At 68.8% G+C, this 47,947-nt stretch carries 35 protein-coding genes (1 of these 35 running past the window's edge); 16 read left to right on the forward strand and 19 right to left on the reverse strand.

The features are described 5' to 3' along the window. Both AC07OH_RS13000 and AC07OH_RS13005 read right to left on the reverse strand, forming a co-directional pair. On the reverse strand, positions 1 to 897 hold the 5' portion of the coding sequence (locus AC07OH_RS13000) for a TolC family outer membrane protein (RefSeq protein WP_495300924.1). The gene continues 438 nt to the left of window position 1, outside the view; 897 of the gene's 1,335 nt are visible here — the first part of the coding sequence; its start codon is at positions 895 to 897; its stop codon lies off the left edge, out of view. 61 nt (positions 898 to 958) lie between these two features. Then, on the reverse strand, positions 959 to 9,703 hold the full coding sequence (locus AC07OH_RS13005) for a tandem-95 repeat protein (protein WP_495300925.1): 8,745 nt from the start codon (positions 9,701 to 9,703) through the stop codon (positions 959 to 961). A 621-nt stretch (positions 9,704 to 10,324) separates the two neighbouring features. On the opposite strand from AC07OH_RS13005, the gene AC07OH_RS13010 reads away from it, so the two are divergent. The 4 genes from AC07OH_RS13010 (at position 10,325) to AC07OH_RS13025 (ending at position 15,058) form a co-directional block, all read left to right on the forward strand. After that, entirely contained in the window at positions 10,325 to 11,152 is an 828-nt protein-coding gene (locus tag AC07OH_RS13010) for a response regulator transcription factor (RefSeq protein ID WP_354344853.1), read from the forward strand. A 63-nt stretch (positions 11,153 to 11,215) separates the two neighbouring features. Then, positions 11,216 to 13,480, forward strand: coding sequence for a sensor histidine kinase (locus tag AC07OH_RS13015; protein WP_495300926.1), 2,265 nt, complete (start codon positions 11,216 to 11,218; stop codon positions 13,478 to 13,480). A 136-nt stretch (positions 13,481 to 13,616) separates the two neighbouring features. Beyond that, positions 13,617 to 14,204 carry a PadR family transcriptional regulator gene (locus AC07OH_RS13020; protein ID WP_062474958.1) on the forward strand — a complete coding sequence of 196 codons (588 nt, stop codon included), beginning with the start codon at positions 13,617 to 13,619 and terminating at the stop codon, positions 14,202 to 14,204. A 14-nt stretch (positions 14,205 to 14,218) separates the two neighbouring features. Further along, positions 14,219 to 15,058 (forward strand): siderophore-interacting protein, encoded by an 840-nt coding sequence (locus AC07OH_RS13025; RefSeq protein ID WP_495300927.1) that lies wholly within the window; start codon positions 14,219 to 14,221, stop codon positions 15,056 to 15,058. A gap of 43 nt (positions 15,059 to 15,101) precedes the next feature. Here AC07OH_RS13025 and corA read toward each other — a convergent pair whose 3' ends face one another. The 3 genes from corA to AC07OH_RS13040 form a co-directional block, all read right to left on the reverse strand. After that, positions 15,102 to 16,085, reverse strand: coding sequence for a magnesium/cobalt transporter CorA (gene corA, locus AC07OH_RS13030; RefSeq protein WP_495300928.1), 984 nt, complete (start codon positions 16,083 to 16,085; stop codon positions 15,102 to 15,104). 33 nt (positions 16,086 to 16,118) lie between these two features. Then, positions 16,119 to 16,688: a hypothetical protein gene (locus AC07OH_RS13035; protein ID WP_495300929.1), complete on the reverse strand. Its 570-nt coding sequence runs from the start codon at positions 16,686 to 16,688 to the stop codon at positions 16,119 to 16,121. Between the two features lie 132 nt (positions 16,689 to 16,820). Next, the gene (locus AC07OH_RS13040) at positions 16,821 to 17,054 is read right to left on the reverse strand and encodes a polysaccharide deacetylase (RefSeq protein WP_495300930.1); all 234 of its coding nucleotides are present in this window, start codon (positions 17,052 to 17,054) and stop codon (positions 16,821 to 16,823) included. Between the two features lie 208 nt (positions 17,055 to 17,262). Here AC07OH_RS13040 and mutS point away from each other — a divergent pair, with 208 nt between their 5' ends. Genes mutS through AC07OH_RS13055 form a run of 3 tightly spaced genes read left to right on the forward strand, consistent with a single transcriptional unit; the run spans position 17,263 to position 21,606 of the window. Next, positions 17,263 to 19,929, forward strand: coding sequence for a DNA mismatch repair protein MutS (mutS, locus tag AC07OH_RS13045; protein WP_495300931.1), 2,667 nt, complete (start codon positions 17,263 to 17,265; stop codon positions 19,927 to 19,929). 28 nt (positions 19,930 to 19,957) lie between these two features. Continuing rightward, positions 19,958 to 20,797 carry a proteasome-type protease gene (locus AC07OH_RS13050; protein WP_062474940.1) on the forward strand — a complete coding sequence of 280 codons (840 nt, stop codon included), beginning with the start codon at positions 19,958 to 19,960 and terminating at the stop codon, positions 20,795 to 20,797. A gap of 2 nt (positions 20,798 to 20,799) precedes the next feature. Then, on the forward strand, positions 20,800 to 21,606 hold the full coding sequence (locus AC07OH_RS13055) for an alpha/beta fold hydrolase (protein ID WP_495300979.1): 807 nt from the start codon (positions 20,800 to 20,802) through the stop codon (positions 21,604 to 21,606). 7 nt (positions 21,607 to 21,613) lie between these two features. Here AC07OH_RS13055 and AC07OH_RS13060 read toward each other — a convergent pair whose 3' ends face one another. Then, complete coding sequence (locus AC07OH_RS13060; protein ID WP_495300932.1) at positions 21,614 to 22,126, reverse strand: MOSC domain-containing protein; 513 nt, start codon at positions 22,124 to 22,126, stop codon at positions 21,614 to 21,616. A 113-nt stretch (positions 22,127 to 22,239) separates the two neighbouring features. Here AC07OH_RS13060 and AC07OH_RS13065 point away from each other — a divergent pair, with 113 nt between their 5' ends. The 5 genes from AC07OH_RS13065 (at position 22,240) to AC07OH_RS13085 (ending at position 27,479) form a co-directional block, all read left to right on the forward strand. Beyond that, entirely contained in the window at positions 22,240 to 23,538 is a 1,299-nt protein-coding gene (locus AC07OH_RS13065; RefSeq protein WP_495300933.1) for an RNA polymerase sigma factor, read from the forward strand. Continuing rightward, the gene (locus AC07OH_RS13070; RefSeq protein ID WP_070062632.1) at positions 23,520 to 23,900 is read left to right on the forward strand and encodes a YciI family protein; all 381 of its coding nucleotides are present in this window, start codon (positions 23,520 to 23,522) and stop codon (positions 23,898 to 23,900) included. The genes AC07OH_RS13065 and AC07OH_RS13070 overlap by 19 nt, the downstream gene beginning before the upstream one ends. Before the next feature lie 98 nt (positions 23,901 to 23,998). Further along, positions 23,999 to 24,811 carry an SDR family NAD(P)-dependent oxidoreductase gene (locus AC07OH_RS13075; RefSeq protein ID WP_495300934.1) on the forward strand — a complete coding sequence of 271 codons (813 nt, stop codon included), beginning with the start codon at positions 23,999 to 24,001 and terminating at the stop codon, positions 24,809 to 24,811. A gap of 113 nt (positions 24,812 to 24,924) precedes the next feature. Then, positions 24,925 to 25,638 (forward strand): response regulator transcription factor, encoded by a 714-nt coding sequence (locus AC07OH_RS13080; protein ID WP_095746141.1) that lies wholly within the window; start codon positions 24,925 to 24,927, stop codon positions 25,636 to 25,638. A gap of 17 nt (positions 25,639 to 25,655) precedes the next feature. Then, positions 25,656 to 27,479, forward strand: coding sequence for a sensor histidine kinase (locus tag AC07OH_RS13085; RefSeq protein ID WP_495300935.1), 1,824 nt, complete (start codon positions 25,656 to 25,658; stop codon positions 27,477 to 27,479). Here the strand turns inward: AC07OH_RS13085 and azu are convergent. From azu to AC07OH_RS13100, 3 genes are all read right to left on the reverse strand, one after another. Beyond that, positions 27,472 to 27,924, reverse strand: a complete 453-nt coding sequence (gene azu / locus AC07OH_RS13090) for an azurin (RefSeq protein ID WP_495300936.1) — start codon at positions 27,922 to 27,924, stop codon at positions 27,472 to 27,474. The two genes, AC07OH_RS13085 and azu, sit on opposite strands and share 8 nt — an antisense overlap. 98 nt (positions 27,925 to 28,022) lie before the next feature. After that, the gene (locus AC07OH_RS13095) at positions 28,023 to 30,371 is read right to left on the reverse strand and encodes a cytochrome P450/oxidoreductase (protein WP_495300937.1); all 2,349 of its coding nucleotides are present in this window, start codon (positions 30,369 to 30,371) and stop codon (positions 28,023 to 28,025) included. 10 nt (positions 30,372 to 30,381) lie between these two features. After that, positions 30,382 to 31,356: a Bug family tripartite tricarboxylate transporter substrate binding protein gene (locus AC07OH_RS13100; RefSeq protein WP_495300938.1), complete on the reverse strand. Its 975-nt coding sequence runs from the start codon at positions 31,354 to 31,356 to the stop codon at positions 30,382 to 30,384. A gap of 113 nt (positions 31,357 to 31,469) precedes the next feature. Between AC07OH_RS13100 and AC07OH_RS13105 the strand changes: the two genes are divergently transcribed. Beyond that, complete coding sequence (locus AC07OH_RS13105) at positions 31,470 to 32,279, forward strand: IclR family transcriptional regulator (protein WP_062474916.1); 810 nt, start codon at positions 31,470 to 31,472, stop codon at positions 32,277 to 32,279. Positions 32,280 to 32,289: 10 nt separating this feature from the next. Here the strand turns inward: AC07OH_RS13105 and AC07OH_RS13110 are convergent, their stop codons facing one another. After that, positions 32,290 to 33,117: an undecaprenyl-diphosphate phosphatase gene (locus tag AC07OH_RS13110; RefSeq protein WP_495300939.1), complete on the reverse strand. Its 828-nt coding sequence runs from the start codon at positions 33,115 to 33,117 to the stop codon at positions 32,290 to 32,292. A 182-nt stretch (positions 33,118 to 33,299) separates the two neighbouring features. Between AC07OH_RS13110 and AC07OH_RS13115 the strand changes: the two genes are divergently transcribed. Continuing rightward, positions 33,300 to 34,157: a hypothetical protein gene (locus AC07OH_RS13115; protein ID WP_307693502.1), complete on the forward strand. Its 858-nt coding sequence runs from the start codon at positions 33,300 to 33,302 to the stop codon at positions 34,155 to 34,157. Here AC07OH_RS13115 and AC07OH_RS13120 read toward each other — a convergent pair. From AC07OH_RS13120 to AC07OH_RS13130, 3 genes are read right to left on the reverse strand one after another with little or no spacing between them, the layout of a single operon-like run. Continuing rightward, entirely contained in the window at positions 34,149 to 34,793 is a 645-nt protein-coding gene (locus AC07OH_RS13120; protein ID WP_489058310.1) for an aspartate/glutamate racemase family protein, read from the reverse strand. The two genes, AC07OH_RS13115 and AC07OH_RS13120, sit on opposite strands and share 9 nt — an antisense overlap. 14 nt (positions 34,794 to 34,807) lie before the next feature. Continuing rightward, complete coding sequence (locus AC07OH_RS13125; RefSeq protein WP_495300940.1) at positions 34,808 to 35,725, reverse strand: transporter substrate-binding domain-containing protein; 918 nt, start codon at positions 35,723 to 35,725, stop codon at positions 34,808 to 34,810. A gap of 50 nt (positions 35,726 to 35,775) precedes the next feature. Next, a complete protein-coding gene (locus AC07OH_RS13130; protein ID WP_495300941.1) occupies positions 35,776 to 37,110 on the reverse strand; it encodes an aspartate aminotransferase family protein in 1,335 nt (444 codons plus the stop codon). Between the two features lie 137 nt (positions 37,111 to 37,247). Between AC07OH_RS13130 and AC07OH_RS13135 the strand changes: the two genes are divergently transcribed. After that, positions 37,248 to 38,114, forward strand: coding sequence for a MurR/RpiR family transcriptional regulator (locus AC07OH_RS13135; RefSeq protein WP_095746150.1), 867 nt, complete (start codon positions 37,248 to 37,250; stop codon positions 38,112 to 38,114). On the opposite strand, the gene AC07OH_RS13140 is transcribed toward AC07OH_RS13135, so the two are convergent. The 4 genes from AC07OH_RS13140 to AC07OH_RS13155 form a co-directional block, all read right to left on the reverse strand. Beyond that, positions 38,115 to 38,846, reverse strand: a complete 732-nt coding sequence (locus AC07OH_RS13140; protein WP_495300942.1) for a GntR family transcriptional regulator — start codon at positions 38,844 to 38,846, stop codon at positions 38,115 to 38,117. A gap of 164 nt (positions 38,847 to 39,010) precedes the next feature. After that, positions 39,011 to 39,475, reverse strand: a complete 465-nt coding sequence (locus AC07OH_RS13145) for a (2Fe-2S)-binding protein (protein ID WP_495300943.1) — start codon at positions 39,473 to 39,475, stop codon at positions 39,011 to 39,013. 27 nt (positions 39,476 to 39,502) lie between these two features. Next, positions 39,503 to 41,782, reverse strand: a complete 2,280-nt coding sequence (locus AC07OH_RS13150; RefSeq protein ID WP_495300944.1) for a xanthine dehydrogenase family protein molybdopterin-binding subunit — start codon at positions 41,780 to 41,782, stop codon at positions 39,503 to 39,505. Positions 41,783 to 41,833: 51 nt separating this feature from the next. After that, positions 41,834 to 42,418: a TetR/AcrR family transcriptional regulator gene (locus AC07OH_RS13155; RefSeq protein ID WP_495300945.1), complete on the reverse strand. Its 585-nt coding sequence runs from the start codon at positions 42,416 to 42,418 to the stop codon at positions 41,834 to 41,836. A 161-nt stretch (positions 42,419 to 42,579) separates the two neighbouring features. Between AC07OH_RS13155 and AC07OH_RS13160 the strand changes: the two genes are divergently transcribed. Continuing rightward, complete coding sequence (locus tag AC07OH_RS13160) at positions 42,580 to 42,945, forward strand: SPW repeat protein (protein ID WP_492683674.1); 366 nt, start codon at positions 42,580 to 42,582, stop codon at positions 42,943 to 42,945. 132 nt (positions 42,946 to 43,077) lie between these two features. Here AC07OH_RS13160 and AC07OH_RS13165 read toward each other — a convergent pair whose 3' ends face one another. Together AC07OH_RS13165 and AC07OH_RS13170 are read right to left on the reverse strand one after the other, a co-directional pair. Beyond that, on the reverse strand, positions 43,078 to 44,577 hold the full coding sequence (locus AC07OH_RS13165; RefSeq protein ID WP_495300946.1) for an efflux transporter outer membrane subunit: 1,500 nt from the start codon (positions 44,575 to 44,577) through the stop codon (positions 43,078 to 43,080). A gap of 11 nt (positions 44,578 to 44,588) precedes the next feature. Continuing rightward, a complete protein-coding gene (locus AC07OH_RS13170; protein WP_495300947.1) occupies positions 44,589 to 47,852 on the reverse strand; it encodes an efflux RND transporter permease subunit in 3,264 nt (1,087 codons plus the stop codon). Between the last annotated feature and the right edge of the window lie 95 nt (positions 47,853 to 47,947).

Here is a 47,947-nt window from a genome sequence, read left to right on the forward strand (position 1 = left end):
TTCGTTGGCGGACTGGCCGGCAGGCCGCGCGCCCGATTCGAGCCCCCGGTTGACGGCGGCGTTGAGCGACAGCGTGGGCAGCAGCTGCGCATCGGCACCGCGCAGCGCGGCTTGCGCCATGTCGCGCTCGGCCTGCGCCATCTGCACGGTCGGCGCGGGCAAGGCCGCCTGCGGCAGCGCGGCGCAGGCGCTCGCGAGCGGCGCGGGCGCTTCGCCGGCGATGTCGGCCGGTGCGCGGCCCTGGGTCAGGTGCATGAGGTTGAGGCGCCAGCGCTCGGCCTGCGACGCGGTGTTGAGTTGCTGGGCGCGCGCGGCCTCCAGGCGCGACTGCGCCTGCGCCACGTCGGACTGGCTGGTGGCGCCCTTGGCCTGGCGTTCGCCCACGAGACCGGCCAGCGACTGCACGCCCTTCACCTGGGCCTGCGCGATCTCGCCGAGCGCCTGCTGGCGATGCACTTCGATCCATGCCTGTGCGGTGTCGCGCACCACGTCGTCGACCGCCACGAGCAGCTTGGCGCGCGCGGCCGTGGCCGAGGCTTCGGCCTCGCTCACGGCACTCGACACCTTGCCGAAGTCGTACAGCAGCTGGGTCACCGACAGCGAGGCCTGGTGCACCTGACGGCGACCGTCGGCCTGGAGCTGGCGGTTGCCCGTGCGCGCGCTGACGCCGGCGCTGACCTGCGGGTAGTAGCCCGAGCGCGCGGCTGCAATGCCCTCGCCCGCCTGCAGCGCCTGGCCGACGGCGTTGCGCACGGTCGGGTGCGAGGTGGCGGCCAGGCGCACGGCCTCGGCCATGCCCAGCGGGGCGGCGGTGCTCGCTTGCGCAAGCGCCGCCGATCCGGCGAACAGGAAGAAAAGGCCCGCGGCAGCAGACGAAAGATGACGGGAAGCAAGCATGCGTGAAGACGTGCAGACCACCAGGTGCCGACGCCGCAAGCGGCGCCGGCACGCCGGTCGGTCAGTGGTGAAGCGCGAGGCCCATGTGGAGCTCGTCGTCGAGCAAAGGCGCCACGGGCGGTGCGTAGGCCGCGAGCGAATCGGGCGACGTCGCGAAGGGCAGCGCCGTGGGAGACGCCTGCGTGCCCCCGAAGGCCGGTGGGAACGCGGCCTGCAGCAGGGCATGCAGCGACTCGGCCGCGGTGTAGGCCTGCAGCATGTCGGACAGCTGCAGCCCGCCCCACGCCGTGCCGTCGCCGAAGGGGAAATGCGGCGCATCGTGCGATTGCTGCTGCTCGATCGACACCGTCACCTCGTCGACGCCGGCCAGGCCCAGCGAATCGGGCGAGGTGTACAGCGCCGCCGCACCCGCTGCAGGCGTGTAGTTGACGTGCAGCGTCTGCGTGGCCACGTTGCTCGCATCGCCGTCGCGGTCGACCACCTGGTAGCTGAGGGTCTCGTCGTAGTTGTGCGAGGTGGTGGTGCGCGGTGCCACCTGGTAGCTGAACTCGCCCGTGTCGAAGTCCACCACCAGCTTGCCGCCCTTGTCGGTGGCAATGGTGACCTGGTGCGTCGCCTGGTTGTAGCTGTAGTCGCTGCCGGTGGCCGGGCCAGTCTTCGTCATCAGGCCCGTGACGCTGTTGAAGGCGTAGGTGGTGCCGTCGATGGTCAGCGTGGACACATGGCCGCCGTCGGCACCGAAGCCCGACGAACCGCCGAGGCCGCCGGTCAGCAGGTTGCTGACGGTGGGCGGCACGCTGATCGTGCCTTGCAGCATGTCGTTCAGCTGGCTCGTGTCGGTGACGATCTTGCCGTTGGTGTTCGTGCCGGTGTTGCCGTTGTAGGCGATGGGGTCGATGATGCCCTGCGCCGCGGGCAAGAGGTCGGACCCGAGACCCAGTGCGAACGAGTTGATCTTGTTGTTGGTGAGGAAGGTCTTCCAGATCGCTTCTTCCGCCGCCTGGATACCGTAGTCGGCCGAACCGCTGCTGCTGCTGTTCGACAACTGCCCTGTGTCGCCATCGCCCCGCGTCGGCTCGCCGTCCGTGAGGAAGTAAGACACGTTCTGGGCCCCCTGCAGCTTGCCTCCGGCCGAGAAACCGCTCATCGCCGTAGCCAGGGCCGCGTCGTAGTTGGTGCTGCCCCCGTGCTGCAGGGTCTGCACCAACGCCTTGGCCTCGGCCGCCGTCATCCAGGCCTGCTGCGCCTGCCCGGTCGTGCTGAAGGTGACAAGCTGCACCCGGACTTCGCCGTACAGGTCGTAGCCGTCGATCAGGTTCTGGACGGCCGCCTTCGCACGGGAGAGCCGCGTCGGCGTTTCCTCGTTCATGCTCCCGGAAAGGTCCAGGATCACCATCAGGTTCGTGTTGATCGGTGCCACGTCGACGGACTGCTCGCCGTTCACGAGCACCGGCACGTCGTCCTTGACGGGCACATTGAAGCTGACCGGCGCAGCAGCGGTCTGGCCGTCTGTCACATGCGCCTGGAATTGCAGGTTCGACAGGCCCTCGCCGTTGCCCGCCGGGTGGTCGATCGGCGCCTTCAGCGTGACGGTGTAGCCCGCCTCGAACTGCCCCGTGCCCGTGGCGGTGACGTTGCCCACGGCCACGGTCATCACCTGGGTGGTGAGGCCGCCGACAGTGACGCTGCCCGTGAGCGTGTGCGTGCCCGCGTCCCAGGTCCACGTCACCGGCTGGCCGCCGGAGGTGACGCCGGCCGGGCCGCTGAGCGACACCGACAGGTCGCCCGCCAGGCTGTCGGGGTCCACGATGGAGATCTTGCCGGTCGATTGCACCGGCGGCTCGCCCACCGCCGCAATGCCGCCGGGCAGGCTGCCTTCGGAGACGATGCCGGCGTCGGTCGCCGTGGCCGTCGGCGCGTCGTTCACCGGGTTGACGGTCACGGTCACCGTGCTGGTGGTCGTGCCGCCGTGGCCGTCGCTCACCGTGACGGTGAAGCTGTCGGTGCCGTTGAAGTCGGCGCTGGGCGTGTACGTGTAGGTGCCGTTGGGGTTCACTGTCACCGTGCCGTGCGACGGGTTGCTGCCCTTGGTGTAGGTGAGCGTGTCGCCGTCGACGTCGCTGCCGATGACCTGGCCGCTGACCGGCGTGTCTTCGTCCGTGGTCTTTGCGTAGTCGGGAGCCTCTGGGGCCTCGTTGACGTTCTGCTCGTTGAGCGTGACGGGGATGTTCGTCGTGATGGTGCCGTCGCTCGCACCGACCACCAGCGAGTGCGCGTTGGCGCCCGCTTCGTAGTCGTTGACGAAGGCTGCAGCACCTGCCGGCGTGAGGCTGATCTCGCCCGTGGCGGGGTTGATGGCGAAGTAGCCGGCGTCGTTGCCCGAGAGGATGCTGTAGGTGACGGTCGCGCTGTCGATGTCGGTGGCCTGGACTGTGCCGAGCACGGTGCCCGCAGTGCGGTTCTCGTCGTAGCCGAAGACGTAGCCGGTGGCCGAGTCCACCGGCGTGCCGCCGCCGTCGACGAACACCGGGGCGTCGTTGACGGGGTTGATGGTCACGGTGACGGTGCTGGTCGTCGTGCCGCCGTGGCCGTCGCTGACCGTGACGGTGAAGCTGTCGGTGCCGTTGAAGTCGGCGCTGGGCGTGTACGTGTAGGTGCCGTCGGCGTTGACGGTGACCGTGCCGTGCGCAGGGTCGCTGCCCTTCGCGTAGGTCAGCGTGTCGCCGTCGACGTCGCTGCCGACCACGCTGCCGCTGACGGGTGTGTCTTCGTCCGTGGTCTTGGCGTAGTCGGGCACCGTCGGTGCGTCGTTGATGTTCTGCTCGTTGAGCGTGACGGGGATGGTGGTCGTGGCCGTGCCATCGGTCGCACCGATCACCAGCGCGTGCGCGTTGGCGCCTGCCTCGTAGTCGTTGACGAAGGCTGCTGCGCCTGCCGCCGTGAGGCTGATCGCGCCCGTGGCGGGGTTGATGGCGAAATAGCCGTTGTCGTTGCCCGAGAGGATGCTGTAGGTGACGTTCGCGCTGTCGATGTCGGTGGCCTGGACTGTGCCGAGCACGGTGCCCGCGGGGCGGTTCTCGTCGTAGCCGAAGACGTAGCCAGTGGCCGTGTCGACCGGCGTGCCGCCGCCGTCGACGAACACGGGGGCGTCGTTGACGGGGTCGATGGTCACGGTCACCGTGCTGGTGGTCGTGCCGCCGTGGCCGTCGCTCACCGTGACGGTGAAGCTGTCGGTGCCGTTGAAGTTGGCGTTCGGGGTGTAGGTGTAGGAGCCGTCCGCGTTGACCGTGACCGCGCCGTTCGCGGGGTCGCTTCCCTTCACGTAGGTCAGCGTGTCGCCGTCGACGTCGCTGCCGATGACCTGGCCGCTGACGGGCGTGTCTTCATCGGTCGTCTCGTTGTAGTTGGGCACCGTCGGCACGTCGTTCACCGGGTCGATCGTGACCGTCACGGTGCTGGTCGTCGTGCCGCCGTGGCCGTCGCTCACCGTGACGGTGAAGCTGTCAGTGCCGTTGAAGTTCGCGCTGGGGACGTAGGTGTAGGTGCCGTTGGCGTTGACCGTGACGGTGCCATGCGCAGGGCCATTGCCCAGCGCGTACGTCAGCGCGTCGCCGTCCACGTCGCTGCCGATCACTTGGCCGCTGACGGGCGTGTCTTCGTCCGTGGTCTGAGCGTAGTTGGGCACCGTGGGGGCGTCGTTCACCGGATCGACGGTGACCGTGATGGTGCTGGTCGTCGTGCCGCCGTGGCCGTCGCTCACTGTGACGGTGAACGTGTCGGTGCCGTTGAAGTTGGCGCCGGGGACGTAGGTGTAGGTGCCGTCGGCATTGACCGTGACGGTGCCGTGCGCTGGATCGCTGCCCTTGGTGTACGTCAGCGTGTCGCCATCGACGTCGCTGCCGACGACCTGGCCGCTGACCGGCGTGTCTTCGTTCGTCGTCTCGGTGTAGTTGGGCGCCGTCGGTGCGTCGTTGACCGGGTTGATGGTCACGCTCACGGTGCTGGTGGTCGTGCCGCCATGGCCGTCGCTGACCGTCACCGTGAAGCTGTCGGTGCCGTTGAAGTTCGCGCCAGGGACGTAGGTGTACGTGCCGTCGGGATTGACCGTGACGGTGCCGTGCGCTGGATCGCTGCCCTTCACGTACGTGAGCGTGTCGCCATCGACGTCGCTGCCGACCACTTGCCCGCTGACGGGGGTGTCTTCGTTCGTGGTCTCGACGTAGTTGGGCACCGTCGGTGCATCGTTGACCGGGTTGACGGTCACGTTGACAGTGCTGGTGGTGGTGCCGCCATGGCCGTCGCTGACCGTCACCGTGAAGCTGTCGGTGCCGTTGAAGTTCGCGCCGGGGACGTAGGTGTAGGTGCCATCGGCGTTGACGGTCACCGTGCCGTGCGCGGGATCACTGCCCTTCGTGTAGGTCAACGTATCGCCGTCGACGTCGCTGCCGACGACCTGCCCACTGACCGGCGCGTCTTCGTTCGTGGTCTCGGTGTAGTTGGGGACTGTCGGTGCATCGTTCACCGGATCGACAGTGACGGTGACGGTGCTGGTCGTCGTGCCGCCGTGGCCGTCGCTCACCGTGACGGTGAACGTGTCGGTGCCGTTGAAGTTGGCATTCGGGGTGTAGGTATAGCTGCCGTCCGCGTTGACCGTCACCGTGCCGTTCGCGGGGTCGCTACCCTTCACGTAGGTCAGCGTGTCGCCGTCCACGTCGCTGCCGGTCACTTGCCCGTTGACAGGCGTGTCTTCGTTCGTCGTCTCGGTGTAGTTGGGCACCGTCGGTGCATCGTTGACCGGATTGATGGTCACATTCACCGTGCTGGTGGTGGTGCCGCCGTGGCCGTCGCTCACCGTCACGGTGAAGCTGTCGGTTCCGTTGAAGTTGGCACCTGGGGTGTAGGTGTATGTGCCATCCGCGTTGACCGTGACCGTGCCGTGCGCGGGGTCGCTGCCCTTGGTGTACGTCAGCGTGTCACCATCGACGTCGCTGCCGACGACCTGGCCGCTGACGGGCGTGTCTTCGTTCGTGGTCTTGGTGTAGTCAGGCACCGTCGGCGCATCGTTCACCGGATCGACCGTCACCGTCACCGTGCTCGTCGTCGTGCCGCCGTGGCCGTCACTCACCGTGACGGTGAACGTGTCGGTGCCATTGAAGTTCGGATTCGGCGTGTACGTGTAGGTGCCGTCGGGGTTGACGACCACCGAGCCATTCGAAGGATTGCTACCCTTCGTGTAGGTCAGCGCATCGCCGTCCACGTCAGCGCCCGTCACCTTGCCGTTGACGGGCGTGTCTTCGTTCGTGGTCTGGTTGTAGTTGGGCGCTGTGGGTGCGTCATTGACCGGATTGATGGTCACGTTCACGGTGCTGGTGGTGGTGCCGCCGTAGCCATCGCTCACCGTCACCGTGAAGCTGTCGGTGCCGTTGAAGTTGGCACCCGGGGTGTAGGTGTAGGTGCCGTCCGCGTTGACCGTGACGGTACCGTGCGCCGGGTCGCTGCCCTTGGTATAGGTCAGCGCGTCGCCATCGACGTCGCTGCCAACGACCTGGCCGCTGACCGGCGTGTCTTCGTTCGTGGTCTGGTTGTAGTTGGGCGCCGTCGGCGCGTCGTTGACCGGGTTGATGGTCACGTTCACCGTGCTGGTGGTCGTGCCGCCGTGGCCATCGCTCACCGTGACTGTGAAGCTGTCGGTGCCGTTGAAGTTGGCGCCGGGCGTGTACGTGTAAGTGCCGTCGGCGTTGACGGTAACCGTGCCGTGCGATGGGTCGCTGCCCTTGGTGTAGGTCAGTGCGTCGCCATCGACGTCACTACCGACCACGCTGCCGCTGACCGGCGTGTCTTCGTTCGTGGTCTTGGTGTAGTCGGGCGCCGTGGGTGCATCGTTCACCGGGTCGATCGTGACGTTCACGGTGCTCGTCGTCGTGCCGCCGTGCCCGTCGCTCACCGTCACGGTGAAGCTGTCGGTGCCATTGAAGTTCGCACCCGGGGTGTAGGTGTACGTGCCATCAGCGTTGACCGTGACCGTGCCGTGCGCTGGATCGCTGCCCTTGGTGTACGTCAACGTGTCGCCATCGACGTCGCTGCCGACCACTTTCCCGCTGACGGGTGTGTCTTCGTCCGTGGTCTGGTTGTAGTTGGGAGCCGTCGGTGCATCGTTGACCGGATCGACCGTGACCGTCACCGTGCTCGTCGTCGTGCCGCCATGGCCATCGCTCACCGTGACAGTGAACGTGTCGGTGCCGTTGAAGTTCGGGTTCGGCGTGTAGACGTACGTGCCATCGGGATTGACCGTGACAGAGCCGTTCGAAGGATTGCTGCCCTTGGTGTAGGTCAACGCGTCACCGTCGACGTCGCTGCCGATGACCTTGCCGTTGACGGGCGTGTCCTCGTTCGTGGTCTGGTTGTAGTTGGGCGCCGTGGGGGCATCGTTGACCGGATCGACGGTGACCGTGATGGTGCTCGTCGTCGTGCCGCCATGGCCATCGCTCACCGTGACGGTGAACGTGTCGGTGCCGTTGAAGTTCGGGTTCGGCGTGTATGTGTAGGTGCCGTCGGGGTTGACGACCACGGAGCCATTCGAAGGATTGCTGCCCTTCGTGTAGGTCAACGCATCGCCGTCCACGTCAACGCCCGTCACCTTTCCGCTGACCGGCGTGTCTTCGTTCGTGGTCTGGGTGTAGTCGGGCGCCGTCGGTGCGTCATTGACCGGGTTGATGGTCACGTTCACCGTGCTGGTGGTCGTTCCACCGTGACCGTCGCTCACCGTCACGGTGAAGCTGTCGGTGCCATTGAAGTTCGCACCCGGGGTGTAGGTGTACGTGCCATCGAGATTGACTGTGACGGTGCCGTGCGCTGGATCGCTGCCCTTCGTGTAAGTCAGTGCGTCGCCATCGACGTCGCTGCCGATCACCTTCCCGCTGACTGGCGTGCCCTCGTCCGTGGTCTGGTTGTAGTTGGGTGCCGTCGGTGCATCGTTCACCGGATCGACGGTGACCGTGATGGTGCTGGTGACCGTGCCACCGTTGCCGTCTCTCACTGTCACAGTGAATGTGTCGGTGCCGTTGAAATTCGGGTTCGGCGTGTAGACGTAGGTGCCATCAGGATTGACCGTCACCGTGCCGTGCGCCGGATCGCTGCCCTTCGTGTAGGTCAGTGCGTCGCCATCGACGTCGCTGCCGATCACCTTCCCGCCGACCGGCGTGTCCTCGTTCGTGGTCTCGGTGTAGTTCGGTGCCGTCGGTGCATCGTTCACCGGGTTCACGGTCACGTTCACCGTACTGGTGGTCGTTCCGCCGTGGCCGTCGCTCACGGTGACCGTGAAGCTGTCGGTGCCATTGAAGTTCGCGCCGGGGGTGTAGGTGTACGTGCCATCGGCATTGACCGTGACGGTGCCATGTGCCGGATCGCTGCCCTTGGTGTACGCAAGGGTGTCGCCATCGACGTCGCTGCCAACGACCTGGCCGCTGACGGGAGTGTCTTCGTCCGTGGTCTGGTTGTAGTTGGGCACCGTCGGTGCGTCGTTCACCGGATCGACAGTGACCGTCACCGTGCTCGTCGTCGTCCCGCCGTGGCCATCGCTCACCGTCACGGTAAAGGTATCGGTGCCATTGAAGTTCGGATTCGGCGTGTAGACATACGTGCCATCGGGATTGACCGTGACCGTGCCGTTTGCCGGGTCGCTGCCCTTCACGTACGTCAGCGCATCGCCATCGACGTCGGTGCCGACCACGCTTCCGTTGATCGGCGTGTCTTCGTTCGTCGTCTCGTTGTAGTCGGGCGCCTTCGGCGCGTCGTTGACGGGCGAGACCGTGACCGTCACCGTGCTCGTCGTCGTCCCGCCATGGCCGTCACTCACCGTGACAGTGAAGCTGTCCGTCCCATGGAAGTCCGGGTTCGGCGTGTACGTGTACGTGCCGTCCGGGTTGACCGTGACCGTGCCGTGCGCCGGATCGCTGCCCTTGGTGTACGTCAGCGTGTCGCCGCTGTCGATGTCGCTGCCGGTCACCCGACCGCTCACGGGCGTGTCTTCGTTCGTCGTCTCGGTGTAGTCGGGCGCGGTGGGCGCGTCGTTGACTGGCGAGACGGTCACGGGCACCGTGACGGTGGTGGTGCCGCCCTTGCCGTCGCTGACGGTCACCTCGAAGCTGTCGGGCCCTTCGTAGCCGGGCTTGGGCGTGTAGACGAACTGGCCGGTAGACGGATCGACGGTGACGGTGCCGTGCTCGGGGCCCTTGGCGACGGTGTAGGTCAGCGTGTCGCGGTCCGGGTCGGTGGCATGCACCTGGCCCTGCACGGGCTTGTCCTGATCGGTGACGACGGGCTCGGCCTTGCCTTCGGGGCCGCGGTTCTGCGCGGGAAGCAACGGCGGGATGAAGGCCGGGCCTCCACCGCCGCCGCCACCACCACCGCTCGCGGCGGCACCGACGCCCAGCACGCCGAGCGCGCCCAGCAGCCAGCCCGGCACGCCGTCGGGCAGCAAGGCGCCGCCGGCGTCGTTCCATTCGATCTCGGTGAAGTGGAAGTCCTTCCAGGGCGCGGTGTACTGGCCCCACCACTGCACGCCGGCGCCGTCTTCGAGCACGAGGTCGTTGCGGCCGGCGTCGGGGTACTCGGCGAAGAAGCCGCGCACGGCGACTTCCTGGCCGTCGCGCAGCACGAGCACAAGGTCGTCGCCGCGGCGCTCGAACTTGAGCACGCTCTCGGGCGCGATCTTCAGCGAGACGATCGACGGGCGATCCAGAACCAGAGGGGCTTCCGCCGTCGCTTTGCGGGATGACGCGCCACCAGACTTGTAAACAGCTTCCATGATTGGTCTTTCTCCTTGACTCCGGACCTCGGGCGAGCCCTCGCTTTCAGCGAACAGCCCGGGTCGCACGTTGGGAAATCTCGAAGGCCGCGGGTGGCTCTCGAGGACTCGCCGGCGCGACCCGGTGCGCGGGTCACGCAGGCTTGCGCTTGCATGGGGCCGGATTCTTGGTTCGGGGGGGTGTCCGGACTTTTGCCGGAGAGGCCGTGGCGTTTGCCGTGGCGTACAACTGTTCACAAACGTGTGTGAATGTCGAATACTTCACACGATTGGCGAAAGAAAATCAGCAATTCGCAAGTTAGGAAAGCGAGCGCTGGCGGTCTTTTGGCTTACGGGCTTTTGCCGGAGCGTCCAATTCTTTTGATGGACGGAATCGGCCCGGCTATTTCCTGCAATACCAAACGGGCCCTGTCCAACACCCCGTTTCCCCTCTGACAGACCCCCTCGCTGTGGCGCCTTTTTTAAGGCCTCTGGCATCAATGGCGGGTGAATCGATCAGGAATCAAGAGCGGTCATTGGATGAATTTGCATTTCTTGTGACAATGATTACCAAATTAATTTCTTGGTTACATTGTTTCGGTCACAGGGCGTTCACACGCGGTGCCGGCGCCCCCTCTTTCCATGTCCTATTGGTCACCTCCGGAGCCCCGGAGAGCTCATCTGCTGGTTGTCGACGACAACGTTGACGAACTCAAGCTCTTGCTGGAAACGCTGCGGGGCACGGGCTACCGCATCACGCTCGCCTTCGACGCGATGGAGGGCTACCGGCGGGCGACGACGCTGCAGATGGACCTGGTGCTGCTGGACGTGCGCCTGGGCGGCACCGACGGATTCGCCGCCTGCCGCCTGCTGAAGGCCGACCCGGCCACGGCGGACATTCCGGTGATCTTCGTGACCTCGTCGGCCAGCCTGGAAGAGCGCCTGACGGGCCTGCGGGCCGGCGCAGTCGACTACATCGTGAAGCCCTTCGACCCGGCCGAGGTGATGGCCCGCGTCGAGATTCACCTGGCGCTGGCGGAATCCCGCAGGGCGCGCACCGCCCCCGCCACGCAGGCGGCGCCCCCGCCCGATGACCCCGCCGCGAACGACGGCGGCGCGCCGGGCTCGGGCATGGACCGCGCGCTCATGCAGGCGGCGGAGCGACTCATCCTGGCCGACCTGAGCCGCGTGCTGCCGCTGCGCGAGCTGGCGGCGCGCGTGGGCACGCATGAAAAGCGCCTGTCGCGCGTGTTCAAGGAGCTCGCGAACCGCACGGTGTTCGAGTTCGTGCGCGAGGCGCGGCTGCACGAGGCGCAGCGCCTGCTGCTCGAATCGGCCATGCGCATCGAGGAGATCGCCGCGGCGGTGGGGTTCTCGAGCGCCGCGAATTTCGCGACGGCGTTTCGCGAGTACTTCGACTGCACGCCCTCGGCCTGCCGCCAGGCCGGTGTCGAACGCTCCGGCACCTGACGCGCGATGCATCCGGTGCGCCCCCTGCCCCGATGGGCAAGCTGTCTGTTGCTGGGTCTCGCCTTGTGGCTGTGGACCGGAGCGGCCAGTGCAGCAGCAGAAGCGATCAAGTTCAGCGCGCTCGCCCAAGGCAAGCTCCCTGTCGCGCAAGCCGTCGAGGTGTGGGAAGACCCCACGGCCCGCCTGTCGGCCAGCGAGGTGCTCGCCGTGCCGAGCGGCGGCGCGAACGGGTTCGTGCCCGCCACGCCCGACCAGTTGATGCGCGGGTTCTCGACCTCGGCGGTGTGGCTGCGCCTGTCGCTGGTCAACGATGCGCAGGAGGTGCGCACGGCGCGGCTCGGGCTCAATGTGACGTGGCTGCGGCATGTCGACTTTCATCTACTGCGCACGCGCAATGGCCAACCCGCATGGACGCACGCGCAGGCCGGCGTGTCCGACCCGATGGACGCCACGCACCGCCACGACCGCATTCCGCAGCTGCAGATCGACCTGCAGCCGGGCGAGTCGGTGCAGGTGCTGGTGCGCGTGATGAGCACGGGCCAGATCAAGCTGGTGCTGGAGCTGCATACCGACGAGGCATGGCACCACATCGAACGCAACCATGCGCTGCTCAGCGGCCTGCTGATCGGCGGGCTGCTGGCCTTCGCGGTGTATTCGGCCGCGCTGTGGTGGATTTCGCGCGCGCCGATGCTCGCGTTCCAGGCGGGGAGTTTTGCGCTGCTGGCGCTCTACGAGGCCACCTACCGCGGCTATGCGCGCATCGCGCTGTGGCCGAACAGCACCGACTGGAGCTACCGCGGCCACAGCGTGATGGTGGCGGCGACGGCGCTGTGCCTGCTGCTGTACTTTCACGAGCGCGGCCGCCAGAGCCCGGTGCGCGTGCCCGGGCGCCCGCTGCTGTTCGTGCTGGCCGGTGTCGAGATCGTCGTGCTGCTGGGCACTTTGTTCGGCCCCTACGCGACCTTCGCAGCCATCGGCATCGTGAACGCGCCGCTGATCGTGCTCGCGCTGACGGTCTGCACTTTCATCTACCAGCGGCGCGCCGGGCCGGGCGGGCGGCTGTCGCTGATGGTGATGCTCGTGATCTGCGTGGGCGCGCTGATGCGCATGTCGGCGCTGATGTTCGCGGAGCGCTCGATGTCCGACTTCGATCACTATGCGCTGGCGTTCCCGGGCATGCTGGTGGGCGCGTTCGCGATCACGGCCTGGTCGTTCCAGGAAACGCGCCAGCGCAACGCGGCGCAGCAGACGCTGCTGGCGTGGCAGGCGCAGGAGCAGCAGCGGCTCGAGGAAGAAGTGGTGCGCAAGACCCGCGCGCTGAGCGAGGCGCTGGGCCAGGCCGAGCAGCGCACGCGCGAACAGAAAGAACTGCTGGCCTACATCAGCCACGACCTGCGCGCGCCGGTGGCCACCATCCTGGGCAACCTGCGGCTGATGCAGGACGCCGGCGACATGCCCGCGCCCACGCGGCTCGCCACCATCGAACGCAGCGCGGCCTACCAGCTGGAGCTCATCGATGACCTGGTCGACTACGCCAAGGGCGAGCTGGCGCCGCTCGCCGTCGAGGCGCAGCCGGTGCAGCTGCGCACGCTGGTCGACAACGTCGCGCAGTACGCCGACGCGCTCGCGCAGCGCCAGCACAACAGCTTCGAACTCACGATCGACGGTGAGCTGCCGGCCCTGGTCCACCTGGACGGCAAGCGGCTGCAGCAGGTGGTGCTGAACCTGCTGTCGAACGCGGCCAGGTTCACGCGCAACGGCGCCATCGGGCTGCGCTTGCAGGCGCAGCCGTCCCACGGCGCGTGGCTGCTGCATTTCGAGGTGACCGACAGCGGCACGGGCATCGACACCGACACGCTCGATCGCATGACCCGCCTGCTGGCCGACAACGCCCCCAGCATGGCGGGCGGTGGCCTCGGGCTGGTGATCGCGCAGCGCATCGTGCAGCGGATGGGCGGGCGGCTCGCGATCCACAGCGGCATGGGCACGGGGACGCGGGTGGTCTTCTCGCTGTCGACCGAGCCGGCGCCTTCGTCGGATGCGCCTGCGCCGCCGTTGCCGGAACCCATCGCCACGCCCGGTCCGCGCCCAAAGCCCAGGGCACGCCGGCCACTTCCGGTGTTGACGCCGTTGTCGCCGGCGCAGAAGGACGAACTCGAAGCGCTGGCCCGCGACGGGCGCTGGAGCGACCTGCACGAATGGGTGAACCGGCTGGCCGCCGAGGCGCACAGCCAGTCGATGGTGCTGACGCTTCGCCAGGCACTGGACCGGCTGGACTTCGAGCAGATCCGCCTGATGGCGCGCGCGGCGCCTTTGCGTCCGCTGTAGCCCGCTCTCGCCCACTCTCGCCCGCCGAGGTCGCGCCAGAACCCATGCGACCGGCAGGGTCGCCCCATGGGTGGTCTTTCGCTTTCCATTTCGATATATCTAGAATAGTCTCGACCCACTCAAGAAAGCCATCCCCATGCGCCACCTTCACCACGCTCCGCACCACCATCACCACCGCCACGCCCCGCGCGGCGAACACGAAGACGGCCTGGCCGGCGGCGGCCGCGGGATGCGCGGCGGGCGCGGCGGCGGCGCGGGCCGGGTGTTCGGCCACGGCGGGCTGCGCTTCGTGCTGCTGCAGCTCATTGCCGACAAGCCCTCGCACGGCTACGAACTGATCAAGGCCATCGAAGACCGCCTGGGCGGCACCTACGCACCGAGCCCCGGCGTGGTCTACCCCACGCTCACGCTGCTGGAAGAGCTGGGCTACCTGAGCGTGGAAACCGCCGACGTCGGCGGTCGCAAGCGCTACAGCATCACGCCGAGCGGCCAGGAGTTTTTGGCCGCCAACCGCGAGACGGCCGACGCCATGATGGCCCGCATGGCAGGCGGCGTGGACGGCGCCGGCCCGCGCGCCGGACGCCCCCCGCAAGTCACCCGCGCCATCGAGAACCTCAAGCTCGCGATGCGCCTGCGCCTCGGCGGCGCCCCCCTCACCGAACAACAAGCCCACGAATTCGCCGCGGTGCTCGACAGCGCCGCACAACAGCTCGAACGCATCTGAACCCATCTCTGCAAATGACTGACTTCACTACGACTCCCTCTTCCAACACGCCCGACCGCGCGCCTCGCCGCGTGCGCCACGAGCTGCGTTTTCGCCAGCTCACGGTGAAGACCGTGCAGCGCGTGACGCCGCACCTGATCCGCATCACGCTGACCGGCGACGCGCTCGAAGGCTTCACCAGCCCCGGCTTCGACGACCACGCGAAGCTGTTCTTTCCCGATGCCGCCACCGGCCAGCTCACGCTGCCGACCGCCGGCCCCGACGGCCCCGTGTGGCCCGAAGGCGGACGCCCCGCCATGCGCGACTACACGCCGCGCCGCCACGATGCGCAGGCGAACACGCTCGAGATCGACTTCGCGCTGCACGACGCCGGCCCCGCCACGCAGTGGGCCGAGCAGGCCAAGCCTGGCGACATCGTCGGCGTGGGCGGCCCGCGCGGCTCGTTCATCGTGCCGACCGAATTCGACTGGCACCTGCTGATCGGCGACGACACCGCCCTGCCCGCCATCTCGCGCCGCCTGACCGAACTGCCGGCCGGTGCGCGCGTGGTGGTGCTGGCGGAAGTCGACAGCGCAGCCGACGAGATTCCTTTCGAGACGCAGGCCGAGCTCACGCTGCGCTGGGTGCACCGCGAAGGCGCCGCGCCGGGACTGAGCCCCGTGCTGGTCGACACGCTGAAAGCGATGACGCTGCCAGCCGGCGACTTCCACGCCTGGGTGGGCTGTGAATCGGCGATCGCGAAAGCGCTGCGCACGCACCTCGTGGGCGAGCGCGGCGCGAACCCGAAGTGGGTTCGGGCGTCGGGTTACTGGCGTCGGGGTGCGGTGGCGACGCACGACACGCACGACGAATAAGGAAGGCGCGATTCAGTCGCGAAGCCCGGGGCCGGGCTTCGTGCTAGAGCCAGCCGACGCGGCGGAACCGGTAGTACAGGTACCCGCAGGTGCTGACGATCAGCCCCAGCGCCATCGCATAGCCATAGCGGAATTTCAGCTCCGGCATGTGCTCGAAGTTCATCCCCCAGATGCCCGCAAACGCAGTGCACACCGCGAAGATGCTGGCCCAGGCGGCGAGCCGCTTGGTCACTTCGCTCTCCTCGATGGTGACCATCGAGAGGTTCACCTGCACCGCCGTGGCGATGGTGTCGCGCACCGCGTCGATCGAGCCATTGATGCGCACCAGGTGGTCGCCCACGTCGCGGAAATACTCCTGCGTGCCCACGCAGATCTGCGGCACGCGCCCGCCGTGCAGCTTGCCCGCCGCCTCCACCAGCGGCGCCACCGCGCGCTTGAGGATGAGGCTGCGGCGCTTCAGGTCGTACAGCTGCTTGATCTTGTCGCGCGCCGCACCGCCCTGGGCAAAAATCTGCTGCTCGATGGATTCGAGTTCCACTTCGAGCGCGTCGATCACCGGAAAGTAGCGGTCGACCACCGCGTCCATCAGCGCATAGAGCACGAAGCCCGCGCCATTGCGCAGCAGGTCGGGCTCGCGCTCGCAGCGCTCGCGCACACCCAGGAAGCCCTGCTGGCTGCGGTTGCGCACCGACAGCACGTAGTTGCGGCCGACGAACACGTTGACCTCGCCCACGTTCACGCTGTGCTCGCCGTCGGCTTCGGTCGAAGGCTCGACCAGGTGCATCACGACGAACAGCGAGTCGCCGTACTCCTCCACCTTGGGCCGCTGGTGGCCGTGCTGCGCGTCTTCGACGGCCAGCGAGTGCAGGTCGAACTCGTCCTGCATCTGGGCCAGTTCTTCGGGCGTCGCGTCGCTCAGCGCCACCCAGACGAAGCAGCCGGCGCGGGAGATGTACTCGCTGATGTCCTCGACGGGAATGTCGGCGAGCTTGGCGCCGTTTTCATAGGCCACGCAGTTGATCAGCATCGGGACGCTTCTCTCTTCGAACTTGGAATGAACTCAGGCGGGCGCATCGGTCGATGCGGTCGCGGCCAGGGCGGCTGTTTCTGCCAGCGAGGCCTCGATGGCCTGCGTCTCGCGCGCGAGCAGGGCCAGGCCCTTGTCGGCGAACGCGCGGTGGCTGGCCACGTCGGCCCACAGGCTCGCCGCGGCTTCGGCACACGTCAGCGACGTGAAGCGGATGCGGCCCTTGGCCAGCGCGACGAAGCGCTGCTCGCGCAGCGGATCGGCCCGGTCCCAGGCGCCGCCGATGAGCACGCGCTTGCCGCGCTTGATGCGGGGTTCGCGCTCGGCGAAGAAAGGCAGCTTGGCGCCGAACCAGCCCGGCAGGCCGGTGTTCAGCGCGGTGTCGAAGGCGGAAGGGGCGGCGTTCGCCTTGGCAAATTCGCGCAGCGTGCCGAGCTGGTAGAGCGCCGGGTCCTTGGCGCCGCCCGTGCCTTCGACGGGCCGGATGACGGACGGGCCGCTGTTGCCCGTGCCCGGGCGCCCTTCGGGCCGTTTCGACTTGCGCAGGTCCGCCAGCTGGGCCGGCGACATGCACAGATACAGCGCCGCGAGTTCAGCGGGCAAGGTGGCGGTGTCCGGGAGCGCGTCCGCTGCAGGGCCTTTGATTTCATCCGACGGGGCCATGGGCGCCTTTGTTCTTCACGCGGGGTTTGCGCCGAGGGATTTTAGGAGGGCAGTACCGGCCGCCCGGCCGCGTCAGTGCTCGGGGCCGCCCGGCCCCTGCGGCTCGGGTGCTGGGGCCGGCAGCCATTGCAGCTCGTCCGGCAGGTAGGGCCGCGACCAGCGCATGCCGTCCAGCCGCACGCGCAGCGTGAGCCCCCGCACGGTGGTCACGGTGCCGGGCTGCCCGTGCACCAGCACCCTGGCGCCCTTGCGGGCAGGCACATGAAATCGTTTCCGGATGTCCTCGTAGCTCACTGGGGTCTCCATCGATGAAGGTCGCGTGCGCCCGCGTAGTCATGCGCATGCGCATGACTACGCGCGGGGGAGCTGTCTGGATTCAGGGGAATGCGGCCAAAGTGGACGCGGCGGGGATGCCGGTGCGAGGAGGCCGGCGTGCACGCCGATGGCCGTCCCCGATAATGACCCGATCCCCGGGATGCGCAGCGCGCACCCTCTTTTCTTCTCCACGGATTCAATGACCTTACCGGTGAAAAGCACCAAAGATCAAGCCCCCTCGGCTGGCGATTTCGCCGGGCACACGCCCATGATGGCGCAGTACTTAGGCCTCAAGGCCGACCATCCGGACACCCTGCTGTTCTACCGGATGGGCGATTTCTACGAACTGTTCTGGGCCGACGCCGAAAAGGCCTCGCGCCTGCTCGACATCACGCTCACCCAACGCGGCCAGTCGGCCGGGCAGCCGGTGCTGATGTGCGGCGTGCCCTTCCACTCGGTCGACACCTACCTCGCACGGCTCATCAAGCTGGGCGAATCGGTCGCCATCTGCGAGCAGGTGGGCGAGGTCGGCGCCAGCAAGGGGCCGGTCGAGCGCAAGGTGGTGCGGGTGGTCACGCCCGGCACGCTGACCGACTCTGAACTGCTCAACGACAAGAGCGATTCGCTGCTGCTCGCCGTGCATGCGGGCACGCGCAATTTCTGCGGCCTCGCCTGGCTCAGCGTGACGGGCGCCGAGCTGCGGCTGGCCGAGTGCCCCGCCGATGCGCTCGAAGCCTGGATCGCGCGCATCGCACCGAGCGAACTGCTGTACAGCGCCGAGGTCACGCCCGCCTTCGAGCAGCGCCTGAAGGCCGCGCGCGCGGCCGTGCCGTTCACGCTGTCGCTGCGTCCGGCCTGGCAGTTCGACCCCGGCCTGGGCGAGCGCAAGCTCAGCGAGCAGATGGGCAGCCACAGCCTCGCGGCGTGGAACGCCGAATCGCTGAGCAACGCGCACGCCGCCGCCGCCGCGCTGCTGGGCTATGCCGAGCACACGCAGGGCCGCGCGCTGTCGCACGTGCAGCGCCTGTCGGTGGAGCGCGACGGCGACCTGATCGAGCTGCCGCCCACCACGCGCCGCAACCTCGAGCTGGTGCAGACGCTGCGCGGCGAAGACTCGCCCACGATGTTCTCGCTGCTCGACACCTGCATGACGGGCATGGGCAGCCGCCTGCTCAAGCGCTGGCTGCTCTCGCCGCGGCGCGACCGCAGCGAAGCCCAGGGCCGGCTCGACGCCATCGGCGCGCTGCAGTCCCCCGGGCCCGGCGCCACGGCCGCGCCCTGGCGCACGCTGCGCGAGCAACTGAAGAACACGAGCGATGTGGAACGCATCGCGGCGCGCATCGCGCTGCGCCAGGTGCGCCCGCGCGAACTCGTGGCGCTGCAGCTCGCGCTGGCGAAGGCCGAGCAACTGGCGCCGCTGCTGCCGGGCGCCGCCGCGCTGCTGGCGCAGATCACCGAACGCCTGGCGCCGCCGCCGGGCTGCGCCGACCTGTTGGTGCGCGCGATCAAGCCCGATCCGTCGGCGCTGGTGCGCGACGGCGGCGTGATCGCCACGGGCCACGACGCCGAGCTCGACGAGCTCCGCGAGATCAGCGAGAACTGCGACGACTTCCTGCTCAAGCTCGAGATCAGCGAGCGCGAGCGCACCGGCATCAGCAACCTGCGCGTGCAGTTCAACCGCGTGCACGGCTTCTACATCGAGGTGACGCAAAGCGCGCTCTCTAAGGTGCCCGACAACTACCGCCGCCGCCAGACGCTGAAGAACGCCGAACGCTTCATCACGCCCGAGCTCAAGGCCTTCGAAGACAAGGCGCTGAGCGCGCAAGACCGCGCACTGGCGCGCGAGAAGTGGCTGTACGAGCAGCTGCTCGACGCGCTGCAGCCCTCGGTGCCCGCGCTCACGCAGCTGGCCGGCGGCATTGCCGCGCTCGATGCGCTGTGCGCGCTGGCCGAGCGCTCGCACACGCTGAACTGGCGCGCGCCGACCTTCGTGTCGCACCCGTGCATCGAGATCCAGCAGGGCCGCCACCCGGTGGTGGAGGCGCGACTGGCCGAGAAGTCGTCGGGCGGCTTCATCGCCAACGACACGCAGATGGGGCCGCAGCAGCGCATGCAGATCATCACCGGACCGAACATGGGCGGTAAGTCGACCTACATGCGGCAGGTGGCGATCGTGGTGCTGCTGGCCTCCATCGGCTCGCACGTGCCGGCCACGGCCTGCCGGCTCGGGCCGATCGACGCCATTCACACGCGCATCGGCGCGGCCGACGACCTGGCCAATGCACAGTCGACCTTCATGCTCGAGATGACCGAGGCCGCGCAGATCCTGCACAGCGCCACGGCGCAGTCGCTGGTGCTGATGGACGAGATCGGCCGCGGCACCAGCACCTTCGACGGCCTGGCGCTGGCGGCCGGCATCGCGGCGCAACTGCACGACCGCAGCAAGGCCTTCACGCTGTTCGCCACGCACTACTTCGAGCTCACCGAGTTCCCGGCCACGCACCACGGCGCGGTGAACATGCACGTCAGCGCGACCGAGTCGGGCCGCGACATCGTGTTCCTGCACGAGATGCAGCCGGGCCCGGCCAGCAAGAGCTACGGCATCCAGGTGGCGCGCCTCGCGGGCATGCCAGCGGCGGTGGTCAACCACGCGCGGCAGGCGCTCGATGCGCTCGAATCGCAGCATGCGCAAACGCGTGCCCAGGTCGACCTGTTTGCGCCGCCGCCGGCCACCGAAATCCCCATGGCCAGCGCCGTAGAATCCGCGCTGGCGGCCCTCGACCCGGACACCATGAGCCCGCGCGAAGCCCTCGACGCGCTCTATGCCCTCCAGAAACTGAACGCACGTGAACGCAGTACCGCATGAGCGGGCCCAGTTCCTGCAAGGCGAACCCATGACTTATTGCGTAGGCATCAAACTCAACGCCGGCCTGGTGTTTCTCTCCGACTCGCGCACGAACGCGGGGGTGGACCACATCAGCACCTTCCGCAAGATGATCGTCTACGAGCAGCCAGGCGACCGCGTCATGGTGCTGCTGTCGTCGGGCAACCTGAGCATCTCGCAGTCGGTGCGCGAAATTTTGCAGATCGAAGAGCTGCGCGAAACGCGCGAAGACGGCACGCAGGGCGAACCCATCACCATCTGGAACGCCAAGAGCATGTTCGACGCCGCGCGCGTGCTGGGCTCGGCCGTGCGCCATGTGTACGACCGCGACGCCGAAGCGCTCAAGCATGCGGGCCTCGATTTCAACGTGTCGTTCATCTTCGGCGGGCAGGTCAAGGGCGAAGGCATGCGCCTGTTCCTGGTCTACGCCGCCGGCAACTTCATCGAAGCCACCACCGAGACGCCCTACTTCCAGGTGGGCGAGTCGAAGTACGGCAAGCCCGTGCTCGACCGCGTGCTCACGCCCGAGACGCCGCTGGACGAAGCCGCCAAGTGCGCGCTGGTGTCGATGGACTCGACCATGAAGTCGAACCTGTCGGTCGGCCTGCCGCTGGACCTGGTGGTGTACGAGGCCAACAAGCTCGAGACCGACCGCGTGATCTGCATCGACGCCGACAACCCCTACTACCGCATGATGCACAACAGCTGGGGCCAGAAGCTGCGCGAGGTGTTCGACAGCATCGAAGACCCGGTGTGGGACGACAGCGCCACCGAACACCCGCTGCGGATGCCGGCCACGCGCCACAGCCCGCTGCGCAAGATCTCCACGCCCGACGAAAAGCTCATCTGAATCTGTCCGTGCCTCCTGTCATCTTTTCGCACGGCAACAGCTTTCCGGCGAGCACCTACCGCGTCGTTCTCGACAGCCTTCGCAACCGGGGCTTCGAGGTCGACGCCATCGAGAAATTCGGGCATGACCCGAAGTACCCTGTCACCGACAACTGGCCGCACCTGGTGCAGCAGCTGACCGACTTCGCCAAGCTGCGCGCCGACCGCGCGGGCGGCCCGGTGTTCCTCATCGGCCATTCGCTGGGCGGCTTCCTGAGCCTGATGTGCGCGGCGCGCCATCCCGAGCTGGCGCGCGGCGTGCTGCTGATCGACTCGCCGATCCTCGGCGGCTGGCGCGCGAACACGCTCAACGTGGTCAAGCGCACGCCGCTCATGAAGAGCATTTCGCCCGGCGCCACCAGCCGCAAGCGCCGCAACAGCTGGGAGCACCGAGAGGCGGTGTTCGAGCACTTCCGCAGCAAGAAGGCGTTCGCGAAGTGGGACGAGCAGGTGCTGCACGACTACATCGACCACGGCACCTTCGACAGCGAAGACACGCGCGCCCTGAGCTTCGACCGCGACGTGGAAACCGCGATCTACAACACCCTGCCCCACACGCTGGGCGGGCTGCTGCGCCGCCACCCGATCAAGTGCAAGGTGGCCTTCATCGGTGGGCGCCAGTCGGTCGAGATGAAGCAGGTGGGCATGGCGATGACCGAGCAGGTCACCAAGGGCCGCATCACGATGCTCGACGGCAGCCACCTGTTTCCGATGGAAAAGCCACTGGCCACGGCGGCGGCCATCGAGGCCTCGCTGCGCAACCTGATGTAGGTGGTGTTCAGGCGGTGCGGCAGGCGACCGCGTCGCCGACGCGCAGCACACCGCCACGCAGCACCCGCGCCGTCACGCCGCCATGCCCGCGCATGGCGTTGTAGCCGCCGGGACCGAGCAGTTCTTCCATGCGCGAGCAGGGCTCGCAGGGCCCGGTGATCTCGAGCAGCACCTCGGGCCCGAGCGCCAGCACCAGCGGCTGGTCGCGAAACAGCGAGCGCGCCGCCAGCAGGTTGAAGCCCGACACGACGAGGTTGCGGCGCAGCAGGCCCGCGTCGACACCGGCCACGCGCTGCGCGAGCGCCGCGACAACCGGCAGGTGCTCCGCCTGGATCAGCGTGACCTGCCGCTTGCCACCGCCGCGCCCGGCACTGCTGCGGTCACCGGCCAGGCCCAGCCCTTCGATCGCCAGCACCTCGTTCACCGATTGAACTGGCGTGCGCCGCGCGGGGCGCAGCAGGATGGCGTCGAGCCGGCCGGGGTGCGGAAACTGCCGGGTCAGGGCGTGGAGGTCGGACATGCGCCGCATTGTCCACGCGGACTTTTTTTGCGCGTCGCTGTCGGCCCGCCGCATACTGGCGCGTCCTTGGGGTTGAACCGACCTTCTTCGAAGCGACACGCACCGCGCCGACGATGACCACCACCGAGCTGAGCTGGATCGCCACCACGTTGACCGCCGCGCGTCCGCGCGCGGTGGCCGCGCTACTGCGCTACTTCCGCGACCTGGACACGGCCGAGGAAGGCTTCCAGGAGGCCAGCCTGCGTGCGCTGCGGCACTGGCCCGAGCACGGGCCGCCCGACGATCCGCTGGCGTGGCTGATCCTCGTGGGGCGCAACGCGGCGCTCGACGAACTGCGGCGGCGCGACCGGCACGATCCGTTGCCTGAAGGGGATGACGGCGATGCGGACGCGGCCCTCGACCCCGACCTCGCCGAACAGCTCGACCAGTCGCACTACCGCGACGACGTGCTGCGCCTGCTGTTCGTCTGCTGCCACCCCGCGCTGCCGCTCGCGCAGCAGATCGCGCTGGCGCTGCGCATCGTCTCGGGCCTGTCGGTGGCGGAGATCGCGCGCGCCTTCCTGGTCGGCGAGCGCGCCATGGAACAGCGCATCACGCGCGCCAAGCAGCGCGTGGCCGCGGCCGGCCTGCCCTTCGATGCGCCCGGCGCGCGCGAACGCGGCGAGCGGCTGGCGGCCGTGGGCGCGGTGGTCTACCTGCTGTTCAACGAAGGCTACGCCGCCAGCGGCGGCACGGCCCATGTGCGCGTGGCGCTGTGCGAAGAGGCGATCCGCCTCGCGCGCCTGCTGTGCGACCTGTTCCCCGACGCGCCCGAAACCGCCGGCCTGTGCGCCCTGCTGCTGTTGCAGCACGCGCGCGCCGATGCGCGGCTCGATGCGGCCGGCATGGTCGTGCTGCTCGAAGACCAGGACCGCACGCGCTGGCACCGCCCGGCGATCGACGAAGGCCTGGCCCTGCTCGACGCCGCGCTGCGCCAGCGCCGCATCGGGCCGTACCAGCTGCAGGCGGCCATCGCGGCCACGCACGCGCGGGCGGCGCGCGCAGCCGACACCGACTGGGCCGAGATCGACCGGCTCTACGCCGGGCTCGAAACGCTGCAGCCTTCGCCCGTGGTGACGCTCAACCGTGCGGTGGCCGTGGCCAAGGTGCGCGGGCCCGAGGCGGCGCTGGCGATGGTCGACGGGCTGGCAGAGCCGCTGTCGGCGTACTTTCATTTCCACGGCCTGCGCGGCGGGCTGCTGATGCAGCTGGGCCGCGCCGACGAGGCGCGCCGCGCCTTTGCCGACGCGCTCGCGCTGGCGCGCACCGCCGCCGAAGTCGCCCACATCCGCCTGCTGCTCGACCGCCTCGGCGCAGGCGCTTCTTTCGACATCCTCCAAGCAAAGGACGCACGATGCTCTATTCCATCCTGATCTACGGTTCCGAAGCTGCGGCGGCCGGCTGGGCGCCCGAGGTCGAAGACGAGATGCTCGAGCGCCACACCGACCTGCGCGACGAGCTGCAGGCCGCCGGCCGGCTCGGCACCGTGCTGCGCCTGATGCCCGACACCGCCACCACCGTGCGGCACGCCGGCGCCGCGCATCCGCTGGTGACCGACGGGCCCTTCGCCGAGACGAAGGAGCAGCTGATGGGCATCTACATCGTCGAATGCGAGTCGCTCGAAGACGCGCGGCATGCGGCGCGGCGGCTGGACTTCGAGGGCGGCGTGTTCGAGATCCGCCCGGTGACCTGGTACGACCCGGGCGTGATCGCGCCGCGCATTCCGCAGGTCTAAAAAAAGCGCGCTGCGCTGTCGGATCGCCTGGGCCTGCGCCGTCCTTGGAACGAGCGCCCGCATGTCGCGGGCGCCGAACACTCCAAGGAGAAACGTCCATGCCCTCGAATGCTCTGTCTTTGCAAGACCGCTGCGCCGTGATCCACGGCGGCAGCGGTGCCCTCGGCGGCGCCGTCGCCCGCGCTTTTGCACGCGAAGGCGCCCGCGTGTTCATCACTGGCCGCAACCGCGACAAGCTCGATGCGGTGGTGCGAGATATCACCCAAGCCGGCGGCCACGCGCAGGCCGCGGTGGTCGATGCGCTGGACGAAGCCGCGATGCTGCGCCACGCCGCCGAGGTCGCCGAGCAGGCCGGCGGCATCGACCTCGCGTTCAACGCCGTCGGCATCTTCCACGTGCAGGGCCGGCCGCTGGCCGAGCTGTCGCTGGAGGACTTCTTCCTCCCCATCCACGCCTACACGCGCAGCAACTTCCTCACCGCCAAGGCCGTGGCACCGCACATGGCGGCGCGCGGCGGCGGCGTGATCCTGTCGGTGTCGACGCCGGCCTCGCGCCTGCCCGGCCCGGGGTACCTCGGGCATGCCGTGGCCTGCGCCGGCGTGGAAGGGCTCATGCGCCACATGGCGGGCGAGCTGGCGGCCTTTCGCATCCGCACCGCCTGCATCCGCTCGCACGCGATTCCCGAGGCGGTGGCCGCGGGCTCGCACAGCGGCGAGGTGTTTCGCCCGGCGGCCGAGCGCATGGGGCTCACGGTCGAGCAGATGCTGGCCGCGCGGCCCGAGGGGCTGCTGGTCGAACGCCTGCCCTCGCTGGACCAGCTCGCGGGCACTGCGGTGTTCCTGGCCTCGCCGCTGGCCGGGGCCATGACGGGCGCAATAGTCAACCTGAGTGGAGGGGTCATCCTCGATTAGGGTTGTGGTCGCTTTGAATTAACATCAAGATACAAATAGGAACTTTAGAAACAGTCGTTTCATTTAAGAAAAAACGTTGCACCACGTACACCACGGCTCAAAAATGTCGTCCTATGTCTGCCCCTCTCCTGGAAGACGTTGAAGTGGTCTCGCTGAGCCCCGCGCTGGTGGTCGAAGACGATCCGGCGATGCGCGAGCGCCTGGCGTACGTGCTGTCGACGCTCGGATGCGACGAGCCCCAGATCGCCTGGGCCGACAGCCTGACCTCGGCCCGCTCGCTGCTGGAGCAGCAGCATTTCGGCGTGGCGCTGATCGACATCGGCCTGCCCGACGGCAGCGGCGTCGACCTGATCGAGTGGATGCACGAGCACCACCGGCTGGTGCCCGCGGTGGTGATCTCGGCCTGGCGCACCGAGGCCGTGATCTTCGCGGCGCTGCGTGCCGGCGCCATCGGCTACCTGCTGAAGGAACGCGACGACCTCGAGCTCAGCATCGCGCTGCGCAGCATCGAGCAAGGCGGCGCGCCGATCGACCCGGCCATCGCGCGCCGCATCCTCGGCTGGGTCGCGACCCAGCTGCCCAGCCTGCCCACGCCGCCCGACGACCCGTCGCTGACGCCGGCCACCACGCCCGTCATGCTGACGCCGCGCGAGCGCAAAATCCTCGAGCTCGTGTCGCAAGGAATGAGCAACCGCGACATGGCGGAGGCACTGTCGATCTCCAGACTGACCGTGGAATGCCACACCAAGAACATCTACCGCAAGCTGGCCGTCAACTCGCGCACCGAGGCGGTCTACCAGGGCCGAAGGCAGGGCTTGCTGCGCTGAAGGTTTTCGCGGGCCTCGTGCTGTGGGCCCTGTGGCTGCTGCTCTCGACGGGCAGCGCACACGCACAAACACCGGTGGTTCCTGAACTGCGCGCCGAAGCCGCACGCGGCACCGGCTGGGACGACACGACCCCGCCCGCCGACGGCTGGACACCCGTCGCCCTGCCCGACAGCTGGGCCACGCGCTGGCCCGGTTTCGACGGCGTGGTCTGGTACCGGCTGACCTGGGCGCAGCCCACGCCGGTGGCCGAGACCGGGCTGCTGCTGCACTACCTGAACATGGCCGGCGAGGTCTCGCTCAACGGCACGACGATCTGGCGCGACCACAGCCTGGTCGAGCCGCTCACGCGCGCATGGAACTCGCCGCGCTACTGGCTGCTGGACGCGCCGCAACTGCGCGCCGGCACCAACACACTGCTCGTGCGCGTGTCGGGGCTGTCGGCCTACCAGGCCGGGCTGGGGCCGGTGAGCCTGGGCACGCCCGCGGCCATGCAGGCCGAGTTCGGCCGCGAGCAGCTCATGCGGCGCGACCTGCAGGTGTTCGGCCTGGCGACCAGCGCGGCGGTGTCGGCCTTCTTTGCGGCGTGGTGGCTGCTGCGACGGCGCGAGACGGCCTACGGCTGGTTCGCGGCGATGTCGGTGCTGTGGCTGCTGTTCGGCTACAACCAGATCGCCACCAGCCCCTGGCCCTTTGCCAGCAACCACAGCTGGCAGGCGCTGAACACCTCGCTGCTGCTGGTGTTCAGCGTGTCGTACGGCGTGTTCGTGCTGCGCTTCGCCGGGCGGCGCAGGCCGCGCCTGGAGATCGCGGCGTTCGCGGTGGCGGCCGTCGGCGTGCTCGACCTGTGGTTCGCGGGCGCTGCGAACCTGCCCACCCACCGCGCGATCTGGACGCTGGTGGGCGGCCTCACCATCATCGTGGTGAACAGCAGCGGTATCTTCCACGCGCTGCGCCACCGGGGCAGCCCGATGCGCTCGCTCGCGCCGTTCATGGCGGTGTCGGCGCTCACGGGCGCGCACGACCTGCTGGTGTTCACGCAGGTGATCGACAGCAACATCTACTACACGACCATGTCCTCGTACGTGCTGCTGCTGGGCATGGCGCTCACGCAGGCCGGGCGCTTCGTGCAGAGCCTGCGGCGCATCGAGAACTTCAACACCGAGCTGATCGAGGAAGTGAACGCCGCCAAGGCCGAACTGGCCTCCACGCTCGCGCAGCAGCACGCGCTGGAGCTCGCGCACGCGCGCATCGGCGAGCGCGTGGCGCTGGTGAGCGACCTGCACGACGGCCTGGGCGGCATGCTGGTGGGCAGCATCGCGACGCTGGAGCGCACGCCGGAGCACCTCAGCGCGCCGCAGCTGCTGGCGATGCTCAAGAGCCTGCGCGACGACCTGCGGCTGATCATCGACGCCACCGGCCGCGACGACGGTGCACGCGCGCTCGGCGAGCTGCTGGCGCCGCTGCGCTACCGCAGTGCGCAGCTGCTGGATGCCAACGGCATCGACTGCCGCTGGAAGGTCTCGGGCATCGACACGCTCGAACTCGCGCCCTCGCAGAGCCTGGACCTGATGCGCTTCCTGCAGGAGGCGCTGACCAACGTGCTCAAGCACAGCGCGGGCCGGCGCGTGGACGTGACGGTGGCGCGCGCGGGCGCCGAACTGCAGCTCAGCGTGCGCGACGACGGCCGTGGCTTCGCGGTGGATGGCGTGAGCGGCGGCGCGGGGCTGCGCAACCTGCGGGCGCGGGCACGCCGTCTGGGCGCGCAGCTGCAGCTGCAGTCGCGCCCCGGCGAGACGCAGGTGGTGCTGCGGATGCCCTTGGGCGGCGCAACGGCTACTTGACCAGCGCCAGCGTGCCCTTCATGAGCGACGCGTGGCCCGGGAACGAGCAGAACCACGCATAGCTGTCCTCCGCCTTGAGCTTGCTCACGTCGAAGCTCACGGCATCGGTCTCGCCGCCGCCGATGACCTTCGAATGCGCGATGACGCGGGCATCGCCCGGCTTCACATAGGCCTTGTCCAGCCCCGCGCCGATGCCGTCCGCCGCCACGCCCTGCGCGTCGGCGGCCTTGCTCAGCACCCAGTTGTGGCCCATCGCGGCCTTGGGCAGCTTGCCGACGTGCTTGAGCTTCACGGTGAACTGCTTGCAGCTGGCCGGCACCGCGATGGCGCTCTTGTTGAACTGCATCGCGTCGCTGCCTTCGATCTCGATGTCGCAGGTGGCGGCCAACACGGGGCCGGCAAGCAGCGCCGTGAAAAGCAGGGCCGCGGTGGTTCTCGTCTTCATCACATGGTTCCTTCGGTGAGGTGCCGATTCGGCACGCCCCACTGTGCGGTGGGCGTGCCGCGGAACACTTGCGATGAATCAATGCGCGGCGAAAAGCCTCAGAGTTCGAGCACCAACCGCCCTTCGCAGGCACGCGAACAGCAGGCCATCATCTTCGTGTTCGCGTCGCGCTCGCTGCGCGTGAGCACCACGTCGCGGTGATCGACCTTGCCGGCCAGCACGCGCACTTCGCACGAACCGCACAGGCCTTCCTCGCAGTCGCTCTGCACGTCGACGTTGGCCGCGCGCAGGGCCGTCAGCAGGGTCTGGTCGGGCGGCACGGTGATGACGAGGCCGGAGTCTTTCAGCTCCACCTCGAAGGCATGTTCCTTCGACGGGTCGAGCGTGGCCAGCGTCGATTCGAAATGCTCCACGCGCAGCGCGCCCTCGGGCCACGCGGCGCAGCAATCTTCGAGCGCCTCGAGCATGCGCAGCGGGCCGCAGGCGTACACCTGCGCGCCGGGCACGGGCGTGGCCAGCAGCGCGCGCAGATCGTTGCGCCGGCCTTCGTCGGCGGCATGCACATGCAGGCGTTCACCGTGCAGCGCGGCCAGCTCGTCGACGAAGGCCATGCTCGCGCGGCTGCGGCCGCTGTAGTGCAGCTCGTAGTCCATGCCCAGCGCCTTGGCGCGCCGCGCCATCGCGCTCACGGGCGTGATGCCGATGCCGCCGGCGATGAAGATCGCCTTCGGCAGCGACTCGTCGAGCCGGAAGTGGTTGCGCGGGCCGCGGACGCGCAGGCGGTCGCCCACCTTCACGTTCGCATGCACCCAGGCCGAACCGCCACGGCCTTCGGGCTCGTGCAGCACGGCGATCTCCAGCGCGTGGGCTTCGTCGGGGTCGCCGCACAGCGAGTACTGGCGCGACAGCTCGGGCGTGCCGCATTCGACATCGATGTGCGAGCCCGGCGTCCAGCGCGGCAGCGGCTTGCCGTCGGGCGACACCAGGCGCAGGCGCACGATGCCGTCGGCCACCGGCGTCACGCGCTCGACCACCACGGGCCGCGCGATGGCATGCGCCGACGGCTCGCCGATGCGCACCGGCACCTGCACGTCGCGCAGGCCCGAGTTGGCGCGCTCCGGGTTGGCGCGCGGGTCCCACTCGACCCACAGGTGCTCGGGGCCGCGGAACGAGGTGTTGGGCACGTAGCTGAAGCGCTGCTCCGACAGGCGCATGTGCGGCAGGCGGCGCGTGAACTCCTCCAGGAAGATCTGCATCTCCATGCGCGCCAGGTTCTTGCCCATGCACTGGTGCGAGCCGTAGCCGAAGGTCAGGTGGTCGCTGGCGTTGTCGCGGCGGATGTCGAACAGGTCGGCATCGGCGAAGTGGCCTTCGTCGTGGTTGGCCGACGAGGTGACGATCAAGAGGCGCGAGCCCGCCGGCAGGTCGACGCCGCCGACCTGCGTGTCTTTCGTGACGAGCCGGCGCCAGGCAGCCACCGAGCCGTTGTGGCGCAGGCACTCTTCCACCGCGTTGGGAATGAGGCCCGGGTCGTCGCACAGCTCCTGCCACACCTGCGGGTGCTGCAGCAGCAGCTTCACGGCGTTGGCGGTGGCGTTGGCGGTGGTCTCGTGCGCGGCCACGATGCCGGCCATCATCATCGAGTGCAGGTACGAGTCGGTGACGACCTCGGGGTGCTGCATCTGCTTGCGGATGCCGTATTGCATCCAGCCCGGCGCGTCGGGGTCCTGGCGCATCTTGTCGAGCACCTTGCCGGCGTACTGCCAGAAGTTGCCGACGGCGTGCGCCACGGCCACCTGCTCCTCGGGCTTGGGGCGGCCCCAGGTGTTGACGGTGTGCGCGATGGAGTATTTGCGCAGCGTGTCCATGTCTTCCTCGGGCACGCCGAGAAAGTGCAGCGCCACGGTGAGCGGAATCTCCCACAGCATCTGGTCGACGAGGTCGGCGCGGCCGTCGTCGATGAAGCGGTCGACGTAGCTGCGCGCGAGTTCGCGCACCAGCGGCTCGTGGTGCTTCAGCGCCTCGGGCGTGAACGGGTCCATGAGCGCCCGACGGCGCGGCATGTGGGCCGGCTCGTCCTCGTTCACCAGCGTGCGGTTGAGCGCGAAGCCGTAGCTTGCGAGCACGGCGTTGGCTTCTTCGCCGGTGGGCGTGATCTTCTCCAGCGCGTTCGACGGGCTGAAGGTGAGGTTGTCGCGGAACACCGCCTTGATGTCGTCGTAGCGCGTGATCACCCAGTAGCCCAGCTTGGGGCTGTAGAAGATCGGCTCCTGCTCGCGGGCCCAGCGCACGTACTCGGGCGGGTCCTGCTGGTAGCCGTCCTCGAAGGGATCGAACTCGGCGGCGCGCTGGCTCACGGGGCAGCCGGTGGGCGTGCGCTCGGCGGAGAGCGCCCCGTGCGCGACGGGGCAGCCGGAGGTGCGCGAAGGCATGGCGGTATCGGACATGGCAGCAGACTCAGTCGAGCGTGATCTTCAGGTCGCGGATCAGCTTGTGCCAGCGCGCGGTCTCGGCCTTGAGCAGCTCGGTGTACTGCGCGGGCGTGTTGCCCACGGGCTCGACGCCGAAGTCGACCATGCGCTTGTTCACCGAGGGCTCGTGGATCGCGGCCACCAGCTGGCGGTTGAGCGTGTTCACCACGTCGGCCGGTGTGGCCGCGGGCACCACCACGCCGACCAGCGCGGCGGCCTCGACGTTCTTGTAGCCGAGCTCGGCGAAGGTGGGCACGTCGGGCAGCTGCGGCAGGCGCGTGGGATTGGCCACGGCCAACGCGCGCACCTTGCCGCCCTTGATGAAGCCGGCGCCGGCGGCCATGTCGACCATCATGGCCGGCAGCTGCCCGCCGACCACGTCGGCCAGCGCGGGCGCCGCGCCGCGGTACGGCACGTGGACCATGAAGAGCTTGGCTTCCACCTTCAGCAGTTCCATCGCCAGGTGGTGCGGGCTGCCCGCGCCGGCCGAGGCGTAGTTGATGCCGCCCGGCTTGGCCTTGGCCTGGGCGATGAAGTCCTTGGCGGTGGCAAAGCCCGAGTTGGCGCCGACCACCAGGATCATCGGGAACTTGCCCATCAGCGTGACGGGCGTCAGGTCCTTGGTGGGGCTGTAGCTCAGCGACTTGTACAGCGCCGGGTTGAACACCAGCGTGCCGTTGTCGGCCGAGAGCACGGTGTAGCCGTCGGCCGGGGCGCGCGCGGTTTCGGCGGCGGCCAGCGCGGTGTTGCCGCCCGGCTTGTTGTCCACCAGCACCGGCTGGCCGACCTGGGTCGACAGCGTCTGGGCGACGGTGCGCGCGAGGAAGTCGGAGCCGCCGCCCGCGGCGTAGGGCACGAGCCAGCGGATCGGCTTGGCGGGGAAAGCAGTCTGGGCGCTGGCGGCGGTGGCCAGCGCAGCCAGGGACAGGACCGCAAGGCCGCGGGCGAAGTGCTTCTTCATCGGGGTGTCTCCGGGGTAGAAATTGTGTATTGCGTAATTATCATACGCATTGCGTAATCACCAATCCAAGGGTTTACCCGGCCATTTGGGCCGCCACCTAAGATGCCGACGACATGACCTCCCCCGCCGAAGCACCCTCTTCCCCTCCCCGCGAGCGCCGCCAGCGCGTGCAGTCCGCCGAGACCGGCATGGCCGTGCTCAAGGGCCTGGCGCACCTGGGCGGGCGCAGCAGCCTCACGGCGCTGGCCACCCACGTGGGCGAGAGCCCGGCCAAGGTGCACCGCTACCTCGCGAGCCTGATGGAAGAAAGCCTGGTGCGCCAGGACACCGCCTCGCAGCACTACTACCTGGGCCCCGAGGCGATCCAGATCGGCCTGGCTGCCATGCGCCAGGCCGACCCGATCCGCGCGGCCGAGCCCTGCCTGATCCGCCTGCGCGAATCGCTGGAGGTGACCTGCTTCGTCGCGGTGATGGGCAACAAGGGCCCGACCATCGTGCGCTTCGAGGAGCCGGGCCTGCCGGTGACGGTGAACGTGCGCGCCGGCTCGGTGATGTCGATGCTGTGGTCGGCCACCGGGCGCGCCTTCCTGGGCCTGCTCGACGAATCGCGCGTGGTGGCGCTGGCCGAGCAGGAACTGGCCGACGCCACCGAGGACATGCGCGCGCTGCTCGATGCCGACGACCCCATCGGCGCGTTGCGCCGCGAGGTGCAGCAGGCGCACTGCGCCATCGTGCGGGACACCTACCTGCGCGGCATCAGCGCCGTGGCGGCGCCGGTGTACGACTACGCGGGAAGGGTGTGCGCCGTGATCACCGCGCTGGGTGCCACGGGCGGGTTCGACCCATCGATCGACGGGCCGATCGCCATCGCCGTGCGGCGGGAGGCGAAGGCCGCCGGCGCGCTGCTGGGCGCGGCGGCCTGAGGCTGCTGGCTTATTCCGCCCAGACCACCGCGCCGGTCCACGCCGTGGCCAGCACCACGATGCCGAAGGCGATGCGATACCACGCGAACGGAATGAAGTTGTGCGTGCTGATGTACTTCAGCAGCCAGCGCACGCACAGCCATGCGCTGATGAACGAGAAGGCCAGCCCCACCGTGAACAGCGGGATGTCGGCCACCGACAGCAACGCGCGCTCCTTGTAGAGGCTGTACACGCCCGCGCCGATCAGCGTCGGAATCGCCAGGAAGAACGAGAAATCGGTGGCCGCCTGGCGCGACAGGCCCAGCAGCATGCCGCCGATGATGGTCGAGCCGCTGCGGCTGGTGCCGGGGATCATCGCGAAGCACTGCACCAGGCCGACCTTGAGCGCGTCCCAGGGCGTCATGTCGTCCACGTGCTCGACACGCACCGAACCGGGCGGGCGTTTCTCGGCCCACAGGATGATGAAGCCGCCGATGATGAAAGTGCTCGCCACCACGGTCGGGATGAACAGGTGCGCCTTGATCATCTTGCCGAACAGCAGGCCCAGCACCACCGCGGGCAAAAAGCCGATGAGGATGTTCAGCGCCAGCCGGCGCGCCTTGGGCTGGCGCGGCAGCGCCACCACGGTCGAATGGATCTTCTGCCAGTAGACCAGGATCACCGCGAAGATCGCGCCGGTCTGGATGGCGATCTCGAAGACCTTGCCCCGGTCGTCGCCGAAGCCGCCGAGCAATGAGCCCGCAAGAATGAGGTGGCCGGTCGACGAGATCGGCAGGAATTCGGTCAGACCCTCCACGATGCCCATGACAGCGGCCTTGGCCAGCAAAACGATATCCACGCGTACTCCTTGAAAGAGCGGCAATTATGGCGAGCCCCCCGGTCAGGCCCTGTTCAGGCGCCGTTGCGCCGGCGAAACGCCAGGCAGCCGACCCACGGAAATACCTAGTTCGGGTGATGTTCGACGTCGGCGCATTAATACATATTGGTAACAGTTATTCATCTGCGTCCGAAGGAGCATCCATGTCAACGTTCACCACCGGGAGTGAACTCGAGGCGTGCGTCGCTGAAGAACGCCCCTCGACGCTCGACGACCATGTCGAAGACCGTCTCAAGAGCCCCTGCCAGCGGGAGCGGGAGCAGTGCCACGGCATGCTGCGCGTGGCCGAAGCCACCGGCGCCTCGGCCCACGAGCTGCGTCAGCTGACGCAGCGCCTGGCCGACATCGATCACTGCGGCGCCAGCGCCTGCATCGTCGCGCAGGGCCACGTGGAGGCCGACCGCATGGCCTCCGGCCTGCAGGCCGACGCCGCCTTGTGCATCGACTTCCGACTGCTGGAGCCGCTGGGCCCGGCGCACGACAAGAAATGGTTTGCGCGCTGGAAGTTCTGGAGCTTCCTGCTCGGCGCGGCCGGCCCGGTGGCCGCGCTCACGCTGCAGGGCCTGGCGCTGCGCCCGGCCGAACCGCACGACGCGCACGCCGACCTGGTCGCCAAGTCGCGCAAGGTGCTCGAAAGCTGGCGCCGCACTTCCGACACCCTCTTCTGGCACGCGGTGGAAGACTACGTGCGCCAGCAGGCCTTCTCGCTCGAGACCCAGGCCTACCTGATGCACTGCGTGGCGTCGGTCTTCGCCGCCGAGGCGCCCATGCGGTCCAACGCCGAGCGCGAGCGGCTGGCCGCCGTGCTCACCGACACCTACTGCGACGCGCTCGGCACGGCGGCGACCATGCCCTCGTCGGACATCTACCGCCGCCTGGCGCAGGGCCTGGAAACGGACAGCGGCAACGCCGGCCCCGGCCGTCCGCTCGCGCGCGGCGAGGCGGCGCAGGTGGCGATGACCACGCTGTTCACGGTCGTCGGCAACGGCGGCTCACACTGAAGCACGCCGGCGCAGCGCGCGCACCGCGCTGTCGACCGTCGTCAGCACCGGCAGGCCGCTGGCCGCCTCGCAGGCGCCACGCGCCCGCGCCATGCTGAACTGAGCCAAGGCGATGCGCGTGCAGCCGCGCGCACGCAGCGCCGCCGCCTGTTCGGCGATGAGCGCGTCGTGGCGCTGCGTGTCGCCCGCATCGAGCGCGGCCAGCGCGCCCTCGGCCAGTGCGAGTTCGAGCGCCATGCCCGCAGGAAACTCCGGCGGCATCGATTCCAGCGTGCGCGCAAAGGTCGCGATCAGGCCCAGCCGGCCTTCGCCCTGCACGGCCTCCTCGATCATGGCCTCGTTGGGCTTGAGCACCGGAATGCCCGCGTGCCGCTGCGCCACCGCCTCGATGCACGGCCCGAAGGCCGAGCAGGTGAAGAGAATGCCGCGCGCGCCCGTGTCCACCGCGTACTGCGCCAGGCGCTGGAAGCGCTCGTGCATCGCCGCGTCGAGCCCCTTGCCGTCGCGCGCGAGGTCGGCCGACAGGCTGTCGTCCAGCAGGTTCATGCGCACGGCCTCGGGCCAGTCGCGTGCGAAGGCTTCATTGATGGGCGCGACGGAATGCGAGAGCGCGTGGATGAGGGCGATGCGTGTCATGAAGTCAGGTGAGATCAGATGCCTTTGGACGACGGGTTGGCAAAGGCCTCCTTCGTCTCGGCATTGAGCGGATAGTTGATGTTGATGCCCTTGGGCGGAATCGGCGACATGAACCACTTGCTGTAGAGCTTTTCCATCTCGCCGGACTTCATCATGCCCGACACCACGCGGTCCACCAGCGCCTTGAAGGCAGGATCGTCCTTGCGGAACATCAGCGACTGGTTCTCGGTGCGCAGGCTCTCGCCGGTGATGACGAAGTCCTTCGGGTTGCGCGCGTTGGCGATCTGGCCCGCCAGCAGGATGTCGTCGAGCACGAAGGCCTGCGCGCGGCCGCTCTCGACCAGCAGGAACGAGTCGGTGTGGTCCTTGCCCGAGAGCTGGTTCACCTCGAGGCTGCGGCCCTTGTCGGCCGCGCGCAGCAGGCGGAACGACGTGGTGCCGGCGGTGGTGACCACCGTCTTGCCCTGCAGGTCGGCGATGCTCTTGATGCCCGAATCGGCCTTCACCAGCGTGCGCACGTTGTAGCGGAAGATGTCCGGCGAGAAGGCCACCTGCGACTGGCGCTCGACCAGGTTGGTGGTGGAGCCGCACTCGATGTCCACCGTGCCGTTCTGCACCAGCGGAATGCGGTTGGCCGAGGTCACGGCCTGGTACTTGACCTCGACGGCCGACAGCTTCAGCTCGGTCTTCACCGCGTCGACGATGCGGTTGCAGATCTCGATGCTGTAGCCCACGGGCTTGAGGTTGGCGTCCAGGTACGAGAAGCCGAACGAAGCCTCGCGGTAGCCGAAGGTGATGGCGCCGCTGGCCTTGATCTTGGCGAGCGTGTCGTTGGCGGGCTGCGCCTGCGCGGGAGCGGTCGGTGCCAGGGCGGCAAGGGCCAGCGCGAAGGCGGCGGCGGCAATGGAAAGCGACGGGCGAAGCTGGGGCATGGAACGCTCCTCGGAACGGCGGTTGAAGAAAAAGGGAACGGCTCGAACGCTCAGCGCGTCGCATCGCGCGTGACCGCGTCGACCGAGGCCGTGAGCCGCGCGACGATCTCGTGCAGGTGATCGCGCGTCGCGATATACGGCGGTGCCAGCAGCACGTGGTCGCCCTGGCGCCCGTCCACCGTGCCGCCGAAGGGGTAGCACAGCAGGCCGCGCGCCATCGCGTCTTTCTTGAGGCGCGCGTTGACGGCCAGGGCCGGATCGAAGGGCCGCTTGCTCGCGCGGTCGGCCACCAGCTCGACGCCCCAGAAGAAACCGCGCCCGCGGATGTCGCCCACGTGCGGGTGGTCGCCCAGCGCCTCGGCCAGCATCGCGCCGAAGGCCATGCCGTCGTCGCGCACCTTGGCAACCAGGCCGTCGCGGCGGATCACCTGCTGCACCGCCAGCGCCGCCGCGCAGGCCATGGGATGGCCCAGGTAGGTGTGGCCGTGCTGGAAGAAGCCGCTGCCCTTGGACATGGCCTCGACGATGCGGCGCTGCGCGAGCACCGCACCGATCGGCTGGTAGCCGCCGCCCAGGCCTTTGGCGATGGTCATCAGGTCGGGCACCACGCCCTCCTGCTCGCAGGCGTGCAGCGAGCCGGTGCGGCCCATGCCGCACATCACCTCGTCGAGGATCAGCAGCACGCCGTACTTGTCGCACACGGCGCGCACCGCTTTGAAGTAGCCCGGCACCGGCGTTAGCACGCCGGCGGTGGCACCGCCCACGGTCTCGGCCACAAAGGCGATCACGCGGTCAGCGCCCTGCGCGACGATGGCCGCTTCGAGCTCATCTGCCAGGCGCAGGCCGTACTGCTCGGCGCTTTCACCTTCGCGCTGCTCGCGGTACGGGTAGCACGGCGCGACGTGCGTGGCCGGCACGAGGATGGGCGCGAAGGGTTCGCGCCGCCAGGCGTTGCCGCCCACCGCGAGCGCGCCCAGTGTGTTGCCGTGGTAGCTCTGCCGGCGCGCGATGAAGTGCGTGCGCTGCGGCTGGCCGATTTCCACGAAGTACTGGCGCGCCATCTTCAGCGCCGACTCCACCGCCTCGGAGCCGCCGCTCACGAGGTACACGTGGCTCATGCCTTCGGGGGCACCGCCGATGAGCTCGTCGGCCAGCTGCTCGGCCACCTCGCTCGTGAAGAAGCTGGTGTGGGCGTAGGCCAGTGTGTCGATCTGCGCGTGCATGGCCGCCATCACCTCGGGATGGCCGTGGCCGAGCGAGGACACGGCCGCGCCGCCCGAGGCGTCGAGGTACTCGCGCCCTTCGGCGTCGCGGATGAACATGCCCTGCGCGCTGGCGGCAACGGGCGGGGTCTGGCGAAGGTGGCGGTGGAAGACGTGCGTCATGGCAGCTGGCAACTGGATTCGGGGTTGGAACTAACGTTTCCGACGAATTATTGTTTGGAACATTTGTTCCGTCAACTTCCGGGATTTCCCTGCTCCGGTACATTCGTTCCAGACACCGAGAGAAAAGAGACACCGCCATGGGCGCCAAAGAACTGATCCGCCAGCGTTTCAACGAACTGAGCCCCGCCCTGCAGCAGGTCGCGCGCTACGTGCTCGACCACCCGAACGAAGTGGTCACAGGCTCGATGCGCAATGTCGGCACGCGCGCACAGAGCACGCCGGCCACGCTGGTGCGTTTCGCCCAGCACCTGGGCTTCGAGGGCTGGCCGCAGCTGAAGGAGGCCTTTGCCGCCGACATGGGCCTGGGCACCGAGACCTACGGCGGGCGCGCCAAGCAGCTGGTGGGCCGTGTCGCCGACCAGGGCCTGGCGGGCGAGATGTTCGAGGTGCAGCGGCGCAACCTGGAGCTCACGCACCAGCAGAGCGGGCCGGCGCTGCTCAAGGCCTGCGCGCTGCTGGAGAAGGCGCCGGCCGTGCATGCGGCGGGCTTTCGCGCCTGCTTTCCGATCGCGTTCTCGTTCGTGTACGTGTACCGGCTCTTTCGCACCAGCGTGCACCTGGTGGACGGCCAGGGCGGCTCGCTCGAGATGCAGCAGCGCGCCTTCGCCAAGGGCGACGCGCTGGTGGTGGCGAGCTTTGCGCCCTACTCGCGCGAAGCCTTGCAGGTGGCCGAGGCTGCGAAGGCGGCCGGCTGCCGCATCGTGGCGATCACCGACAGCGTGACCTCGCCGCTGTCGCTGCTGGCGGACGAGACGCTGCTCTTCACCATCCACAGCCCCTCGTTCTTCCCCTCGGTCGCCGCCGGCGTGGCCGTGACTGAAGCGCTGGTCGAGCTGCTGGCGAGCCGCGCGGGCAAGCCGGTGATCCGGCGCATCGACCAGGCCGAGGCGCAGCTGTTCGAGTCGGGGGCCTACCTCATGGCGCCGGTGGCGCGCGGCGGCTGATCAGGCGAGCGCGCGGGTGCGGCCGGCGCTCTGGCGCAGGTAGAGCACCAGCAGGTCGCGGTTGGCGTTGATGTGCTCGCGCATCGCGGCTTCGGCGCCCGCCGCTTCCTGCCGGCCGAGCGCCTCGACGATGCAGCGGTGCTCCTCCAGCGCCTGCAGGGCCTGGCCGTGCCGGTACATCAGCATCGCGGCGTCGTGCTTGTGCGGGCGCGAGCGGCTGTCGAAGATCACCGGCAGCTGGCAGGCGCGCTGCACGGCCTCGCTGAGCCAGCGGTTGTCGGCCAGCGACAGCAGCTTGTGGTGAAAAGCCTGGTTCAGGTCCTGCCACTGGTCGGCCCGCTCGTCGGTCCAGTCGCCATCGGCGTGCAGCAGCGCGTGCTGCTCGTCGACCATGGCCGTCAGTTCGGCCAGCGCCTCGCAGTCCAGGCCGCGCTCGCTGAGCAGGCGGCAGCCCATGCCTTCGAGCGTGGCGCGCACGCTGAAGGCGTCGAACACGTCCTTGGCGTCGAAACGGCGCACCTGGAACCCCCGCTGCGGGTGGTAGACCAGCAGCCCCTCATCGGCCAGCCGCGCCATCGCGCCGCGCACAGGGGTGCGCGACACGCCAAGCTCGTTGGCGAGCGAAATCTCCATCAGGTGGGCGCCGGGAGCGATCGCACCGTCGAAGATGCGGGTGCGCAACGTGTCGGCCACGGACAGCACGCGCGTCCGCGAGGGGTCTGGGGGGGTCATCGAAAGTCGAAAACAGGGGACGGCCCGAAGCAGGCCGCGCGGATGGTACGGCGGCGTATCGAAGCTTCATATCCCCAATTTCCGTAAAAATCCCGTTCTGGCGACTTTTTCGATAGTTACGTAGAAATTATTAACTTCTGTAAACAACAACCCCGGTTTCTGCGTTAACGCCCCACCGTTTCGGCCGCCCGATGGATCGCCACGCGAATCCGCAGGTAGGTGCCGCAGCGGCAGATGTTGCCGCGCATGGCGTCCGACACCTGGTCGTCGCTGGGTTTGGGCGTGGTTTTGAGCAACGCGCAGGCCGACATGAGCTGGCCGCTCTGGCAATAGCCGCACTGCACCACGTCGACCTCGGTCCAGGCCGCGCGCAGGGCGTCGGCTTCCCGGCCCTTCAGGCCCTCGATGGTGGTGACTTCGCGCGCGCCCACGGCTTCGAGCGTGGTGATGCAGGAGCGCACGGCCTGCCCGTCCAGGTGCACGGTGCAGGCGCCGCACAGCGCCTTGCCGCAGCCGAACTTGGTGCCGACGAGCTTCATCTCGCCGCGCAGCACCCACAGCAGCGGGGTGTCGGGCTCGGCGCTCACGGTGGCGGTCTGGCCGTTGATCTTCAGCGTGGTGGTGGTCATGGTGAGGTGTCCTTCTTGTTCTCGGGGTCAGGCCAGCCGCAAAGGCAGGCTGCGCAGGCGCTGGCCGGTCAGCGCGAACACGGCGTTGGCCACGGCGGGCGCGATGGGCGGCGTGCCCGGCTCGCCCACGCCGCCGGGCGGCACCTCGGCGCCGGTGCCGGCGAGGATGTCGACCTCGATGGCCGGGCACTCGTCGATGCGCAGCGGCGTGTAGTCGTGGAAGTTGCTCTGCTGCACCTGGCCGCGCGCCACGGTGATCTCGCCGCGCAGCGCCGCCGACAGGCCGAACACGATGCCGCCTTCCATCTGCTGGCGGATCAGGTTCGGGTTGACCGGCAGGCCGCAGTCGATCACGCAGACCACGCGGTGCACGCGGATCTGCCGCTCGGGCGTCACCGACACCTCGGCCACCTGCGCCACGATGCTGCCGAAGGCGCGGTGAATGGCCACGCCGCGCGCGCGCTTGGTGCCGTCGGGCCCGTCGGCCAGCGGCTCGCCCCACTTCGAGAGTTCGGCCACGCGCTTGAGCACCGCCAGGTGGCGCGCGTCCTTGGCGAGCAGGCCGGCGCGGAAGGCCACCGGGTCCTTGCCGGCGGCGACGGCGCATTCGTCGATGAAGCTCTCGACGAAGAAGCCGTTCTGCGAGTGCGCCACCGAGCGCCAGATGCCGGTGGTGACGGCCGACTCCACCGGCACGTGCGCCACGCGGGCCTGCGGGAAGTCGTAGGCGGTGTTCCAGGCGCCGTCGGTCGAGTTGTCCATGAACGACGGCGCGCCCAGGCTGGAGCCGGCGCTGGTGGTCTGCCACGCGACCAGTGCGCCCGCCGCGTCGAAGCCGGCCTTGCACAGCGCCACGTAGGCCGGGCGGTAGAAGTCGTGCGTCATGTCTTCCTCGCGCGACCAGATCAGTTGCACCGGCGCGCCGCCGGCCTCGCGTGCGAGCTGCGCGGCCTGCACCAGGAAGTCGATGAAGTAGCGCCGCCCGAAGCCGCCGCCCAGGTAGGTGACGTGCAGCGTGACCTTCTCGGCGTCGATGCCCAGCGCCTTGGCAACCGCGGCGCGCGCGAAGCCCGGCGCCTGCGTGGGCGCCCAGACGGTGGCGGCGCCGTCCTTGAACTGCACGGTGCAGTTCATCGGCTCCATGGTGGCGTGCGCCAGGAAAGGCACGCGGTACTCGACCTCGATCGTGCGCGCGGCGGACTTCAGCGCCGCCGCCACGCCGCCGGTATCGAGGCGTGCATTGCCCGCTTCGGCGTCGAGCGTGCGCGCGAGGCGATCGATCATCTCGGCGCTCGACAGGCTGGCGGCCGGGCCGTGGTCCCAGGTGATGTCGACCTGCTTCAGCGCGCGCATCGCGTGGTACGGCGTGTCGGCGATCACCGCGACGCCGCCCGCCGTGCTGCCCGTGCCGACGAGGCTCGCGGCCACCGGCTCCAGCGCCATCACCTTGCGCACGCCGGGCAGCGCCTCGGCCGCTTTGGCATCGAAGTGCGCGACGCGGCCGGCCAGCGTCGGGCACATGGCGATGCTGGCGTACAGCAGGCCCGGCGGCAGCACGTCGATGCCGTAGGTGGCGGTGCCATTGAGCTTGCCGGCGTTGTCGATGCGCCGCTGCGGCTGGCCGATGACGCGGAAGTCGGCTTGCGCCTTGAGCTTCACCGCCGTGGGCAACGGCTGCTGCGCGGCCTTTGCCGCCAGCTCGCCGAAGCGCGCGCTGCGGTTGGAGGCCGGGTGCAGCACGCGGCCCGCTTCGGTGCGGCATTCGCTGGCGGGCACCTGCCACTGCGCCGCCGCCGCGCCCACCAGCATGAGCCGCGCCGAGGCGCCGGCCTCGCGCACCGGGCCCCACTGGTCGGTGACGCTCGACGAACCACCCGTGCCCGAGAGCCCCGGGATCGTGCGCAGCAACTTGCCCACGACCTGGTGCGCCGCACGCTTGCCGAAGCCCTCGTCGCCGGGCTTGAAGGGCAGCGCGTCAAGGATCATGGCCTGGTTGTTGTAGATGGCGTCGAAGCCGGCCTGCTCGAGCCGCACCTGCGACACCGCGGCGTCCATCTCCTCGGCCAGCAGCATCGCCAGGCCGGTGTGCGTGCCCTGCCCCATTTCCGACTGCGTCATCACCAGCGTGACCGTGTCGTCGCTGCCCACCTTGACCCAGCCGTTGAGCGCGACCTGCCCGTTGCCCGCAGGCAGTGGATTGCCCGGCACGAGGCGCGAAGCCGCCGGCGTGGCGGCCCAGCCGACGACCAGGGCGCCGGCGGCGCCGAGGGTGCCGAGCACGAAGTGGCGGCGTTTGAGTGTGGGCATGGCGTGGTCTTTCTTCGGTGGGGGTCTTGTCGTTCAGAGGTGCGGTCGTCGTCAGGACGGCACGGCGATGCCTCGCCAGAAAATCTCGAAGCCGGCTTCGGCGTAGTCGAAGGCCTCTCGTTCATCACCGGCCTGCGCGATGTAGCCGACAGTGGTCTCGGCCATGGCGGTCAACATCGCGCCCAGGAATTCCATCGGCCGCTCGACGACCTCGCCGCGCCGCATGCAGTCTTGCGCCACCGCCTCCAGCCGCGCGAACGGCGCCATGCCGGCGGCGCGGCTCTCATCGCTCAGTTCGTCCGACACCTTGAGTTGCGCCAGCACGCGCAGCTTGCCGGGATGCGCCACACCCCATTGCACATAGCGGTCCCAGATGTGGTGGAACTGGGTGCGCGGATCGGCCGCTTCAGGCCAGTCGGCCAGCATCACGCCGGCCAGCTCGGTCTTCAGCACGCGGTACAGCGCGTCGGTCAGCAGCGCCTTGCTTGCGAAGTAGGTGAACAGCGTGCCCTCGGCCACGCCCGCGGTGCGCGAGATCGCCGAGGTCGGCGTGGCCCACACGCCGCGCCGGCCGAACTCGACCAGCGCCGCCTCGAGGATCGCGTTGTGCTTGTCTGCGCTGCGGGGCCGGGCCATGCGTCGATGGTCTCCATCGTTCGTTTAAATGAGTGCGCACTCAAGTATAGGAACGCGGCGCCGATCCGCAAGCCCCCGCGGCGATGGCCCCGTGGAACCACGGCGTAACACAACAGTCCAACCAGAGTCGTGGCGTCGTGCTGCGACAGGAGGTAACGACCATGAAGCATGTGAAGCATTGGCAGGACCCCGTCAACGCCGTCGCCGGTGTGTGGCTGATCGTCTCGCCATGGGTACTGGGCTTTCAGGGCAATTCGCTCGCCATGTGGACCATGGTGGCGACCGGCATCCTGCTGGGCGCCGTGGCCTTGGGCGCGACCTTCGTGCCGCACCAGTGGGAAGAGTGGACCGAAGTGGCGCTGGCAGCCTGGCTGGCGGTGTCGCCCTGGTTGCTCAACTTCCGCATGGTCGAGCCGGCGCTGGTCAACGCGGTGCTGATTGCCGCGCTGATCATGGTGCTCGCCCTCTGGGTCCTGGTGACAGACAAGGACTACCTGGGCGGTGCCATCGACCGTCCGGCGCACTGATGGGGAGAGAGCGATAGTGTGAGCGCCGAGCGGCGACCACCGCCGCGAAGCGACGACGCCCGGTCCGGTGTTCGCGCCGGGCCGGGCCGACGGGCCAGGCAGGTTCCCATGCCCGCCCGCGACGCCCGCCCCTTACGGTGTGCGGGAAGCGGCGTTGTTGTTTGAAGTGCTGTTGCCGGCCGGGCGGGCATCGCCCATCCAGTCGGCCTGCCAGCCGCCGCCCATGGCCTGGATCAGCGCGATTGCCGCGGCCTGGCGATTGACCTGAAGCTGCACGAGCGCGCGCCGCGCGCTCAGTGCAGCGGCCTGCGCCTGCACCACATCGGTGTAGCTCACCTGCCCCGCACGATACCGGTTGAGCAGTTGCTGCTCGGTCTTGTCGGCCGCCGCCGTGGCCTCGCGGCGCAGGCCTTCCTGCTGCGCCAGCGTGGCGCCGGTGGTCAGCTGGTCTTCGACGGTCTGGAACGCGGCCAGCACGGTCTGGCGGTAGCGCGCCACGCTGGCCTCGTGGCCGGCCTTGGCGGCATCGACGCTGGCACTGATGGCGCCCGCATCGAACACCACCTGCGCCACCGACAGGCCCAGCCCCCACAGCGTGTTGGTCGCGCCGAAGAGGTCTTTCACGCGGCTCGCGTTGCTGCCGACCGAGGCCGTGAGCGAGATGTTCGGGTAGTAGGCCGAGCGCGCCACGCCGATCTGCGCATTGGCCGCGGCCACCGCGCGCTCCGCCGCCGCGATGTCGGGACGGCGCTGCAGCAGCGTCGAAGGCACGCCGGTCGGCACGCCGGGCACCGTGGGCGTCCAGCGCGCGGGCGGCAGGCTGAAGTCGGCCGGCGCCACGCCCACCAGCATCGCGATGGCGTGCTCCAGCGTGGCGCGTGTGCGCTGCAGGCCCACACGGTCGGCCTTGGCGTTCACCAGCTGGGTCTGCGCCTGCAGCACGTCGGTCTGCGCGGCAATGCCGGCGGCGTAGCGGTTGCTCGTGATCTCGAAGGCGCGCTGGTAGCCGAGGATGGTTTCGTCGAGCAGCACGATCTCGGCATCGGCCTCGCGCAGCGAGAAGTAGTTGGTGGCCAGGGCGCCGACGGCCGACAGCCGTGCCGACGCCAGGTCAGCCTCGCTGGCCTGTGCGTTGGCCTGCGCGCTGTTCACGGCCTCGCGCAGGCGGCCCCACACGTCGGGCGTCCAGCTCGCGCCCAGCGTGGCGCCGAAGGCATTCGACGGGCTGGCCGAGGCGTTGCCGCCCACCGTGCCCGAGCGCTTGCCGCTGCCGTCGAAGGACACCGACGGGAACAGCCCCGCGCGCTGCTCGCGCACCAGCGCCTGGGCCTGCGTGTAGCTGGCGACGGCGGCGGCGATGTTCTGGTTCGACACCTGCACGCGCGCCGCGAGTTCGTCGAGCGTGGCGTCGCCGAAGAGCTTCCACCACTCGCCGCGATCGAGCGCGTCGGCCGGCGCGGCGGGCAGCCAGCCGTCGGCGGCGGGCTGTTCCTTCCAGCCGGCCGATGCCGCCGACTCGGGCACCTTGTAGGCCGGGCCCACGGCGCAGCCGGCGAGCACGGCGGCCAGCGCGAGCGTGCTCAATGCGAAGAAACGGCGTGAAGGGCCGATAGAAGAAAAGGAAGCATTCATGGTCATGGGTCTCAGACGGCCGGCGCGCGGCTCAGCGCGTGTTCGTTCTTGCCGCGGCGGCGCAGCTTGTCCAGCAGCAGGTACACCACCGGCGTGGTGAGCAGCGTCAGCAGCTGGCTCGCGATGAGCCCGCCGATGATCGCCACGCCCAGCGGCCGGCGCAGCTCGGCGCCCTCGCCGAAGCCGATGGCCAGCGGCAGCGCGCCGAGCGCGGCGGCCAGGGTGGTCATCAGGATCGGGCGGAAGCGCAGCAGGCAGGCCTCGCGCACCGCCTCAAGCGGGCTCAGGCCGCGCGAGCGCTCGGCCTCCAGCGCGAAGTCGATGATCAGGATGGCGTTCTTCTTCACGATGCCGATCAGCAGGAACACGCCGATCAACGCGATGATGGAAAACTCCATGCGGAACATCAAGAGCGCCAGCACCGCGCCCACGCCGGCCGAAGGCAAGGTCGACAGCACCGTCACCGGATGCACCAGGCTCTCGTACAGGATGCCCAGCACGATGTAGATCACCACCAGCGCCGCCAGGATCAGCATCGCCTGCTGCCCCTGCGACTGCTGCGCGCTCAGCGCGGTGCCGGCAAAGGCGCCGCGCACATTCGTCGGCATCGCGATGTTGGCCTCGGCCTTGGCGATGGCCTCGCGCGCATCGCCGAGGTTGGCGCCCTCGGCCAGGTTGAACGAGATGGTGGTGGCGAGTTCGCCGTCCTCATGGCTCACCGACGTGGCCACCGACTGCTCCTCGAACTTCGCCACCGCCGACAGCGGCACCAGCGCGGTGGCCGTGTTGCTCAGCACGTTGCCGGTCGAGGCGTTGCGCGAGCCGGCGTTGGCCGACACCGGCACCGTCGCGGCGGCACTGGTGGAGGCCGCCTTGCTGCCCGTGGATGTCGTGGTCGTTGCCGCCACCTGCGTGGTCACCGCCTGCCCCGCGACCACCGAGGTCTTCGTGGCCGGCACGTACACGTCACGCAGCGCGTTCGGGCTGCGCGTGTAGGCCGGCGCCCACTCCATCACCACGTGGTACTGGTTGAGCTCGGTGTAAATCGTGGCCACCTGCCGCTGGCCGAAGGCGTTGTACAACGCGTTGTCGATGGCGGTGGAAGTCAGCCCCAGGCGCCGCGCGCTGTCGGGGTCGACCTTGGCCACCGTCTCCACGCCGTTCTGGTCCTGGTCGGTGTCGATGTCGGTCAGCGTGGGCTGCTGCTTCATCTCGTCGGCCAGCTTCACGGCCCAGGTGCGCAGGTCGGACAGGCTGTCGCTCTTGAGCGTGTACTGGTAAGTGGAGTTGCTGGAGCGCCCGCCCGAGCGCACGTCCTGCACCGGCCCGAGGAACACGCGCAGCCCCGTCACCTGCGCCAGCTGCGGGCGCAGCCGCGCGATCACCGCCAGGCCGCTGTCCTTGCGCTGGTTCGCCGGCTTCAGGTTGACGAACATGAAGCCGCCGCCCGCGCGCCCGCCGCCCGTGAAGCCCACCACGGTGTCGACCGCCTCGTCCTTGCGGATGATGTCGACCACCTCGCGCAGCTTGGCGCCCATGGCCTGCGACGAAATGCTCTGGTCGGCGCGCAGGCCGCCGTTGAGCTGGCCGCTGTCCTGCTGCGGGAAGAAGCCCTTGGGCGCCGCGCTGAACAGGTAGACATTGAGCCCCACCACCGCCAGCAGCACGACCATGACGATCGCCTTGCTGTCCAGCGCCCAGTCGAGTGCGCTCTCGTAGCGCTTGAGCATCCAGTCGTAGCTGCGCGCCGCCGCGCGGCCGAGGCGGCCTTGCGGCTTGTTCTTGTCGTGCTCGCCGCCGGGCTTGAGCATCCACGCGCACATCATCGGCGTGGTGGTGAGCGAGATGACCAGCGAGATCAGCACCGCCGCCGACAGCGTGACCGCGAACTCGCGGAACAGCCGCCCCACCTGTCCGCCCATGAACAGCAGCGGAATGAACACCGCCACCAGCGACACGCTGATCGACAGCACCGTGAAGCCCACTTCCTGCGCGCCGAGCAGCGCCGCCTTCATGCGCGACATGCCCGATTCGATGTGGCGGCTGGTGTTCTCCAGCACCACGATGGCGTCGTCCACCACGAAGCCCGTGGCCACCGTGAGCGCCATCAGGCTCAGGTTGTTGAGGCTGAAGCCCAGCAGGTGCATCACGCCGAACGTGCCCAGCAGCGCCACCACCGTGGCCACCGCCGGCACCACCGTCGCGCGCACGCTGCGCAGGAACAGGCTGACCACCAGCACCACCAGCAGCACCGCGATGACCAGCGTCATCTCCACCTCGCGCAGCGAGCTGCGGATGGAGTTGGTGCTGTCCGACGCGACCTGCAGCGTCACGTCCGGCGGCAGTTGCGCCTGCAGCTCGGGCAGCAGCGCGCGCACGTTGTCGACGGTCTCGATGATGTTGGCCGAGGGCTGGCGCGTGATCAGCACGATGATCGCCGGCTCGCCGTTGAACAGGCCCAGCGTGCGCGTGTCTTCCACGCCGTCGATCACGTCGGCCACCTCGCGCAGCCGCACCGCCGCGCCGTTGCGCCAGGCCACGACCATCGAGGCGTAGTCGCTTGCGCGCAGCGCCGGGGTCTGGGTGTAGATCTGCAGCTTGCGTCCTTCGCCCTGCACCATGCCCTTGGGGCGGTTGGCATTCGACGCCTGGATGGCGGCGCGCACGTCTTCGGTGCTGATGCCGTAGCGGTTGAGGGCGAAGGGGAGCAGTTCGATGCGCACCGCGGGGAGCGAGCCGCCGCCGATTTCTACGTCGCCTACGCCGTCTACTTGCGACAGGCGCTGGCTGACGATGTTCGAGACGGCGTCGTAGATCTGGCCCGGGGTCTTTGTTTTGGACGTGAGGGCCAGGATGATGACTGGCGACGCGGCTGGGTTGGCTTTGCGGTAGGTGGGGTTGCTTCTTAGCGTGGCGGGCAGGTCTACGCGGCTGGCGTTGATGGCGGCCTGGACTTCTCTGGCGGCGCCGTCGATGTTGCGGCTGAGGTCGAATTGCAGGGTGACTCGGGAGGAGCCTACCGAGCTGGTGGACGTCATTTCGTTGACGCCTGCGATGGTTCCCAGGTGTCTTTCCAGCGGGGTCGCGACGCTGGTTGCCATCGTCTCGGGGCTGGCTCCTGGGATGGAGGCTCTTACCGAGATGACTGGATAGTCGACTTGGGGTAACGGGGAGACTGGGAGGACGAAGAACGCTGCGATTCCTGCCAGGGCGATGCCTATGGTCAGGAGGACTGTGCCTATGGGGCGGCGGACGAAAGGACGCGACAAGTTCATCGCCGTGCCTTCTCTTGGGTTCCGAGGCCGGGTCTCGCCCCGGCAGGCGACCTACTTTTCTTTGCTTCGCCAAAGAAACGTAGGCAAAAGAAAGG

It is taken from the genome of Variovorax sp. GW821-FHT10C12 (assembly GCF_059415405.1).

Coding starts and splice junctions, on each gene's coding strand:
- AC07OH_RS13075 (WP_495300934.1), top strand. CDS start 23,999: ATGCCCTCGAATGCTCTGTCTTTGCAAGACCGCTGCGCCGTGATCCAC.
- AC07OH_RS13130 (WP_495300941.1), bottom strand. CDS start 37,110: ATGACGCACGTCTTCCACCGCCACCTTCGCCAGACCCCGCCCGTTGCC.
- AC07OH_RS13065 (WP_495300933.1), top strand. CDS start 22,240: ATGACCACCACCGAGCTGAGCTGGATCGCCACCACGTTGACCGCCGCG.
- AC07OH_RS13020 (WP_062474958.1), top strand. CDS start 13,617: ATGCGCCACCTTCACCACGCTCCGCACCACCATCACCACCGCCACGCC.
- AC07OH_RS13010 (WP_354344853.1), top strand. CDS start 10,325: ATGTCCTATTGGTCACCTCCGGAGCCCCGGAGAGCTCATCTGCTGGTT.
- AC07OH_RS13080 (WP_095746141.1), top strand. CDS start 24,925: ATGTCTGCCCCTCTCCTGGAAGACGTTGAAGTGGTCTCGCTGAGCCCC.
- AC07OH_RS13115 (WP_307693502.1), top strand. CDS start 33,300: ATGTCAACGTTCACCACCGGGAGTGAACTCGAGGCGTGCGTCGCTGAA.
- AC07OH_RS13140 (WP_495300942.1), bottom strand. CDS start 38,846: ATGACCCCCCCAGACCCCTCGCGGACGCGCGTGCTGTCCGTGGCCGAC.
- AC07OH_RS13160 (WP_492683674.1), top strand. CDS start 42,580: ATGAAGCATGTGAAGCATTGGCAGGACCCCGTCAACGCCGTCGCCGGT.
- AC07OH_RS13165 (WP_495300946.1), bottom strand. CDS start 44,577: ATGAATGCTTCCTTTTCTTCTATCGGCCCTTCACGCCGTTTCTTCGCA.
- AC07OH_RS13005 (WP_495300925.1), bottom strand. CDS start 9,703: ATGGAAGCTGTTTACAAGTCTGGTGGCGCGTCATCCCGCAAAGCGACG.
- AC07OH_RS13100 (WP_495300938.1), bottom strand. CDS start 31,356: ATGAAGAAGCACTTCGCCCGCGGCCTTGCGGTCCTGTCCCTGGCTGCG.
- azu (WP_495300936.1), bottom strand. CDS start 27,924: ATGAAGACGAGAACCACCGCGGCCCTGCTTTTCACGGCGCTGCTTGCC.
- AC07OH_RS13070 (WP_070062632.1), top strand. CDS start 23,520: ATGCTCTATTCCATCCTGATCTACGGTTCCGAAGCTGCGGCGGCCGGC.
- AC07OH_RS13095 (WP_495300937.1), bottom strand. CDS start 30,371: ATGTCCGATACCGCCATGCCTTCGCGCACCTCCGGCTGCCCCGTCGCG.
- AC07OH_RS13050 (WP_062474940.1), top strand. CDS start 19,958: ATGACTTATTGCGTAGGCATCAAACTCAACGCCGGCCTGGTGTTTCTC.
- mutS (WP_495300931.1), top strand. CDS start 17,263: ATGACCTTACCGGTGAAAAGCACCAAAGATCAAGCCCCCTCGGCTGGC.
- AC07OH_RS13125 (WP_495300940.1), bottom strand. CDS start 35,725: ATGCCCCAGCTTCGCCCGTCGCTTTCCATTGCCGCCGCCGCCTTCGCG.
- AC07OH_RS13145 (WP_495300943.1), bottom strand. CDS start 39,475: ATGACCACCACCACGCTGAAGATCAACGGCCAGACCGCCACCGTGAGC.
- AC07OH_RS13105 (WP_062474916.1), top strand. CDS start 31,470: ATGACCTCCCCCGCCGAAGCACCCTCTTCCCCTCCCCGCGAGCGCCGC.
- AC07OH_RS13120 (WP_489058310.1), bottom strand. CDS start 34,793: ATGACACGCATCGCCCTCATCCACGCGCTCTCGCATTCCGTCGCGCCC.
- AC07OH_RS13135 (WP_095746150.1), top strand. CDS start 37,248: ATGGGCGCCAAAGAACTGATCCGCCAGCGTTTCAACGAACTGAGCCCC.
- AC07OH_RS13040 (WP_495300930.1), bottom strand. CDS start 17,054: ATGGAGACCCCAGTGAGCTACGAGGACATCCGGAAACGATTTCATGTG.
- corA (WP_495300928.1), bottom strand. CDS start 16,085: ATGCTGATCAACTGCGTGGCCTATGAAAACGGCGCCAAGCTCGCCGAC.
- AC07OH_RS13150 (WP_495300944.1), bottom strand. CDS start 41,782: ATGCCCACACTCAAACGCCGCCACTTCGTGCTCGGCACCCTCGGCGCC.
- AC07OH_RS13170 (WP_495300947.1), bottom strand. CDS start 47,852: ATGAACTTGTCGCGTCCTTTCGTCCGCCGCCCCATAGGCACAGTCCTC.
- AC07OH_RS13025 (WP_495300927.1), top strand. CDS start 14,219: ATGACTGACTTCACTACGACTCCCTCTTCCAACACGCCCGACCGCGCG.
- AC07OH_RS13155 (WP_495300945.1), bottom strand. CDS start 42,418: ATGGCCCGGCCCCGCAGCGCAGACAAGCACAACGCGATCCTCGAGGCG.
- AC07OH_RS13060 (WP_495300932.1), bottom strand. CDS start 22,126: ATGTCCGACCTCCACGCCCTGACCCGGCAGTTTCCGCACCCCGGCCGG.